Below are 57,671 nucleotides of genomic sequence, written 5' to 3'. Positions count from 1 at the left end.
TATATACATCAATCGGCAAATTAATATGAACCGGGCGTTTTTCATTCCAACATGCACGTAAAACACGGTCAATTTCCTCAGCAGCATGCTCAGGTTTTACATTTGTTTGTGCCACAGTGATTTCTCGATACATATTGGAAAAGTGATCGAACTTTCCATCTCCTAACGTATGATGGACGATTGCTCCATTTTCCATTACTTTTGTTGGTGGCGTACCAGTGATTTTTATAACTGGCACGTTTTCCGCATATGAGCCAGCAATACCGTTAATAGCGCTTAATTCTCCAACTCCGAAAGTAGTAATAAGAGCAGCGATTCCTTTTATGCGAGCGTACCCATCTGCTGCATATGCAGCATTTAATTCGTTACAATTGCCAATCCACTTTAAATTTTCATGTGCTACCACATCATCTAAAAAGGCAAGATTATAATCACCAGGAACCCCAAATATATGTTCAATTCCTAATTCATGTAGTCTATCCAATAAATATGTACTTACAGTATATTGTTTTTTCAAATGAATCATCTCCTAATTATGCAATGAATGTTTCAATAGACTAAATAAGTTCTAATGCGTTGATTAAAATATTCATTACTAGATTGTGGTATAATTTACATACAGGGGGAAAGTAGATGACACAACATAAAGAAGAACAGATGAATGAGGCATTAGCATTATTTTATTTTGCATATAAAACATTTACTGAAAAGCCAGATGAAATTATAAAAGAATATGGCATTCAACGAGTACATCATCGAATTTTATTTTTTATCGCACGTTTTCCAGGGATAAGTGTAAATGAGTTATTATCACTATTAGAAATAAGTAAACAAGCTCTCCACGGACCGCTACGTCAACTTGTGGAAAAGGGCTTAATTGAGAGTAATGAAGCTATGCATGATCGACGTGTGAAACAGTTGTCTTTAACAGAAAAAGGTACAGATTTAGAGAAAAAACTGAGTGATGTACAAAGACAACAAATGGGTGCTATTTTTTCAAAATTTGGTGAATCATGTGAGGACAATTGGCACCAAGTTATGAATGAAATGGCAAATAGCCGATCAGGTTTTGATGCTTGGATAACGAAACGTGAACTACCAGTCGATCAAAAATAATGAAAAAACTTCTGTTTTTATCGTTTGAAAAAGAACAAATTTTATCCATACATTTGGCAACTATGATTTGGTCATAGAGTGAATGGATAAAAAGATACATTACTAGATACTTTATACGTGTACGCAATGGAACAATAAAATTCACATTTCCGAAAGGGGAATTATAATGATAAAACTTGTACTTATTCGTCACGGACAAAGTTTATGGAATCTTGAAAATCGCTTTACTGGATGGACAGATGTTGATCTATCAGAGAATGGATTAAGTGAAGCGAGAGAAGCAGGAGCAATATTAAAGGAAAACGGATATACTTTTGATGTGGCTTATACATCAGTATTAAAACGCGCAATTCGGACGTTATGGATTGTACTTCATGAGATGGATCTTACTTGGGTTCCAATACATAAATCTTGGAAGCTAAATGAAAGACATTATGGTGCATTGCAAGGGCTGAATAAAGATGAAACTGCACAAAAATATGGTGAGGAGCAAGTTCATATTTGGAGAAGAAGTGTTGATGTAAGACCACCGGCTCTCACTGAAGACGATCCTCGATATGAAGCGACCGATCCAAGATATAAAACACTCAAAAAAGGTGAATTTCCATTAACTGAATGTTTAGAGGATACGGAGAAGAGAGTACTTGCTTATTGGCATTCAGAAATTGCGCCGACATTAAAAAGTGGTAATAAAGTAATTATTTCATCACACGGTAACACAATTCGCTCGCTAGTAAAATATTTAGACAACCTTTCAAGTGATGGTGTAGTTTCATTAAATATTCCCACTAGCATTCCGCTTGTTTATGAATTAGACGAAAACTTACGTCCGATTCGTCATTATTATTTAAGTATGGATGGAGAAGTACCTGAAGGGGAAATTCCGAAACATATTTCTTTTTAATACGAAAATTTGAAATGAATGCTTGTCTACATATACAATATAGACTCATGGTAAAGTGAAATTTTAATCAGTGGGGGTCTTATTTCCCACAAATAACAGGATAAAAGACGTGGTACTTTCTAATATATATGCGATGTAGCTAATTTTAGAAGCTTGTCCACGTCTTTTGTCATAAAGAGAGCAGCTTGCGCATGTAATGATATCGTGAGTAGTTTTTGAATGGAGGGTGATGTGATTAATGATCTCTAACATTCGAATTGGCTTATTTGTTTTAGCGATTGTCTTTGTAGTCCTTGTTTTCTTTTATTGGAAAAATGAGGAGTTGTACGAGGAGAAAAAGCAACGTATTAGAAAGACTTGGTATGGTTTGTTTATCATATCTGTCACCGTGTATTTCATGATAAAAGGAATTGATTTAACCCTCTGGAAAAATCTTTTAATGTTTACTGCAATGGTTATTTTTGTTGATATTGCGTTCATTTTAACGCCTAATATTTCAGAAATATGGGGTGCGAAATTTAGCGATATTGGCAAGACAGTTCAATCAATAAAACGATCATTAATTGCATCTAAAGCGAGAGGGGAAATATACACGACAATTATTCAAAATGTTAATCCAGCAGTATTCGGTACGATGGAATGGCATACGGAAGAGGAATATACAAAGAGCTTAAATGCATTTTTAGATTCATATGGGGAAAAGATTGGCGCGAAAATTGTTGTTTTTGAAGCCGCGAAGGAATTAAATACAAACTTTCGTGGTATTCGCTCGCAATTTAGTATTATCGTTCCGTTAGAACATATCGAGCAATTGAATGAGCAGAAAGCGGTGCAAGTAGAAAATGTCGGGATTATACCAGCAAAAATAGTAAGTGACGTTTTCATTGTTATTGATGGAAAGAAAAATAACCTGCAAGATCGGGATTTTGAAAATGTATATAATTTAACAATACATCATAGTTATTTTAGTAAATAAGGACAGAATCTTTTTCTGTCCTTTTCTTCTATACATAAATTAAAAACAAAATCCGACAAAGTTGAATAAAATTGGACAATCATTCCTACACTAGCATGTAGAGGTGATTGTAGTGGTAAAAGATTATGACAATGATTTTTTTAAAGAAGGTAACGAAGATACAACAGATTTCTCTTTAATAAAAGGGGATACGTTGCAGCAAGTAGAAGAATTAGAAGAAGAATTAAAAAGAAAATCATAAGTGTACACTCTTTCTACATTTGCTATATAATATAAATAAAAGGTTGTATCTTTTTGAAAAGGGGGAGAAGAGATGGCTGAAGTCAATGTGCAAAAGTCTTCGTTTTTTAAAGAAAAAAAAGAAGAATCAAATACAGATTTCTCTCTTGTGAAAGGTGCATTAACGGAGAATATAAATCGGTTAGAGAAACTGATGAATAATAGTAGTTCAAAATATATACAGGTGAAAAGAACAAAAGAAAATGCATAGAGCATTTTCTTTTTTTTTTATTTAATAGTAAACTTTTCTCTTATTTTTTCAGGCAAATCTGCTTTCTGAATCTCTTCATAGGACTTTACTTCAATTGATGATATTTCATTTTTATTATTATCATCTTGATCTACATAAAGGCGTAAAAACGCGTCTGCATTTAATTTATGATTGTTTTCTTTTTTTGTACTTCTAAATGTAATTTGTTTTTTGACGCCATCTTCATCATATGCGGGCAGCGTATAGTTTCGTAAGTTTCTACCATCTACCTTTTCGATAGTTCCTTCGCCTTTTATCTGCATGTAATATACATCTTTACCAATTCTATTTAGTGACGCTCTCTCACAGCCAATAGTAAAACTAGAAAATAATAAACATAGTGTAATAATTGCTAAAAACTTTTTCATTTTCTTTATCTCCTTTAATGTGTTTCTTTAAAAAGTATACGGCTATTATTAAATGAGAAAAATCGATATAGATTACAATGCCCTTACAATGTTGTAAGAGTGTTTTACATAAAATGAACAATAAAAGTTAAAAGAAAGGTAAAATAATGAATCATGGTATAATGATAAAAGACTTACATACTATTTTTTCATTTTGAAAGGAGCTTGAAAAATGTATTCTACTTTAGAACAATTAACAAAGCACCCTGTATTTTATCATTTTGCAGAAATTTCAAAGATTCCTAGAGGATCAGGTAATGAAAAGGAAATTAGTGATTATTTAGTGGGCTTTGCAAAAGAGCGTAACTTAGAATTCATTCAAGATGAAGCATTAAATGTCATTATTAAAAAAGAAGCAACAGCTGGTTATGAAAATGTACCAGCTATTATTATTCAAGGTCATATGGATATGGTTTGCGAAAAAAATCAAGCAACAGTACATGATTTTGAAAAAGATCCAATTGAATTAAGAATCATTGGGGATATGTTATATGCAAATCAAACAACTTTAGGTGCTGATAATGGTATTGCAGTTGCGTATGCATTAGCTTTATTAGATTCAAAAGAAATTACGCATCCAGCACTTGAAGTCGTTATCACTACTGAAGAAGAAACGACAATGGGCGGGGCTTTTGCTATTGATCCAAATCATTTTGAAGGAAAGATATTTATAAATATTGATTCTGAAGAAGATCATAAATTACTTGTAAGTAGTGCAGGTGGTGCGAAAGCTGTTGAAACAATTCCCGTAATTTGGGATGAAACGCCAGCGAATATGGATGCATACCGTCTATATGTTGGTGGTCTAAAAGGCGGACATTCTGGTATGGAAATTGATAAACAACGCGGTAATGCGAACAAAGTATTAGGACGAGTATTACGTGATTTATCGGCACATACGGAGTTTAACATAAGTGAAGTTCACGGCGGATTAAAAACGAATGCAATTCCGCGTGAAAGTGTAGCTACACTTTTAATTCGTACAGAAGATGTAGGACAAGTAGAAGAAAAACTAGAATCATGGACACGTGTATTACAAGAAGAAATGCGTGCTGTTGATCCAGATGTTCATGTTACACTGACAAAATTGGATGAAAAAGTTGAAAAAGTATTTGCTAAAGAGACACAAAAGCAGCTTATTTCATCATTATTCTTAATTCCAAATGGCATTCAAAGTATGAGCATGGATATTAAAGGTCTTGTAGAAAGCTCAACAAATTTAGGCGTTATTGAAACGTTGCAAGATGAAATTAAATTACGTAACGAAGTGCGAAGTTCTGTAAGTAGTTTAAAACAACATGTTGCAGAAGAAATCAAATATATTGCTGAATTAGTTGGTGCTACATTTGAAATAGAGTCAGAGTATCCAGAATGGCCATACAATCCAAACTCACAAATTCGTAATTTATTTGAAAAAGTGCATCAAGAAAAATACAATAAAGAAATTGAAATCTTCGCTGTGCATGCGGGGATTGAGTGTAGCGCATTCGTTCAAAAAATGCCTGAATTAGATGCAATTTCATTCGGACCAGACATTTTTAACGTCCACACTCCAGATGAACATATCAGTATCTCTTCTGTAGTGAATAACTGGGGATTCTTCATTGATGTAATGAAGGGTACAAAAGAATTAGCTAAGTAATAACGACGAAATAAAAAGGAGCCTATAAAAATTTATAGGCTCCTTTTTTGTATTGGAATTTATCCCGCTATTTGCAGAGCAGCCCGATTGGTTTAACTAACAATCAGTGGGGGATGAATAAAACCACTACTGATCAAAGTTTCACTTTATGAGAAGTCATTTTTCGTTAGTATGTAATATTAAGCTTGAACAATTAATAAGGATGAATTGTTGATGTTTTTTAGTACTGATGAAGGGGTGGAGAAATGAAGGGAAGAAAGCATTTTATTGTTTGTATGTTTTTATTGTTCTTCACATTTAGTTTTATTGGTGTTCAGAAAATAATAGCAGAGGAAGTTGAATTTACAGGAACAACAGCTCCATTGAATGTAAATGTTAGAGAGGCAAAAAGTTTGAATGCAAATATTGTAGATGTGATTCCCGGAAATACAACAGTATCTTTTAAAGGATGGGAGTATGGTGAAGCGGTTAAAGATTACTGGACAGGAAATTTAGATAATCGTTGGTTTTATTATTTTAAAGATGGAAAAAAAGTATATGTAACGTCAGCGTATATTAATGGAAATCCTCCAAATACATCAATAGATCGTAAATTATCTGTACCTAACATATTACAAGAAAGATCAAATTGGTGTTGGGCAGGCACTTCGGTTTCAGTTTTAAATTATTTTGGGAAAACTCCTTCACAAGATCAGTACGTTAGGTATGTTAAGGGTGGATCATATAATAATCCTGCAACTTCACGTGAAATACAATATGGATTATCAGGATATGGTGTTAGCTCAGCTATAAGTTCTGGAGCAAAATCATATGATTGGTTCAAAAGACAAATTAATAGTAATCAGCCGATGATTGCACTCATTATGTGGCAAAATGGAGCTAACATCGGACACTTTCTAGTACTTGATGGATTTTATAAAGGGACAAATGGAACAGATTATATAACGTACATGGACCCTTGGTATGGTGATCATTATAATCATAATTTCAGTACGTTCCATAACAATAATAATTTTTGGTGGAGTGAAACTGTTTATAATATCCATGCAAACTAATAATATTAAAAGCGGGGGTTCATAAATGGGAAAACTACTTAAGCTTGTGATACCGTGCATGTGCTTAATGACCGTTATTATTTTCGCTAGTAAAATTAGTTATGCATCAAAAAATAAAAGTGAATCAGTACAATCGATCGCATTAAAAGATTATCAATATAGTAAGGGAAGTTCTTCTGAAAATTTAAGTTTTGAAAAAATAACAACATCTCCATTTTCGTTACCAATCTATGCAACAATTCCAGCACAGCAAATTTTAAATAGCTCTGAATTTAAGAATTTACTATTACCAACAAATGAAAAGCTGTGGTTTATTATGAAGGGTGAGCAGCCAGAAGGACTAATTGTTGCGAATGATATTGAACCGATTCGAACGGGCGGAGAAAATAGAAGTAAAGATTTATATGGATTATATACAGCAATAAAGAATAATACAAATGAAACAAAAGATATTAGTTATTTCGAATTTGAAGGGCAAGGAATATTGGTAGTAAATCAAAATAATGATCAAGAAATATACCTTAGTAAAGGTGCCGCTGCCATATTAAAACTTCCTACTGGTCAAAAAGTATTGAGCAGTGAAGTATTACAGAAAATGAAAGAGAGAATTGTAACTGGTTTTGAATAGTGGTAATGTCTGATTCTTTTTTGTGTTTATACAGGGTTGAATAGGGAACAGGATCAATGGTAGCATTAGGGCATCTTTACTGTTTGAAACCTAATAGTGTATATAAAAAGGTTAGAGAAGTTAATTCTCTAACCTTTTTATATTAATGTATGAAATTTAAAAAGTGATGGAGTAAACCAAATAATAAAAATTTGTCTGCTCTTCTATTTTTATTTGCAATTTAAACTCGTTATATTCCGCTATCTATTGTACAACCTTTTTACATAGCTGAATTTTTTTATTTGAAAATAAGGGTGCATCTATAAAACCATAATGATAAACTAAAATACCTAATTCCACTCTAGAATTAATATGCCATTTTTCTTTAATATGATTAATTATCGTTGAAATTCTTCGAGGGGTAACATATATTTTTTTGGAAATTTCTGCATCTGTATATCCTTTTGCTACATAAATAGCTACTTCTAACTCTCTTTCGGTCAACATTCTTTTCATAAAATACGCTCCTTCGAAATTATTTATATAAAAATCAAAAGAAACTATTAAAAGAAATAAAGGTGAAAAATCATATTTATTTTAATCAGGCTATTTGCGGATAGTAAGACTCCCACCTCAAAATTTAGATGTGGCAAAGAAGTCGAACTCCCTGTAAAAGCCTGCCTGGAGTGGACTAATAATCAGTGGGGGGATAAAACTCCCATTAATTATTAGTGAACCATATTTTAATAATTTCTCGTATTGTAATACAAGTTTGTAAAAGAAACTATAAATCCATATAATTAGTAATTGTAACTATATTAATTTTACATTACATTAAAAGTTGGGAAATATTCTTATACTCATAAAGTGTTACATTTGAGGGAGGAAAGATGGAATTCTACAATCTTGGTATTATTATTAAAGAACTTAGAAAGAAAAAAAACATGTCACAATCTGAATTATGTCATGGAATATGTTCACAAAGTCAAATTAGTAAGATAGAAAAAGGTATTATTTATCCATCTAGCATATTGTTGTATCAATTATCTGAAAGACTTGGTATTGATCCAAATTATATATTCGCACTAACCAAAAATAAAAAAATAAAATATATTGAAAATGTAAAATGTGTAATGAGAGATTGTGTGAAACAAAAACAATATAATGAGCTTTACGAAATAGTAAAAAAAGAGAAAGATGAGAATAATTTTCAATCAAAAGAAGATAAACAATTTCTATTATGGCATGAAGCGATTGCTATATATTATGTAAATGGAGCAACAAGTAATGCCTTTGACATTTTAAATAGAGCACTAAAACAAACCTTAAGTAGTAGTAACTTTTTATCAGAAAAAGAAATAAGCATAATGAATTCAATTGCTATAATACATGCAGAAAATGAAGAGTATGAGAAAAGTATAAATATATTAAAACAAAGTTTAATTAATTTTAATAAGATAGAATTTCCTAGAGAAAAAGAAATCAAATTAAGACTCATTCATACGTTAACAAAATGTTTACACCTTGCAAATCAATTTGAAGAAGCAATAAAGTATAGTGAAATAGGTATAAAATTAGCGATAAATATGAATACTTTATACTTATTAGGTGAATTATTTTTTGAAAAAGGTGCAATTTTATTGAAAGTTCAGCACTCTAATGAAGTTGGTTTAACAGACATAAAAAAAGCATTATTTATATTTGAACTAACTGAAAGAAAACAATATATAAAAATGATCAAGGAAAAATATATTAAAAATCAAGAATAAACAAGAAAGAATTCTAACATAAACTATTCCTAATTGTTATTTTTTTCTAAAAAAAGTACTGTAATACGAACTATTCCTAATTGTTGTTTATTGCTAAAATAAATACCGTAATATTAGATAAATATAAAGGGTGGCATTTTATGAAATCAAGAGGAATTACTCGTAAAGCAGATAGCATGGGGCGTATTGTTATTCCAATGGAAATAAGACGGAGTTTAGGAATTGTAGAAAAAGATTCTCTTGAAATGTTTATAGAAGAGGACCAGATTATTTTACGAAAATATCAATCTCCAAGAGCTTGTGCACTTACAGGGGATATTTCAGACAGCAATATTTCGTTAGCGAATGGGAAGATTATTGTAAGTCCAAACGGGATGGAACTGTTAATAAAGAAGTTACAGCAATATCTTTTAAAATAAAGTGAAACTTTAATCAGGGGGAGTTTTGTTCATCCCCACTGATTATCAGCCCTCACCAATCTTGCTTTTATGGGCAGCCCGAACCCCCACCTAACTTCTTTGCTTCCGCTGTATTTTAAGGTAGGGGTCTTACTGCCCGGCAAATAGCGGGGTAAAAGGTAAGTAAGAACTTTAAAATAGAATATACTTGAAAAAAATTCCTCTATCAATTTAGGGGTTTTTTTATTGTTATCAATAAAATTGAGGGGCCGTAGTTTGTTCAATGGAATACGAATTACTTCATAAATAGTCTGACTATTTTTTATAAAAAAACTATTCATTTACATTTTTTGGTTTCGTGTTATATTTTTAATGTTAACATATTTGTATTGAAAATTCTGATTTTAAAATTAGGAAAACTTTAGAAAATGAAAGAGATTTTTAAATTAAATTTACCAATTCAATAGAGGTTCGTCGGGGAAATGTACCTAAGAAGAAATCTCTTATAATCCACGTTTTTTATTTGTAAATCGGTAGTTCTAATAGCTCTGACGAAAAGCGAAGGAGCAAAAAAGAAATGGATAGTTTGTTTAATAGAAGATAGGGTATAAAAAATAAAACAACGGAGGTTTTATAATGAATAAAGGAATACTGCAGATTACAGAAATTGAAGAAATTAGCATTCCTAATGTATTGAAGGATAAAATGAAGAATCTGATAGAAAATGAATTGAAAACTCATAATCCTTATACTTGTGATCAAGAAATAGCAGCATATTTTTCAAAAGAGTGGCTTAATTGTTTGATTGACTATTCAAAGAAAAATCCGAATTCAGATATGAAAAACCTACTACATATAATAAAAATAGCGAATTGTGGCGGAAACGTACCACCTACTCTTATTAAAAATACTCCATGTGATCCTATGGAAACACTATTACCTGGGGAAAATCGCAGAGGTTTTAATTATGGCGAAGACGAACACGATAGAATGAAAAAATATTTTTATGCAGAATGGGTCACATGGCTTTTTGCCACACTTTTTAATTATGATGCTTTAATTCACCCATCCGAACATGCAGGGAAAAATAGATTTCATCTTATTTCACCTTTAAACAACGATGAAGTTTTGCGGAATGTCGGTGCAAGCACCGGTGGCGGGAACTTTTATCAACATAACGATGCCACAGTGTATACAGATATGAAAGACCAATCAGATATTGAAGCAAGATTGAAAACATTCAATACGAATTTAGAAATTGTATCAAATAGACTTAATAAATCCGTGGAACGAATAGTGTCTGAAATTACTTGTGGAAAATTTACTAGAGTTGATGCTCTTTTATTAAAAGGAGTGTTAAATTTAAAAACTCAAACTCATATTGGAACGCCAAAATTACTGCAAAAGCATCTTGAAGAAAATAACTTCAGTAAAGATGACATATTGGCGGTAAGTAAAATGCCTATTGCTCATATCGCAGGAATGGCTGATGGTGAAATATCGGGATTTGTAGGAGAAATAAACCAAATTATATTTTTAGATGATAATGGTGATATTATTGCAACTTGTTTGAATGGAGCGGAAAATAGATTAATTTATGTGGGAGAAAGTGAAGAAGAAAAATTGAAATTTGACATGTTTTTAGAACTCTTACGAACAACGCCTACTTATAAGGTTCCACTTACATCTGAAGATTTATTACTTATACCAAATTCATACTATGGTAAACAAACAAATGTAACTCATGGTAGGGAAAGGTTATCTGAGGAAGAATATAAAATCCCGATTGGAAACAATAAATATGGAAGAAGAATTGTTTGCAGACAATACGTTTCCAGTCGATTACGTGATCAAAAAGAAAGTTACTTTACAGATTTAATTAACTAGTTTAAAGAGAGGAGGGACGATGGGGAGGTTTGGGTTATAATAGCTCAAGCCTCCCCATATTCTTTGTATGGATTTTACTATTGAATTACTTATACTACTATTTTTAGTAGCTGTATTAGCAGGATGGATAGATACGATTGCTGGGGGCGGTGGTATGATAACTATCCCGATAATGTTATTAGTAGGTATGTCTCCTTCTGTAGCGATAGCGACTAATAAACTACAAGGGAGTAGCGGAACTCTCATGGCAACAGTGTTTTTTATTAAGAAGAAAGAAATTAATCTTAAAGAAATGCGTTTGTCCATCTTAATGACCTTTTTGGGATCAGTTTTGGGTGGATGGCTTGTTTTACAGATACGAGCAGAATATTTAATCATGATATTACCTTTTTTACTTATTATTATTGGTCTTTATTTTCTATTATCTCCAAATATAGCAAACGAAGATCGACCGAGAAAAATAAGTATGTTGTTGTTTGCGTTAACAGTGGCTCCATTCCTTGGATTTTATGATGGTTTCTTCGGCCCAGGAACAGGTAGTTTAATTGCTTTAGCATTCATTCTTTTATGTGGATATAGTGCTACGAGAGCAACTGCAAATGCTAAAATCTTGAATTTTACAAGTAATTTCGCTGCTTTGTTATATTTTATTATTTTTGGCCAAATCGATTGGACAATTGGGTTGATTATGATGCTTGGTCAAATTATAGGATCGTATATTGGAGCGAAGATGGTGCTTACAAAAGGGACGTCATTAATACGACCAATAGTGGTTATTGTTTGCTTTGTCATGGCAATTAAAATTTTTTTACAAAATATAAACTGAATGTAATCAATATATTATTTGGATCAAAGTTAGAGTGTTTTCATGTTCTTATTGCAGTATTACGCTGTTTAAGATGTGTTCAAAATTACACAATTTGACTAGTGTAATGTATTGCGTTATGCTTTTTTTAGTATAAAAGAAAGGCTTGAAGATAATGATTCGTCGTTTGAGAAAGCTAAAAAATGTAGCTGTCGTAGTAAGCTTCTAAGTAAATAGCAAAATATATAATACTTAGAAGCGAGGAATAAAGTTATGAAGTATCCATTATTTAATCATTGGTCAGAAACAAAGTATATAAAAGATATAGTAACAAATCCACTCATTGAAGTGGGAGAGTACTCCTATTATTCAGGCTATTATAGTCATCAAAATTTTGAAGATGGCTGTGTAAGGTATTTGTGGGGGGATGCTAAGTCTCATGCACTTTTCAATCCAATTGAACAGATGGGATGGCATCTTGATAAACTCATTATTGGGAATTATGTTTGCATTGCAAGTGGAGTAGTCATTTTAATGGGTGGTAACCATAATCATCACTCAGAATGGATTACAGTATATCCATTCGCTGAGCAAATTGAACAATCATATGAACCTAAGGGTGATACAGTCATAAAAAGTGATGCTTGGATTGGAATGAATGCTATAATAATGCCTGGCGTTACTATTGGTGAAGGGGCAATTGTTGCTGCAGGATCTGTCGTAAGTAAAGATGTTCCGCCGTATACAATAGTTGGTGGAAATCCTGCTAAGGAAATAAAGAAACGATTCACTGATATAGAGATAAATATGTTAATGGAAATGCGTTGGTTTGATTGGGATAGGAAATTGATTGAGAAGGCAATTCCGCTGTTATCTAGTCCATCCATCGAACCATTATTTGCTTTTTATAAAAATGAAGTGAAAAATAAATAAATCAGTTAGAAAAACTACATCCAGTATAGGGTGTAGTTTTTTTATTACAAAAAACTAATAGTTTAGACTAAATAAAATTCATCTCTAATATAGGTCTAGCAAATAGCTGAATTGAATAATTAAAATCCTTGATAGCTAATAAAGCATTAACGGGCAGTAAGACTCCCACTGATTAAAGTTTCACTTTATTTTTTGTAAATATGGAACAAATGTAGCATCTAGATTGTCTATTAATTGTAATCCTAAAAAATATGAAAGTGCGAATCATTTTGAAAAATATAAGGGGATTAAAAATAGGGATATGTGTGGGAGTACAAAGTATCAGGGCACCTAAAAGTGTCGGATGAGATGGTCTATATGAAAGCGATCCTAACGTCTAATATGTATATATAATTTGAGAACACTGTCTATTTTTTTGAGATTATGTTAGAATAACGCTTTTTTTTGAGTACAAAGGTATTGGAGGTAACAGAAGTGAAAGGTATGTTTTGCAAGAGATTTATTGCAATAGTAACAGTGCTTACACTATTTTTTAGCATGTTCGTTACATTTGGAAGAGCAGCAGCGGAAACAGTTTCTGCTATAGACGTTGAAGCGGGATCAGCAATTTTAATAGAAGCAAATTCCGGAAAAATTTTATATGAAAAAAATGCAGATGAATCATTGGCAATTGCTAGTATGACAAAAATGATGAGCGAATACTTAGTTCATGAAGCGGTGGATAAAGGAAAACTTAAATGGGATCAAAAAGTTAAAATCTCTGAATATGCACATAAGATTTCGCAAGATCGTTCATTATCAAACGTTCCATTAGAAAATGGTGGCTCTTATACGGTAAAAGAGTTATATGAGGCAATGGCAATTTACTCTGCAAATGGTGCAACAATTGCTTTAGTTGAACAGATTGCTGGTAAAGAAGTCAATTTTGTAAAAATGATGAACGATAAGTCGAAAGAGTTTGGAATGAAAGATTATAAATTTGTAAACTCTACAGGCTTAACAAATCAAGATTTAAAAGGATATCACCCAGAAGGGACAACTCTAGACGAGAAAAATAAAATGTCTGCAAGGGATTGTGCAATTTTAGCGCAACGTCTTATTCAAGATTTCCCAAAAATATTAAATACAGCAAAAATTCCTAAAAAAACATTCCAAGAGGGTGGTAAATATCCAATTGATATGGCGAACTTTAACTGGATGTTAAAAGGTTTAATTAAGCAATATGAAGGTGTAGATGGTTTGAAAACAGGAACGACTCCAGAAGCAGGAGATTGTTTCACTGGTACAGTAGAAAGAAATGGTATGCGCCTAATTTCTGTAGTGATAAAAGCAAAATCTCATACGGCACGTTTTGATGAAACAAAGAAATTATACGATTATGGATTTGCGAATTTTGAAGTGAAGAATTTCTATGGAAAAGATTCAGTAATAAAAGGATATGAAACAGTTCGAGTGGCAAATGCAAAAGACAAAGATGTAGTAGTTCAAACGAAGCAAGCTGTTTCACTTCCAATGTCGAAGGGCAATAAAGACATTTATAAAAAAGAATTTAAAGTATTGAATAAAGAACAAGAAGCGCCTATTAAAAAAGGTGTAACAATTAGTAAAATGATTATCTCGCCTAAAGATAATACAGATCCTGGGTTCTTATCAGGTAAATCATTACAAATAGACCTTGTAACAAAATCTGATGTGGAACAAGCAAAGTGGTTTACACGTTTTATGCGTAAAACAGGATCTTTTTTTAGTGGTATGTGGGATAGTGCGATTGATATAATAAAAAGCTAATTTTATAGGATACAACTAAATGTTTCACTTTATAAAAATTTAATAAAATCTTTTCTTTGTATTAAATGTTTTGTTTTAAATTATGTATATAAAGAAATGGAGGTAAAATTAACTTTGTACTGCTTATATTAGAAATTTAAAGAAACAATATGTACAATTCTACACTACATTCTTATAGTGGCCTTTATGAACAGCAAGATTTATATTTTACAAGGAGAACATTTTATGAGTAAGAGAATAAAAGAATTAGATTCGATACGAGGGTTAGCGGCACTTACTGTGGTATTTGGACATTTTTGTTTAATGCTACCATCGTTGCCTAATTCTATTAAATTTTCCCCGCTTAGGTTTTTATGGGCGGGTGGGGAAGCTGTTATCGTTTTTTATGTACTAAGTGGTTTTGTGTTATCTATGGTACTTTATCATTCAAAAACAAATTATTGGGGATATTTAATTAAGAGATTTGTAAGAATCTATATTCCTTATTATTTTTGGATAATCGTTACCTTTGTTTTATTTATTTTATTTTCGTCGTATGAAGTGGTAGGATTACGGGATTGGTTCTATGATAGGTGGCAAGGGTCTATAACAAAATTAGATATTCTAAACCACTTTGTGCTTCTTAATAACTTTTTTACGGAAAATTATAATCCAGTTATTTGGTCATTGGCTCAAGAAATGCGTATATCTATTGTGTTTCCTTTGTTATTCCTTCTTTTTTATAAACTGAATTGGAAGAAAACGATACTATTTGCTTTGAGCTTTTCATTAATTAGTGTTGTTCTTAATATGTTGCATATTGGGAAAGCTGAAGGATTTTATAATGGTTATGCTGATATACTGCATTTTACATCTATGTTTATGGTTGGAATGTTACTTTTTAAGTATCAGGAAAAACTTATCTACTCATATAGGAATATGAAAAAATTTAAAAAAGGATTTCTTATTGCATTAGGGGTTATCCTATATTTATATTCCATTTTAATTTATGGTTTTTCCCGTAATGATACAACTTTCTTATTAAAAGATTGGGGTGTCGTAATGGGGGTTAGTATATTTATTATAATGGCTATAAGTAACCTAAAAGTAAAAGCATTTCTAAATAAGAGTGTATTTGTATATTTAGGAGAAATTTCATACAGTATCTATTTGTGTCATTTTCCAATCATGATGGTACTATTTAAACTATTGTATACAAAGATACCTATCTTTTTCCTTCTTACTTTGTGCATTGCAATGACACTACTTTTTTCTATAGTTTCATATCATTTAATCGAAAAGAAATGTATCAACTGGGCAAAACAAAGAACAATAAATTTTTTGAAAAAAGTATAATTCCTAGATAGATTTTATTTCTTTAGTAAATATATGAATATGACCGATTCCTAAGTATACTTAGGAATCGGTCAATTTTAGATTCTAAATGTAAATATAGTAAAGTGGAATATAATTGAAATCGAAAACCACTTAGAAATAACAATTACGGTGTGAGCTATTGTATAGTATAGATATGGTTAATAATAAAGGGGGAATACATATGTGGAAGCGATTTGTAGCAATTGGCGATAGTTTTACAGAGGGGATAGGGGATGAAGTTGAGGGAATTGCATTAAAAAGCTGGGTAGATTATTTTGTTCAACTGTGTGAAAATGATATAGAATATGCCAATTTTGCAAAGCATGGGTTAGTAACTAAAGAAATTCAATCGCAGCAATTGGAAAAGGCGCTAACTTTTAATCCAGATTTGGTTAGTCTCATTGCAGGGGCAAACGATGTTTTAAAAGGACGTTGGAATCATGATGCATATAAGAACGATATGGAATTTATGATAGATACATTAAGTAAAGCAGGGGCTGATATTATTATAGCAAACCTTCCAGATTTTACAGTTAGGCTTCCTTTTGCTTCTGAAAAAAAACAAGTAATAAAAGAACAATTATTAGAGGCAAATGAAGTTATACATTCACTGAGCAGAGAGTATAAGCTTCATCATGTTGATTTTTGGAATCATCATTTAGTTAATGACAATACGCTTTGGTCTAAGGATTTAATTCATCCAAACTCAAAAGGATATGTAAAAGTTGCTGAATTAATTTTTAGTAGTTTGCCTGTACAGAAGACAAAATAATAGTTTGCAATGTAACGAATATGATATTAAGTGTATGAAGCTATGTTTTTTAGTAAATGGAAAGAACTAAACATTTAGCAAACAAAGCGTTTCTACGATATATTTCTACAGTAGTGCACAAATACAGAATCACAAAGAAAGATCACTTATGGAAATAGGTGGTCTTTAAATGTTTTTATAACTAAATTAGTATATACTGTATTACTAACAGTTTCGTACTACATAAAAATTAAGTTCTCTTATAGAAAAACTGATTTTATATTATCTTAAAATATAATAAAACGTTCAAAACATATTTTGGGTATGTATCCTAATTGTGAATGATGTGTAATTTTTTTGAAGTATAAATATCCAATAAATAAAATAGGTAGTAGGTGCAGACGTATTAATACTATATTATTCAATTCTTGTTATGAGTACATTAGTGATTGGTAATATTATATTTTTATTATCAACTTTAGTTATTGGAATTAATTTGCATAGAAAATATGTAGGATAAGAAAAAAATATACTTTATTGTATATTTTTTTGTTTAGTAGGATTTACGGTCTCTTTAAACTATTATGTTAATAAAATTAAAAAACTTAATTCTTGATACCCTTATGGTTAAAGCTATCAATAAAATGAAAATATAAATAAATAATAGTTTGTTATGATTTGTGGATTTGGTTTTTTATCCGAATTTTCTGATTCAAATATTTCAACTTTATGAATATAGTAGGTGAAATATTTGTGTGATAGTATTTGAGATAGAAAAAAGCCAACTTTAAAAAGGATGTGAATTGAATGTGTAAACGACTGTAAAGGGTTATATTAAGGCAACGTTTAGCTGTTATTAGTGTAAGGTAAAGATATATTTTGTAACAGTTGATATAAAAATGAAGAAATAGGTACGCTTTCGTTTGTCTGACTATTTTAAATATATGAAAAATAAGACCAGTTTGAGTTTTGACGAAGTTAAATTCTAGGTGAGATGTCAATAGTGATTAATTAGGTTTAATAAAGAGGTACCTTATACGCAAAAGCGTTTATATTAGTAACCTAAGGAGCTTGCTTTTATGAAAACTACTGATTCAAAAGGCCTATTAGGAAATAGGGTTTATTTACAAGTTTTCTCTGCCTATTCATTGCTTATGCTTGGTGTTTTTATTGATATGTTAGCGATTATGACTATAGTTGGGTTTGAATGGGAAGTAGATCCTACTATGATTGGATTGATTCCTGTTGCATATGCACTTCCTGGAATTATTTTTGGCTCATGGGCAGGTGTTATTGCAGATCGTTTTAGAAAAATTCCAATTATGATGTTCTGTAATCTAATGGTTGGTCTAATAACAATTGCTCTTTTATTTGTACAAGATATCCACTGGCTCTTAGTGGCATTAATGATTCGTTCTATTTTTATTGTTTTCTATTATCCTGCACAGCAAACACTAACAAGACAGATTGTATCCCCGGACTTGCTTACTAAAGCAGTAAGTATCAACGGAATAGTAGAGCAGGGTACAAAGATAGTAGGCCCCCTTATAGGGGGCATGTTGCTGAGCTGGTTTCAACCAGAGTTCTGCCTCATTATAAGAGCTATAAGTTGTTTATTAGCTACCTTAGTTCTGATACCCACAATAAAATTTAAAGAAACTATATCGAAAGAATTTGTTGAAAAGCAAAAACAAAGTACTTGGACCGCTTGGGTACAAGGGTGGGGTTATGTGTTATCTAATCGGATAATATTATCAACCATGATTTTCGTTACAATAGCCATGGCAGTATTACAATTAGTAGACTCACAATTCCCAACTTTATTTAAGAGCTTATTCCCACATGATAAAAGTAAAATGGGATATATCATTTCTATTATTGGTCTTGGCGGAATACTTGGTGCATTACTAACTCAGAAATTAAAACAATTTCAATATGGATGGGTAGTATGTGGAGGTATGGTTTTAATGGGAATTGGTTTTGGGGGGATTGGTTTGATAACGCCCGGTACGGTCTTCGTTTTAGCTTATTTAATTAGTTTTATCGCTGGTATCGGAAGTGGGCTGATGCTTGTATCTAATCAAGTCATTTTACAAATAGAATCCGATCAAGATCAAGTAGGAAGAGTATTTGGTATACAAAGCAGTTTAACAAACGCAGTTCTAATTATTTCTCCTGCTATGAGTGGTCCATTAGTGCATTTGTTTGGAGTAACTCAACTCTATGTTTATGGAGGGATTGGGCTTGTTATTATTGGAGTAATTGGAGTTTCACTGCAGAAATATTTATGGGCTAAACATAAACACGAACCTATAAGAGCAAATAATTTTTGAAGGGAAGATTTTTATGACCAATGAGGAATGTTATCCATTAAGCCATCCGCAGCGAAGAATATGGTATACAGAAGTTATTCATTCTGATAAAGGAATATGTAATTTAAGATTTTTATTTAAACTTCATCGGAAAATGAATTATTCAAAATTAAACCAAGTTGTGAATCGCGTTATCAGTGAAAATGACGGTCTGTGCATTAGGTTAAAAGAAAATGGGCATCAGGAACCGAAACAATATTTTATTAAACATGAAGAACAAGAATTTGAGTTTTTTGATTTCAGTAATGTGGAGAATACAAATTTGCTTGAGGAATGGATTGAGCAGAAAACAAAAGAAACGTTTACATTATTTAATTCGAATTTATACTATTTTGCTTTAATAAAATTAAACGATAATGAATGTGCAGTCTTTGGAAATGTTCATCATATTATTATGGATGGTTTATCAATTCAAATATTTACTGAGCAGATTGCAAAATATTATTATGACATGCATAACGAGAATGAGGAAGGCGAAATTAAAAATTCATATGTTCAATTTCTGACCAATGAACAAACATACTTGAATAGTAGTCGCTTTCAAAAAGATCAAAAATTTTGGTTAGAGGAATTTAAAACACTGCCATCTGTGACTGGATTGAAGCCTTATAATACGTACCAAGTTAGTACAAAAGCATCACGTGAGACGTTTATATTAACGGAGCATTTGAAGAGAAAGATGGAAAATTTTTCTGAAGATTACAAAATTAGTTTGTATACTCTTTTTGTCGCTGCTTTCTCGTTGTCCATGTATCGGTGGACCTCATCGCTTGATATTGGTTTAGGAATGGCTTACGGCAACCGTATGACTAAAATGGAACGAAAATTGATTGGAATGATGGTGAGTACAGTTCCTTTAAGAATGGATATTGATTCAGAAGAAGAAGTACTTTCATTTATTAGTAGAGTGTCCAGAAAACAAAGTAAATCATTAAGACACCAGAAATATCCATTTGATTTGTTATTAAAGCAGATTAATAAAGAGAATAACAGTAATGTGAGACTTTTCGGAACTACGATTGATTATAGGGATCGTGATGAAAGTGGTGACTCACTATGGATTCCAAACCGTGAAGAAGTACAAGATTTTGCAGTTCATATTGAAAATCTAATTGATATAGACTCTTTACATGTACATATTGATTATCGTGAGGAGCTATTTTCTAAGGAAGAGATAGAACGATTCTTTAACGTTATGCTAGTGATACTGGAAAATATTTTTGAAAACCCAAAGCAGAAGGTGGCTGAAATAGAAATCATTTCTGAGGAAGATAAAAGAAAAAGTTTAGTTGAGTTCAACAATCCTAAACTGGATGTCCCACCTCAAGTAACTATTCATGAAATGTTCGAACGGCAAGCGATGATTTATCCAAATGCTATTGCAGTTACGTATGAAAAAGAAAAAATTACTTATAAGGAGCTTAATGGACGTGCAAACCAGTTAGCTCATTATCTGCAGAAAAAAGGAGTAGGACCTGATACTTTAGTTGGACTGTGCGTTGATCGTTCCCACGAGATGATTGTAGGTATTTTAGGGATTTTGAAGGCTGGTGGGGCTTATGTCCCACTTGATACAACATATCCAGAGCAGCGACTTCAATATATTTTAGAAGATGCTAGCATTCAGTTATTCGTAACGCAAGAAAGTTTAAAAGAATTGAACTGGTTACCAGAAAATGTTGAGTCGATTTGCCTGGATCGTGATCAAGATGAGATTGGGAAAGAAAGTAAGACTTTGCCGGTTTCTAGTGTCGGTCCCAAAAATCTGGCATATGTAATCTATACTTCGGGATCAACGGGAAATCCAAAGGGCGTTATGATAGAACATCACAATGTCATTCGGTTATTTAAATCGACGGATTGTTGGTATCAGTTTAATGAAAAAGATACTTGGACGCTTTTTCATTCGTATGCATTTGATTTCTCAGTATGGGAAATTTGGGGAGCGTTATTATATGGTGGAAAATTAGTTGTTGTTCCGTACTGGATTAGTCGATCACCTAAGGATTTTTATCAATTATTGGTGGAGGAAGAAGTCACAGTTCTAAATCAGACACCTTCCGCATTTCGACAATTAATACAAGTGTGTGAACAAGAAGATAAGAATAAAAATTTGCAGCTGCGTTATGTCATATTTGGCGGAGAAGCGTTAGAACCTACTAGCTTGTTACCGTGGTTTCAAAGGTATGGGGAGAAAAACCCACAGTTAATTAATATGTATGGAATTACAGAAACTACAGTTCATGTTACATATTATCCAATTACTTTAGATGATGTGCAGCAGGCTTCAAGAAGTAATATTGGAAAGCGGATTCCCGATTTAGAAGTGTATATACTAGACGCTTATCAACAACCTGTTCCTATAGGTGTTGATGGTGAACTTTATATTGGTGGGGCAGGGCTTGCACGTGGGTATTTAAATAGACCTGAATTAACAGCAGAGCGTTTTATATCTCATCCATTTAGTAGTGATCTGAAAGCAAGATTATACCGGACAGGAGACTTAGCGAGGTATTTGCCAGATGGGAATCTAGATTATCGTGGAAGAATTGATCATCAGGTTAAAATACGTGGTTTCCGAATTGAGATTGGGGAAATTGAGTCTACTTTAAATACATATGCATATGTAAAAGAGGCAGTTGTAATTGTAAGAGAAGATCAGCCGGGCGATAAACGATTAGTAGCATATGTTGTAGGAGATGGAAATGTAGATGCGTGGAGAGAGTATCTTAAAGCGAAACTACCAAGTTATATGGTTCCTTCGGGATTTGTGGCGATGGAAGCTATTCCACTTACAGCTAACGGTAAAGTTGATCGTGAGGCCTTACCTATGCCGGAGGAAAAGCAGATTAATAGTGAATGTGTTGGCCCTCGGAATAGTAACGAACAGATACTAACTACCATTTGGAAGAGAGTATTAGGTGTTAAAAAGGTGGGAATCTATGATAATTTCTTTGAAATTGGTGGCGACTCAATTCTCAGTATTCAAATTATATCTCAAGCAAGTCAAGTGGGGTTAAAACTTACTCCAAAGCAAATGTTTGAATGCCCAACTATCGCTGAGCTGGCACAAGTGGCTATAGAAACGCAGGGAGTACAAGCGGAGCAGGGAATTGTGATAGGTGATGTGCCTCTTACTCCAATTCAGTGCTGGTTCTTCGAGCAAGAACATCCACATACAGAGCATTGGAATCAATCAATGCTTTTAAGAGTAAAAGAAAGATTGGATGTGAAATTACTAGAGGGAGCGATATTAAATTTACTGAAACATCATGATGCTTTACGTTTCCGGTACGAACAGTTACCAAACGGAACGTGGAGGCAGAGAAATGAAGGGACTGATGAGCTGTCAGTACTCCATGTTGTAAAACGGAATCAAGTTAATGAAAAAGAGTGGAATAAAATAATACAAGAAGAGATGAATATTCATCAAGCTAGTTTCAATTTAATTACTGGTCCGTTAATGAAAGTAGTGTACTTTGAAGATAACTTGACTGAAAATGATCGAATATTCTGGGTGATACATCATTTAGTAGTAGATGGAGTGTCATGGAGGATTCTATTGGAAGATTTACAGGTGGTATATAACCAGATGAAACAAGGTCAAGAAATTCGCTTACCTGCGAAAAGTACATCTTTTAAAGAATGGTCTGAACGACTTCAGACATACAGTGATTCGGGTATTTCAAAAGAAGTAAAGGATTATTGGAATGAACAAGTAGAAAAAGAAACGATGAAAATTCCAATGGACTATCCAATACAAGAAACGACAGAAGAATCGATTGATCAAGTGACGAGGACTTTAGGAATAGAAGAAACACAAGCATTGTTATACGAAGTTCTAGTCACTCATAAGACAAGGATTGATGAGGTACTATTAACGGCATTAGGACAAGCTATCGTCGATTGTACAAATCAGCAAACCGTTTCTATTCATCTAGAAGGACACGGAAGAGAAGAGATGATTGAAGGTATTGATTTATCAAGGACAGTGGGCTGGTTCACGAGTATTTATCCCGTTCATCTCAATTTTCAAGGAACTCAGACACCTATTGAAGGGTTAAAGGCAGTCAAAGAACAATTGCGTCGAATCCCAAATCGCGGAGTAGACTATGGTATTTTACGTTACTTGAATAAAGGATTACTTCCGTTTTATCAGCAAAAGCCTTCAATAAGCTTTAACTATTTGGGCCAATTTGATCAGGTGTTTTCAAGGGACTCTTTGTTTATGCAAGAGACAGGATTTACATTTTTAGATCATGCTCCAGATTCCAAACCATCTCATCTAATTGATGTTATCGGAATGTTGAAGGATGAAAAGTTACATTTTATTTGGCTGTATAGTAGGGAACAGTTTTCTAAATTAAAAATTCAAGTGATAGCAGATGGTATGTTGAGGCATCTTCGTCAACTTATAAATAAACCAACAACAGAGTCTGCTTTTACGGTATCAGATTTTGCTGATGCAGAGGATCTTACGGAAGAAAGCTTGAGCAAAGTATTACTTAAATTAACAAAGAAGAGGGTGTAAAAATGGGAGACGTTATTGATATATATGGTTTATCACCTTTGCAAAAAGGAATACTGTTTCATACTTTATACGATCAAGATGATGAATATTCTTTTTCCTATATTGTACAAGTAGGTTTCTTGCTCGGGGGGCAATTGGATGTTGCTACTTTTGAAAAAGCTTGGGAATATGTTATTCAACGACATGAGGTTCTGCGCTCAGTATTTGTTTGGGAGGAAGTAGAAAAACCTCTACAAGCAGTTTACGAACGTCTTCCTTTTACTATTCATCAAGAGGATTGGAGTACCTATTCGCATGAGGAGAAGGAGAAGAAATTACACCAGTTTTTGACTGCAGATCGTAGCAAAGGATTTTTATTGGATGAAGCACCATTGATGAGAGTCACTGCGATTAAAGAAGCAGAAGGGGAAACGAGAATTATTTGGACACATCATCATATTTTACTAGATGGATGGAGTGTGTCATTGGTCTTTAGTGAAGTGATGGAAGTTTATCTCAAGATGATAAAGGGAGAATTGTTGAATCTTCCTAAATCTCTTCCTTATAAAAAATATATCCAATGGATAAATAAACAAGATCAAAGTCAAGCAGAGGAATTTTGGAAAGAAGAATTAAAAGGGTTCTATGCACCTACTCCATTAGCAATGGAAAGAAAGGATCAAGGACAAGAGAAGGGTTATGGGGAGTTTGCTTATCAAGTATCTGAGGAACTTACTGAGAATTTACAAGAGTGGGTACGAAATAGTCGATTAACGTTGAATACGTTAGTACAAGGTGCATGGGCTTATTTGATGAGTAGGTATAGCGGTGACAGTGACGTCGTATTTGGCGTAACTAGCGCTGGACGTCCTACTGATTTAATAGGAGCAGAGAATATGGTGGGGCTATTTATTAACACATTGCCTACCAGAATTCGATTAGCGGATAATACATCAGTAGTAGATTGGCTTCGTAAAATACAAATGAAAGAAATGGAACGAAGACAGTATGAGTATAATTCGTTGATAGATATTCAAGGCTGGAGTGAGGTTCCGCGAAATAGCTCCTTATTTCATACCTTGTATGTGTTTGAAAATTATCCAATTCAAGGTGAGAGAAATGATGATTTAAGATTACTAGATGTTACAAGCACGGAACAAACAAATTATCCTTTAACACTCATTGTAATGCCCGGTAAGAAAATTACTTTAAAGTTGATGTATGATCGAAGCTATTTTAATGAAGAAGCAATAAATCGGATTCAGAATCACTTATTGCAAATATTAATTCAGATGACGAAGAGCCTAGATTCAAAACTATTTGAAATTACTCATTTAACAGAAGAAGAACAGATACAGTTACTAGAGGAATGGAATCATACTCAAGTTAATTATTCGGCTGAAGGCATGATTCATACGATGTTTGAGGAGCAAGTTAAAAAAACACCGGAAGCAATCGCGGCTAGTTACGAAAATGAACAAATTACCTATAAAGAGTTGGAGAAGCGTGCAAATCAGCTAGCTCATTATTTACAAAAGCATGGTGTAGGCCCAGAGTCTCTAGTTGGGGTATATATGGAACGTTCATTACAAATGATGATAGCGTTATTAGGTATTCTAAAATCAGGAGCAGCGTATGTTCCACTTGACCCTACTTATCCAGAGAGTCGACTTCGATATATATTAGAGGATGCTGGAATCGAAGTACTAGTGACGGAAGAGAATTCTAAAAATTTGTTTGTATCTGAAAATATTGAAACGATTTGTATGAATAAAGATTATACTGCAATTGAAAAAGAAGAAACAACCCCATGTATAAGTGGTGTAACAGGAGAAAATTTAGCGTATGTTATGTATACTTCAGGATCTACAGGGAATCCAAAGGGAGTAATGATTGAGCATCATTCAGTAATTAATTATCTAGAATGGATGCAACATAAATATCCGCTCTCTGAAAAGGATGTGGTCTTGCAGAAAACGCCATTCTCATTTGATGTCTCTGTTTGGGAATTGTTTTGGGGCATTCACGTTGGTGCAAGTGTATCTTTCCTACCTCCAGGTGGAGAAAAAGATCCTTCTATTATAGCTGAAGTGATTAAACAACATCAGGTTACTATAGTTCAATTTGTACCTTCGATGTTATCTGTTTTCTTAGATCACTTCAATCATATTGAAATGAACATGAATTGTTCGTCCGTACGCCATGTATTTTCTGGTGGAGAAGAACTAAGTTCAGGGTTAGTTAGACGATTTCAACAGAAATGGAATTATAGTGGACAAGTGAAATTAACCAACTTTTATGGACCAACTGAAGCCACTATTTATGTGAATGCATTTGATATTCAGCCTAATCAAGAATTTGTTTCTATTGGGCAGCCAATACAGAATACGCAATTATATGTATTAGACCAAAATCAACGCTTGCAATCAATAGGAACTGAGGGTGAGTTATATATTGGTGGTGCTGGTTTAGCGCGTGGATACTTAAATCGTCAGAATCTTACTACTGAAAAATTCATTTCGCACCCATTTCGATTGGGGGAACGACTATATCGAACAGGAGATTCAGTAAGATATCTAACTGATGGAAATATAGAATTTATAGGTAGAATGGATCATCAAGTCAAAATGCGTGGTTTTAGGATTGAATTAGGAGAAATTGAAGCCACTTTAGAAAAATGTTCGTTTATTAAAGAGGCTGTCGTATTAGTTAGAGAAGATCGTCCAGGTGATCAACGATTGGTTGCATATGTAATAAGCGATGGAAATACCCAAGAGTGGAGAGAGTATTTACAAAACCAATTACCGAATCATATGATTCCAGCGCACTTTATAGAGTTAGAACACTTCCCGCTTACTCCGAATGGGAAAATTGACCGAAAGGCCTTGCCAGCACCTGATGAGCAAGCTATTGAAGATTTAAATGTGCTACCTCGGACGCCATCGGAAGAGCTTATTGCCTCGGTTTGGAGCCAAGTGTTAGGAACAGAAAATATTGGTATTCAAGATTCCTTCTTTGAACGTGGTGGGCACTCACTACTTGCTACTCAAATTGTCTCTCGATTGCAAGAACTGTTCCAAATTAAAATTCCATTACGTGAACTTTTCAAGCACGATACAGTGGAAGCATTGGCGAAACGGGTGGATCAGTTACGAAAAGAAGATAAAAAACGAGAGGTTGCTCCCCTTGTACCTATGAAACGAGAAGAAATTATCCCACTTTCCTATGCGCAGAAACGTCTATGGTTTATTGATCAATTAATGCCAAATAGTGCTATGTACAATATTCATGCAGCGTGTCGCTTAACAGGTGAATGGTCAATTGAAGCATTGGAGGCCGGATGGAATCAATTGTTGGAGCGTCATGAATCATTAAGGACGATAATTCTAGAACAAGAGGGTGAACCTTTTCAACAAGTTCAATCTCATGTATTCAGACATATTCCTCAAACGAATCTAACAGATCTCTCTTTGGAAGATAGGGAAAGAGAAATGAAACGGCTCATTCAAAACGAAGCTGAGGAACCATTTCATTTTGGACAAGATCCTCTGATTCGAACACGAATATTGAAAGTGGACAGGGAAGAATGGATTCTCATTTGTACGATGCATCATATTATTTCAGATGGATGGTCAATGGGAATCTTACTTGAAGAATGGATGGCTTTTTATGAAGGAGCATTAAGCGGCAAACCGGCGGAATTGAAGGAATTATCTATCCAATATGCAGATTTTGTCATGTGGCAGAAGGAATGGCAAAAAGAAGAAAATTTGAATCAGCACCTTCAATATTGGAAGGAAGAATTATCTGGGGAACTACCGGTTTTACAATTACCGATGGATCGTCCTCGACCTGCAGTTCAAACCTATCGTGGTGCAAGTCAGTCCTTAATAGTGGCGAATTCCCTACAGGAAAAGCTCAAAGATTTAAGTCTGCAAGAAGGATGCACTTTATTTATGACATTGATGGCAGCGTATCAAAGCTTCCTTTCTCGTTATACAGGACAGGATGACATCTTGGTTGGAAGCCCAATCGCTAATCGAAATGTGAAAGAGATTGAGGGATTAATAGGTTTCTTTGCAAATACGTTGGTTTATCGAGCTGATTTCAGTGAAAATCCGTCGTTCCAAGAACTTTTGTCGCAGGTAAGAAAAAAAGCACTAAAAGCATACGAGTATCAGGACATCCCATTTGAGAAAGTGGTAGAATCCGTAAAGCCGGAACGGAATACAAGTCATTCACCAATATTCCAAACTATGTTTACTTTACAGAATGCGAAGCAAGAATTTCCTCAGCTATCTGAAAGACAAATGGAACTCATGGAAAGCCATGCTTCTGTAGCGAAATTTGATTTGAGTTTATTTGTTACTGAGACGGAAGAAGGATTATCACTAACCTTTGAATACAATACTGATTTGTTTGATGATACAACCATTGAACGTATGGCAAGTCATTTTGAGCATTGGTTAAATCAAATTGTCTCTCATCCAAAAGGTGTATTATCAGAACTGAATATGTTATCGAAAGTAGAATATAAGCAACTACTAGAGGAATGGAATAAATCGCGTGTTATAGATATGGAAGAAAGTACGATTCATACAATGTTTGAAGAACAGGTGAAAAAAACACCAGAAGCAATTGCAGTAGTGTGCGAAGATGAAGAACTAACATATCGAGAGTTGGACGAACGCTCGAATCAGTTGGCACATTATTTACAGAAAAATGGTGTAGGTTGCGAATCATTGGTTGGGATTTGTGTTACACGTTCATCTGAGATGATTGTAGGCCTCTTAGGAATTATGAAGGCAGGAGGAGCATATGTCCCAATTGATCCAGTGTATCCGGAAAGTCGACTGCAATACATTTTAGAGGATACTCAAATAAAGGTACTGGTGACACAGGAAAAGTTACAACAAAAAATGGTTATACCTAAATTCGTTGACGTGATTTGTATTGATCGTAATCGAGCAGAAATAGAACAAGAAGTAACTACGGTATGTATGAGTGAAGTGACGGGCGATAACTTAGCCTATATTATCTATACTTCAGGTTCCACTGGAAATCCAAAGGGAGTAATGATTGAGCACAGGAATACAGTAACAATGATTCATTGGGCGCATCGCACGTATTCCCGAAAGGAATTAGCGGGAGTGTTAGCTTCAACTTCGCTATCTTTTGATTTATCCGTTTTTGAATTATTTGTTCCCTTAACGATGGGTGGTAAGGTGATTGTCACTGAAAATGCTCTACATCTAGAGAAGTTGTCTACCAAAGGTGTAACTTTGGTTAATACTGTGCCATCGGTAGCGAAGGAACTGGTTCGAGCAAAAACAATCCCTTCTTCGGTAAAGGTGATGAATTTGGCTGGAGAACCATTGCCATATTCGCTTGTTCAAGATTTATACGAGAGAAGTACAATCGAAAAGGTGTACAACCTATATGGACCGTCCGAAGATACTACGTATTCCACGTATATGGAATTAGAAAAGGGTGTCATGCATAGGGTACCACCAATTGGTAACCCAATATTCAATACAGAAGTATATGTACTAAGTGCCGAACAAAAAATGGTTCCAATTGGTGTAGTTGGTGAGCTATACATTGGTGGATCAGGGTTAGCACGTGGATATTTAAACCGCCCTGACTTAACGCAAAATCTTTTTATATCGCATCCGTTTAAAGAAGGAGAGCGAGTATACCGGACTGGAGATCTAGTAAGGTATTTACCAGATGGAAATTTGGAGTATGTTGGACGAATTGATCATCAAGTAAAAATTCGTGGGTTCCGGATTGAACTAGGAGAAATTGAAGCGGCATTACAAAGGCATATATTAGTTAACGAAGCTATTGTAATGGTGCGGGAAGATTATCCTGGCGATCCACGTTTGATCGCCTATGTTGTAGGAGACGGGGATGCTCAAAAGTGGCGTGATTATCTCAAGGATCAACTACCAAATTATATGATTCCATCCTATTTTGTTGGATTAAATGCATTTCCACTCACTCCTAATGGCAAAATTGATAGGAAGGCTTTACCAGCACCAGAGAAGCAGGAGATAGCGAGTTGTTATATTGCCCCTCGTACGTCTACGGAAAAAACAATTGTTTCGATATGGCATGAAGTTTTAGGTATGGAAAACATCGGAATTCAGGATTCGTTTTTTGAAATTGGTGGACATTCATTACTTGCTACGCAAGCTGTTTCCAATCTTAAAGAGGCTTTTGAAATCGAGATACCATTGCATGATTTATTTATGTTTCATACGGTGCAGCAATTGGCAGAACAGATTGATCAATTGCTCGATAACAAAAATCAAGAAATGCAGAATGATAGTAAGGAGAATGTAAGTCTTCAAGACTTTATTCAAAAAGAAGCAGCAGTCAGTAATGATGAAGAATTACTAGAACTGCTTAAGCAATTAGAAGATCTATCAGAGGAAGAAGCACATGGGATATTCGAGAGTAATTTGATTGAGGAAGGGGTAAAAAAATGAGAAGTGATTTACTTGCAAAGCTGAGTTCACTTTCTCCTGAGAAGAGAGCATGGCTTCAGAAGCAAATGCAAAAAAAGGAGAATAAAGAAGCACTCCCGTTGTCTTATGCGCAACAACGTTTGTGGTTTATGGACAGATTTAACCCAAACAGTTCTTTATATAATATTCCAACAGTATGGCATCTAAAAGGAAATTGGATACCTGAAGCATTAGAGAAGGGATTCAATCGACTCATTGAACGTCATGAATCATTACGAACTGTTTTTAAAGAAGTAGGAGAAGAGCCTGTGCAACAAATTCTCGAATTTCTTCCTAGAGCATTACCTGTAAGGGATTACTCTCAACTTCCTCTAAAAGTAAAAGAAAAAGAGGTAGATAGTTTAATTGCGAGAGAAGCGCAAGAACCATTTGATTTAATGAATGGTCCTTTAATTCGTAATCAGCTTGTTCAATTAGAGAAGGATGAATGGTTATTACTGTGTACGATGCATCATATTATTTCTGATGCTTGGTCCATTGGTATATTCATGAATGAATTACTTGCTTTCTATGAAGAAGAAATGGGTGGAAATCCTGCTAAATTAAGTTCATTATCCATTCAATATGCAGACTTTGCGAAGTGGCAAAAGGAGTGGTTGCAAGGTGATGTGCTAAATCGTCAGCTTACGTATTGGCAGGAAGAATTGTCTGGTGAGCTTCCTATCTTACAACTGCCAGTGGATCGACCTCGGCCGGTTAAGCAGACCTACTCTGGGGCTACGCATCATGTGATTTTTCCTTATAAATTGCTCAGTCAATTGAAGGATATAAGTCGACAAGAAGGATCTACTTTATTTATGACTTTAATGGCCGCATACCAGAGCTTTCTTGCTCGTTATACGGGACAAAAAGATATTCTAGTTGGTAGCCCGATTGCAAATCGGAACCATAAGGGAGTAGAAGGATTAATTGGTTTCTTTGTTAATACGTTGGTTTATCGATCAGATTTGAGTGGCACCCCTACTTTTCGGGAGATTTTGAACCAAACAAAGAAAAAGGCGTTAAAAGCATACGAATATCAAGATATCCCATTTGAAAAAGTGGTAGAAGCTGTGCAACCTGAACGAAGCATGAGTCATTCCCCTATATTTCAGACCATGTTTACGCTACAGAATATAAAACAAGAACGACTAGATTTGCCTGATAGAATTATTGAAATGGTAGAAAGTAATATGTCTATTGCTAAATTTGATTTGAGCTTAACTGCCTATGAAGTGGAAGAAGGTCTATTCGTCTCATTTGAATACAACACGGATTTATTTGATAGTAGTACCATTGCGCGTATGGCAGGACATTTTGAGAACTGGCTAAATGAAATCACGTATCATCCAGATGAATCATATACAAAGCTGTCAATGTTATCGGATACTGAGCAAAAACAACTCCTAGAAGAATGGAATGATACGGACGTAGTTTATGGTCATGATCGTATGATTCATGAGCTATTTGAGCAGCAAGTTGCACGGACACCTGATGCAGTGGCGGTAGTTTATGAGGGTGGAAAGCTAACGTATCAAGAACTGAATGAAAAATCGAATCAATTGGCACATTTTCTACAAAAACGAGGTATCGGACCTGAATCATTGGTTGGTATATGTATTGAACGTTCTCCTGATATGATTATTGGTCTCTTTGGGATTTTGAAGGCAGGTGGGGCTTATGTCCCACTGGACCCAAGTTATCCCGAAAACCGCCTAAGATATATTTTGGAGAATTCACAAATTCAAGTGCTGTTAACAAAAGAAACACTACAGGACTGGTTACCTAAAGATATTCAAGCAATTTGTTTAGACCGGGATCAAGTGATGATTTCTAAAGAGAGTAATTTAGCTCCGGTAAGTGGAGTAACAGCAAATAACTTAGCCTATATCATATACACTTCGGGTTCGACAGGAAATCCAAAGGGGGTAATGATTGAACATCATTCCGTTATCAATCGCCTACAGTGGATGCAGAAAAAATATCCATTGTCCGAGGAGGATACAATCCTACAAAAGACACCGTTTTCGTTCGATGTTTCTGTCTGGGAATTATTTTGGTGGTCATTTGTAGGAGCACGTGTTTGTTTACTTCCACCAGGAGGAGAGAAAGATCCTGCGGTGATTGAGGAGTATATTGAACGATACCGTGTATCCACCATGCACTTTGTTCCGTCGATGTTATCTATTTTCTTAGATTATATGGAACTATATAATTCGAAAAGGGATGTCTCGTCTTTAATTCAAGTTTTTACTAGTGGAGAAGCGTTAAACACTGAGCAGGTTCGCCGGTTTAAGGGGATCTTTTACAATGTTCAGCAAACAAAGTTAATTAACTTGTATGGTCCTACTGAAGCAACTGTGGATGTGACTTATTACGATTGTGATTTAGAAAAAGAACCAATGCTTATTCCGATTGGTCGTCCGATTGATAATACAGAGTTGTATGTGTTAGATCAATATCAACAAGTCGTCCCGATTGGTGTGGCAGGGGAACTTTACCTTGGAGGAGTAGGATTAGCACGTGGCTACTTCAATCGACCGGATTTAACTACTGAACGTTTTATTCCGCATCCCTTTAAGGATGGGGAACGATTATATCGAACGGGTGACTTGGTGAGATATATGAATGATCGTAACTTAGAATATATTGGAAGAATAGATAACCAAGTTAAAATTAGAGGATTCCGAATTGAATTGGGAGAAATTGAAGCAGCTTTACATGATCACTCATCTGTAAAAGAGGCAGTCGTGTTGGTGAAGGAAGATCGACCAGGAGATAAGCAGTTAATAGCTTATGTAGTGGGTGAAGGCGATACTGGGGAGTGGCGTGAATATCTCAAGAAGCAACTGCCACATTATATGGTTCCGGCATACTTTTTCAAAATTGAAGGTATGCCACTCACTCCAAATGGTAAGGTGAATCGGAAAGCCTTACTGGAATTAGAAGAACAGTTCATAAGTGAAGATATTACTTCATCACGAACACCAGTGGAGGAGCTTATCGTTTCCGTTTGGAGCCAAGTGTTAGGAATAAAAAATATTAATGTTCAGGATTCCTTTTTTGAAATCGGTGGTCATTCACTACTAGCTACTCAAGTAGTTTCACGTTTACAGGGAATTTTTCAAATTGAATTACCAGTACGTGAACTATTTGAATATACAACGGTGGAGTCACTGGCAAAGCGATTAGATCAGTTACGTAAAGGAGATAAAAAACGAGAGATTCCGCCGCTGATACCAATGAAACGAGGAGAAGCTATCCCACTATCTTATGCCCAACAACGCTTATGGTTCATTGATCAATTTACACCTAATAGTGCCCTTTACAATATACCAATGGTATGCCGCCTTACAGGGAATTGGCTACTTGAAGCATTGGAAACGGGATGGAATCAACTAATAGAACGTCATGAATCACTGCGGACGGTCTTTCACGAAGTGAACGGTCAACCCGTACAGCAAATTGAACCGTATGCTTTTCAATCAATTCCGAAACCGGATTTAACTATGCTTTCTTCTGAAGACCAAGAAGAAGAAGTTAAACGTTTAATTCAACAAGAAACAGAAGTGCCATTTGATTTAACAGAGGGTCCATTAATCAGGACAAGTATTTTGCACGTGGGAGAGGAAGAATGGATACTCCTTTGTACTCTACATCATATCATTTCAGATGGATGGTCAATGGGAATCCTACTTGAAGAATGGATGGCATTTTATGAGAAAGCAACGGATGGAAAGGTAGCGGAACTTGAACCATTACCGGTTCAATATGCCGACTTTGCTCAGTGGCAAAAAGGATGGCTAAAGGAGGAGGTGCTTGATCAACAACTCCAATATTGGAGGGAAGAATTGTCTGGGGAGCTTCCTGTACTCCAACTTCCTATGGATCGCCCGCGTCCCGCAATACAAACTCATCACGGGTCGACATACACTCTGGTTCTGCCAGGCACGCTACATGATAAATTGAATGAACTTAGTCGAAAAGAAGGGGCTACACTCTTCATGACGCTTTTAGCTGCATATCAAAGTTTTCTATCTCGTTATACGGGACAAGAAGATATCCTGGTCGGAAGCCCAATTGCGAATCGGAATTATAGAGAAATTGAAGGACTAATTGGTTTCTTCGTTAACACGCTGGTTTATCGAGCTAATTTAAGTGGTAGACCGACATTTCAAGATGTACTATATCAGGTTCGTCAAAAGGCATTGAAGGCGTATGAATATCAAGATATTCCATTTGAAAAAATTGTAGAAGTTGTGCAACCGGAACGAAGTACAAGTCATTCGCCAATCTTCCAGACTATGTTCATCTTGCAAAATATGAAACAAGAGTTTCCGATGTTATCTAGTAGAAGTATTGAAATGATAGAAAGCCATAGTCCAATTGCAAAGTTTGATTTAAGTGTAATGGCAACTGAGACGGAAGAGGGATTACTTTTTACTTTTGAGTACAATAAGGATTTATTCAATGCTACTACTATTGAACGGATGGCAGGACACTTTGAGAAATGGCTACATGAAGTTTCTCATCGCCCACAAAATCCGTTGCATGACCTGAGCATGCTATCGGAACCCGAACGTACTTTGTTATTAGAAACATGGAATGACACTGTAATGGAAATGTCTCATCAGGGTCTTATTTGCGACAGATTTGAGGAGCAAGTAGCAAGGCGTCCGGATGCGATTGCGGTAGTTGATCAAACAAAACAGTGGACTTATGGTGAACTGGATACACAAGCAAATCAGTTGGCAAATGTTTTACGGCGAAAGGGAGTAGCCCCAGAGTCAGTGGTAGGAGTTTATCTTCCGAGGTCAGCTGAGCTAATGGCAAGTTTACTGGGCATTTTAAAAGCTGGTGGAGCTTATGTTGTTTTAGATCCGTTATATCCAAAATCAAGGTTAGAATACATGATTGAAGATGCAGGAATTCAATTTGTAGTGACGGCGGAAGGACAAGAAGGACATTTCGCACACATCGAAATGGTGAGGTTAGAAGAACTAACAGTGGAAAGCGTAATCGCACCTACACGTCAAATAAATCCAGAGAACTTAGCCTATATTGTTTATACCTCTGGTTCTACAGGAAAACCGAAGGGGGTCATGGTTGAAAATCGCTCATTAATGAATATGGTTTCTTGGCATCAAGAAGTTTATCATATTTCAGCAGAGGATCGTGCGACTCAGATTGCAGGGGTTGCTTTTGATTCGGCTGTCCAGGAGATTTGGCCGTATCTAACTGCTGGCGCAGCACTCTACTTGTCAACAGAGGAACTGAGAATTAATCCAGAAGCACTAAGGGACTGGCTCATCGATTCACGAATAACAGCTAGCTTTGCACCTACGCCTATTCTGGAAAGGCTCTTGAAATTATCTTGGCCAGATAAAACGGATCTTCGTTTTATCATTACTGGTGGGGATCAATTAACGCAGTACCCATCTAACGATATTCCTTTTGCGGTAATTAATCAGTATGGTCCATCGGAAAATACCGTTGTTACCACAGATTGTTATGTACCTGTAGGAGTGACAACAGGTACGCCATCGATTGGTCGACCGATTGCGAATACAGAAGTTTATGTGTTAGATTCTCATCTTCAGCTAGTACCAATTGGTGTAATTGGAGATCTCTATATTGGAGGGAAGAGTCTTGCACGTGGATATGCTAATCGTCCGGATCTTACAAAGGAAAAATTTATTCCACATCCTTTCAAGTCAGGAGAACGTCTCTATTATACAGGAGACAAAGCAAGTTATCTTTCTGATGGTAATCTCCAGTTCCATGGACGTATAGATGACCAAGTGAAAATTCGTGGTTTCCGGATTGAATTGGGAGAAATAGAAGCTGTTTTGCAGGCGCATTCTTCTGTGAAAGAAGCTGTTGTATTGGCGCGAGAGGATAATCAAGGTGATAAGAGATTAGTAGCTTATGTAGTTGGTGAAGGAAGTGTCCATGAATGGCGAGAACATCTACAAACACATTTACCTAATTACATGGTTCCAACAAACTTTATTGAGATGGAATTTTTACCACTTACACCGAATGGAAAGCTTGATTTGAAGGCATTGCCTATACTTAGTGAACAATCCGCTGAAAATACTGTATACCCAAGAACTCCGCTGGAAGAACTTATTGCTTCAGTGTGGAGTCAAGTGCTAGGAATAAGAGACATTGATGTTCAGGATTCTTTCTTTGAGCTCGGTGGTCACTCTCTACTTGCTACACAAGTGGTCTCACGCTTACAGGAAGTCTTTCAAATCAAATTGCCAGTACGTGAACTGTTCGAATATTCAACGGTCGAGGCATTATCGAAACGAATAGATCAGTTACGTAAGGGGAGCGAAAAACGAGAAATTCCACCATTGATGCCGATGGAACGAGGGGGAAATATTCCACTGTCTTATGCCCAACAGCGCTTATGGTTTATTGATCAATTTGCACCTAATAGTGCACTTTATAATATGCCAATGGCATGCCGTCTTACAGGGAATTGGTTACCTGAGGCATTGGAGTTGGGATGGAATCAGTTGATAGAGCGTCATGAATCTTTGCGGACTGTATTTTATGAAGAGGATGGCCATCCTATGCAGCGGATTCAACCGTACGTTTTCCGTCCGCTTCTGCAAATGGACTTAACTAAGCTTTCATTAGAGGAGCGAGAAAGAAAGTTGGAGCAATGGATTCAAACTGAAGTCGAATCTCCATTTGATTTAGAAAAAGGGCCATTGTTCCGTGGGAAACTCATAAGAATTTCAGAAGAAGAATGGGTTCTTCTGTGTAATATGCATCATATTATCTCAGATGGATGGTCGATGGAAATCTTACTTCAAGAATGGATGGCATTTTATGAGAATGCGATTGGTGAAAAACAAGCAGAGCTGGAACCACTACCAGTTCAATATGCAGATTTTGCTCAGTGGCAAAGAGAATGGTTGAAAGATGAAGTACTAAATCAACAGCTTGCATATTGGAAGGAAGAATTATCTGGTGAGTTACCAGTCTTAATGTTGCCAATGGATCGTCCGCGTCCGCCAGTGCAAACCCACCATGGATTAACTCATAATGTGCTGTTGTCACGCTCATTACTGGATAAATTAAACGAACTAAGTCGTCAAGAAGGGGCAACGCTTTTCATGACCTTATTGGCATCGTATCAAAGTTTCCTTGCTCGTTATACGGGACAAACGGATATTATTGTTGGCAGCCCAATTGCAAATCGAAATTATCGAGAAATTGAAGGATTGATTGGTTTCTTTATCAATACATTGGTTTATCGAGCTGATTTAAGTAATGCACCGGCATTTCAAGAGTTGTTGTCTCAAGTGCGGATAAAAGCATTGAAGGCATATGAGTATCAAGATGTTCCGTTTGAGAAAATTGTAGAGGTTATCCAACCTGAACGAAATACAAGCCATTCTCCGATTTTCCAAACCATGTTTACTTTGCAAAATACGGGACAGAAGCTACCAGAACTACATGGAAGAAATATAGAAGTAATGGAAAGTAATGCTCCAATCGCTAAGTTTGATTTAAGTTTAACAGCTGCAGAAGTGGAAGAGGGTTTATTACTTACTTTTGTTTATAGAACTGATTTATTTGACAGCTTAACTATTGAATCCATGGCTGAACATTTTGGAAACTGGTTGAATGTAATCGTGGAGAATCCTGATAAATCATTAGCTAAGTTGCCTATATTATCAGGATTACAGCAAAAACAGTTGGAAGAGTGGAATAATAATGCTGTAGCATATCTACGGGAAAGTACGATTCATCAGTTGTTTGAAGAGCAAGTAAATCGTACACCTGATGCGGTAGCAGTGGTAGATGAAAAACAGAAGTTAACGTATCGAGAGCTGAATGAAAAAGCTAATCAATTGGCCCACTATCTTCAGCAATGCGGAATTGGGAATGAATCATTGGTTGGACTTTGCTTTGAGCGTTCAGTTGAGATGATTGTTAGTATTATGGGGATTTGGAAGGCTGGAGCAGCCTATGTTCCATTAGACCCATCATATCCAGAGAGTCGTCTACGATATATTTTGGAGGACACTGGAATTCAAGTATTAGTTACGAACGAGTCATTGGAAGACTGGATACCTAAAGAAATCAAGATAGTTTGTCTAGATAGGGATCAAGCAATGATTTCACAAGAAAGCATTCTTTCACCAAAATGTGAAGTAACAGGAGAAAACTTAGCGTATGTTATCTATACTTCAGGATCAACGGGGAATCCAAAGGGTGTCTTGATACAGCATCATTCTGTACTAAACTTGTCGCATGGTTTACAAAAAGAGGTTTTCGAACATGAGATACCATCTAACATGCATGTCGGTTTAAATGCGTCAATTGCCTTTGATGCATCTATCCAGCAATTACAAATGCTGCTTTATGGTTCAAGTTTGTATATTATTCCGAATGAAGTACGAAGTGATCCGGAGCAGTTTGTAGCTTATATTAGGGAGAACAAGTTAGAAATCTTTGATATAACACCTTCATTGCTTCAATTACTTATAGATGCCGGATTGTTAGAAACGTGCGATGGCGTTCATGTTCCAAGTAAGGTACTGGTTGGTGGTGAAGCAATTATGCCGTCATTATGGGAACAGCTAGTAGAGACTGATAAAATACAGTTTTATAATGTATATGGTCCTACAGAATGTACGGTTGATGCAACATGCTATCATATCAAAAAAGATAGTAAGAGAGTAACAATTGGGCGTCCATTGCCTAACGTCCAAACTTATGTATTAGATAGTAATAGGTTGCTAGTTCCAGTTGGTGTGATGGGGGAACTTTATATCGGAGGAGTAGGTCTAGCAAAGGGGTACTTGAATCGTCCAGAGTTAACATCCGAACGATTTATTTCTCATCCATTCAAAGAAGGCGAGAGGTTATATAGAACAGGCGATCTTGTGAGATATCTTCCTGATGGTAATATAGACTACTTAGGAAGAATGGATAATCAAGTGAAGATTAGAGGATTTCGAATCGAACTTGGGGAGATTGAGTCGACTTTACAAGAGCATGACTTGGTAAAAGAGGTAGTTGTAATAGTTAGGGAAAATCAGTCGGGAGATAAGAGGTTAGTAGCTTATGTAGTGGGCGAAGGTAGTGTAGAAGAATGGCGAGAGTATCTTAAAACAAAACTGCCAATCCATATGATACCTTCCTACTTTGTCGAAATGAAAGAATTACCGCTAACCATAAATGGAAAGGTTGATCGGAAATCGTTACCTATACCAGATTATCAAGGAATACAAGAAGGCTACGCAGCCCCAAGAAATGAACGTGAACATAAGCTTTCTATCATTTGGGAACGTGTGCTAGGTTCAAAACGTATTGGTATTTATGATAACTTTTTTGAAATTGGTGGAGATTCAATTCTTAGCATTCAGATTGTCTCTCGCGCAAAGCAAGCTGGTTTACAGTTGACACCAAAACAACTATTTGAACACCAAACGATTGCTGAGTTAGCGCAAGTAGTCAAAGAAGAACAAGGTGTACAAGCTGAACAAGGAATTATAACTGGAGAGATGATACTTACACCTATTCAGCAAAGGTTTTTTGCGCAAAATCATCCTAATCCACATCATTGGAATCAATCCATGTTCTTTAGAACGAAAGAAAAATTGGACATAGGATCACTGGAAAAGGCAGCGCGTAACCTTCTACTTCATCATGATGCCCTGCGTTTAAGATATGAACGTTTACCTAATGGGACTTGGGAACAGTGGAATGAAGGAATTGAAGAACAATTGATGCTGACTGTCATTTCATTAGACGAAGTGCCGGAAGCGGATTGGCATGAAGTTATTCAAAAAGAGATTAATGTTGCACAAGAAAGATTGAATTTACATGATGGTCCTTTAATGAGAATGGTGTATTTTGATGAAGGTGAGGAGACTGGTCGATTATTTTGGACAATTCATCACTTAGCCGTGGATGGTGTTTCTTGGCGGATTTTATTGGAAGATTTGCAAACAGCATATACGCAAGCGGTCCAAGGGCAAAAAATTCAATTACCTATGAAGAGTACATCTTTTAAAGAATGGTCGGAGAAATTACAACATTACGCTCAAACTGGAATATCAAAAGAAGTGCTACATTACTGGGAGCAGCAGGTTGAACAAGACGTAGTTATACTGCCAGTAGATGGTACTATAAGTAATCCAGTAAGCGCAGTAACTGAGGAAATTACTGTGGTGTTAAACGAGAATGAGACCCGTATGTTATTGCAAGAGACTTTAAGCACTCACCGTGTCCAAATCAATGAAGTATTATTAGCAGCATTGGTACAAGCTACAGCAGCATGTACGGGGCAGCCGATATTAAGCGTAGATTTAGAGGGACATGGTCGAGAAGAGATTATTGAAGATGTTGATTTATCGAGAACCGTGGGATGGTTTACAAGTATTTACCCAGTTCATTTAAATATTACTAATGCTAATACGCCAATTGCAGCATTAAAAGCAGTTAAAGAACAAGTTCGCAAAATTCCTAATAAGGGTGTTGATTATGGGGTGTTGCGTTACATGAACACAACAATGTGTGAGCCATTAAGCTCCCAATATACACCGTCTATTAGTTTTAACTATCTTGGACAATTTGACCAAATGTTTTCTAGCGATGCAATGTTTATTCCAGAGAACGAATTTAAGCGTTTAGATCATGCTGCCGGTTCCAAGCGATCGCATGTAATTGATGTAATTGGGGTTGTAACGGATGGAAAACTTCAGTTCACTTGGGTATACAATGTTGGACAATTTGCCAAATCAACGATTCAAAGTATTGCACAGAATATGCTATATCAACTGAGTAGATTGATTCAATTTTCAGATAGAGAATCTGCACTGACCATTTCGGATTTTGCAATGGCTAATCTTAGCCAAGAAGGTTTGACAAATGTACTAAATAAAATGCATCGTGGAAAGAAAAATCAGATTACTGATTTATATCCACTATCACCTTTGCAAGAAGGTATGATCTTCCACACATTGCATGATCAAGGGGATGAACATGTTGCACCGTATATAGTGCAATTGAGTTTTATGATTCAAGGGGAAATGGATATTCCTACTTTTGAGCAGGCGTGGAAATCTGTAATTCAGCGGCATGAAATTTTTCGTACAGCATTTGTATGGGACGAAATTGAAGAACCTGTACAAGTGGTGTATGAAAATATCCCATTTAAAGTGAACAAAGAAGACTGGCGTACAATGACAAGTGAAGAGATAGAGGAAAAAAGAAAAGTCTTTTTGGCATTAGATCGAAAACAAGCCTTCCAATTTGATAAAGCACCATTGATGCGGGTAACAGTCATTCAAGAAGGTGAGGAAGAATATCGGATTGTTTGGACCCATCACCATATTTTACTGGATGGATGGAGTTTACCATTAGTATTTAATGAATTACTTACAGTCTATCAGAAGAGAATGAATGGAGAAGCTGTGAAGTTACCTAAGTCCTCACCATATAAGAAATATATCCAATGGTTAAGAGAGCAAGATAAGGAGCAGGCGGAACAATTTTGGAGAGGGAAGCTAAAAGGTTTTACTGCGCCAACTTTGCTGGGCTTAGAAAGTAAAGAGGAAGAAAAAGGTTACACAGAGAAGGTTACGTATTTATCAGAAGAGCAGACTCAAGCGTTACAAGGATGGGCGAAACGCAATAAACTTACTTTGAGTACAGTAATTCAAGGTGCATGGGCATATCTCATGAGCCGATATAGTGGAGAAAATGACATTGTTTTTGGTGTAACAAGCTCAGGGCGTTCTACGGAGATTATTGATGTTGAAAACATCGTAGGTCCTTTCATTACAACGTCACCGACGCGAATTCAATTGATGGATGATATAAAATTAATAGATTGGTTGCAGAAGATACAAGAGGAAGAGATAGAAAGAAGACAATATGAGTATGCTTCTTTGACAGAGATTCAGGGGTGGAGTGAAGTTCCTAGAGGAATACCGCTGTTCAATAGTTTATATGTGTTTGAAAATTATCCAGTGAAAGAGGAGTCTTCAGAAAATCTGGAAATTGGTGAATTGGAAGGGGTAGAACAAACCCACTATCCATTAGGGTTAGCTGTAGTTCCAGGAATCCAGTTATCGTTAAAGTTAATGTATGACCGTAGTAAGTTTAATAGAGTAACCATTGAACGAATGCTGGGTCATTTACACCAAGTGTTAATGCAAATGCTCAAAAACATTGATCAAAATCTATCGGAGCTAGTATATATTACGGAAGCTGAACAAAGAAAGCTATTGGAAGAATGGAATAATAATACTATATCCTATCCACGTGAGAATGCAATCCATCAACTATTCGAAGAGCAAGTAAATCGTACGCCTGACGCGTTGGCAGTGGTAGATGAAAAACAGCAACTAACATATCGAGAGCTGAATGAAAGAGCTAATCAATTAGCCCATCATTTACAGAAATGTGGAATTGGGACAGAGTCATTAGTTGGCCTTTGCTTTGAGCGTTCAGTTGAGATGGTTGTTGGTCTCATGGGAATTTGGAAGGCTGGAGCAGCCTATGTTCCATTAGATCCATCGAATCCGGAAAGCCGCCTGCAATATATTTTAGAAGACACGGGAATTAGAGTGTTAGTTACAAATGAGGTATTACTAGGATGGATACCTAAAGACATCAAGACAGTTTGCCTAGATAGGGACCAAGCAATGCTTTCTCAAGAAAGCAAACTTTCACCAATATGTGAGGTAACAGGGGAAAACTTAGCGTATGTTATCTATACTTCTGGTTCGACAGGGAATCCAAAGGGGGCTTTAGTACAGCACCATTCTGTAATAAACCTATCCTATGGTTTACAAAAAGAAGTTTTCTCACATGACATACCTAGTAATATGCGCGTCGGTTTGAATGCGTCAATTGCCTTTGATGTATCTATTCAGCAATTACAAATGCTGCTGTATGGTTCAAGTTTATATATTATCCCAAGTGAAGTTCGCACTAATCCGGAACGATTTGTGTCTTATATTAGGGAGAATAAATTGGAAATGTTTGATATGACACCTTCATTACTTCAATTACTTATAGATGGAGGATTACTAGAAACAAGTGCTGATGTTCATGTACCAAGTAAGATATTAGTCGGTGGTGAAGCAATCATGCCGTCATTATGGAAACAGCTAGTAGAGACTGAAAAAATTGATTTTTATAACGTATACGGTCCTACAGAATGTACGGTTGATGCAACGTGTTATCATATCGAAACAGATAGTAAGAGAGTTACAATTGGACGTCCGTTGCCGAACGTTCAAACTTATGTATTAGATAAAAATTTGTTACCTGTTCCAGTTGGTGTAACAGGTGAGCTATATATTGGTGGTGCAGGTATAGCGCGAGGATACTTGAATCGTCCAGAATTAACAACAGAGCGATTCATCCGTCATCCATTTAATGAAGAAGAGCGTTTATATCGTACGGGAGATTTGGTTCGTTATTTACCTGATGGTAATTTAGATTACTTGAGAAGAATTGATAATCAAGTGAAAATTAGGGGCTTTCGTATTGAACTTGAAGAGATTGAAGCGAGTATAGAGAGGCATCCATTGGTAAAAGAAGCAGTAGTTTTGGTAAAAGAAGCAGTAGTTTTGGTAACAGAGGATAAATTAGGAGAGCAGAGATTGGTTGCTTATGTAGTTGGAGATGGAAGTATGCATGACTGGCGTGAATATCTCAAGACACAAGTACCGAATTATATGGTTCCCGCACACTTTATAAAGGTAGACAAGATTCCTCTTACACCGAATGGAAAAGTTGATCGAAAGGCATTGAACAGTTTAACAATTCAAAGAGAAAATAATTTGTCTACACCAATCATTCCAAGGGATGAAATTGAATATCAGTTGATTAAAATCTGGCAGGATGTGTTACAGATAGAAGATGTCTATGTAAATGATGATTTCTTTAATAGAGGGGGACATTCTCTCCTTGTAATTAAATTGATTTCAAAAATTAAGGAGAAGTTTGGAAAAGAGATTAAGGTGTCTACATTGATTAAGAATCCAACAGTGGAAGGAATCGCATGCCTTATTCGTGATAAGCATGATATGACGAAATCAGTAGTAGCGCTAGTTCCACTACAAGAATCAGAGAAAAGACCTTTCTTCTGCGTTCATCCGTTTATGGGGAATGTATTCTGTTACATTCAACTAGCAAGATTGCTTAAGAACCATTGTTCATTTTATGGTTTACAGAATCCTCTTATAGAAAAGAAAGAAATTGACGAGTTAACTTTGCCGGAAGTAATTCAACTTTACATCGAAGAAATCAAACGTGTTCAGCCAGAAGGTCCATATCGTCTTGGAGGATGGTCTTTAGGCGGTGCAATTGCTTATAAAATCGCAACTGTACTAAAGAATCAAGGTGAGGAAGTTGAGTTGTTGATACTAATGGATACTAAAGTACCTTCAGAGCAGGACTATAAAACAAGAGAAGAAATGCTCTCATATATATATGAGCATTTTATTCCTAGAGATTTTACTGAGCAGGAAGAAGGCCTCATCCATAAACAAGATATGCTTGTGGAGCGATTAATTATGGAGGGAGTACTCCCGCCTGATGCAGATCTTATGAATTTGAAGCAAGTTATCAATGCTCATAGGAAATGCCTGAACTTAATGGCAGAGCATGATTTAATACCATACTCTGGAGAAGTTCTCTACTTTAGTGCTGAGGAAGGAAAAGAGTTGTTTACAGATTGGGGACCTTTATTAAAAGGTAGAGTAAATAGGTATTCAGTCCCTGGATCACATGAGGAAATAGTAGATTCACCTGCAGTTGAAAAAATAGCTATGTATCTACTAAATGAATTTGAAGGAATAAAAGAGAAGTCCATTTTATTAACGGAAAAGTAGAGAGTATAAAAGATGCAAAGCAATGAACGAAAAGGGGAGACCAATACCTGCATATCAAGTGTAGGGAATAATGAATATATTAAGAGCATTACTTTTTAAGGGGATAATGTAAAAAGTAATTGGTAGAGACATAGAAATCTTTGTAATAGAAGCGAATGCCTGATGATATTACTGAGGGAAGGTGCATATTTTCATTGATATGTAAATATGCACCTTTTCTATTGTATATGCAATTTAATAAAGTTAATTTGAGTTTCTGTAACGTTCATATATGAAGCCATTCTTTAAAAAAGGACGTGATTTATCATACAAATTCACGCTGTGAAAATACCAAAGAATATTGAAAGTCATTTGTTTAAGAAACTTAGTAACTTGGTTTCAAATGGGAAGAAAGAGCGAATGAAGCGATTATTAAATTCATGCGACATTAATAGGACCCTGATAGGGGATTTACTAATCCGATCTCTAATCTGCCAAAAGTATAAAATTAATAATGAAGAAATTAGATTTATATATAATGAGTATGGAAAACCTTTTGTTGAAAACTTTTCTGACTTTCATTTTAATGTGTCTCATTCAGGAGAATGGGTGGTTTGTACTACTGCTAATTTTAATGTGGGTATTGATATAGAAAAAGTTTCAGAAATAGAGGCTTTTAAATTAGCAAAAGAATTTTTTTCAGCGGAAGAATTTTATGATATATCTAATATGAATTCTGATGAACAAATTAATTATTTTTATGATTTATGGACATTAAAAGAAAGCTATATAAAAACGATTGGAAAAGGGCTTTATACCCCATTAAATTCATTCTCTATAAAAAAAGAATCACGAACTTCAATTTCATACAAGCATATACCTAAAAACTTTTACTTTAAACAATATAACATTGATCCAAATTATAAGTTATCTGCTTGTGCAACAAGAGATGAATTTCCTCAAGAGATAATAATTAAAGACATTTATACAATTTGCCAAACTATATACAAATTTGAAAGTAAGGAGAAAATCAATGCAGAAGACTAAACTTTTTTGCTTTCCACATGCTGGGGGATCTGCGTTTAGTTACGCAAAATGGAAAAATCACTTTAATCCATATATTGAGGTAGTCCCGGTAGAGTTAGCTGGTAGAGGATATAGAATTGAAGAAAACTTGTACCAAAGTATGGAAGAGGCAGTAAATGATGTCTACAATAAAATAGTTATGCAGATAGATGATTCGCCCTACATTCTATTCGGGCATAGCATGGGAAGTTTGATCGCCTATGAAGTAGCCAGAAAAATAAAAGATTCTAAAAACGTATCGCCTGAATTTCTTGTTTTGTCCGGTAGAAATCATCCAAATAGTAAAATAAGAAATATCCGACATAATCTTTCTAATGAGCAATTTAAAAGAGAAGTTATTGCAATGGGAGGTACACCATCTGGGGTACTGCAATCAGAAGAATTAATGGAGATCTTTCTCCCTATTCTAAGAGCAGATTTTAAAATCGTTGAGACGTATATTCATGACAAAAATACACAACCATGTGATATTGATTTTCTTATATTTAATGGGGAAAATGATGAATTTACTACATATGATCAAGTAATAAAATGGGAACGATACACAAGTAAAACGTGTACTTTTCATTCTTTTGAAGGTAATCATTTCTTTCTAAATGAAAATATTGAAGAAATAGCAAATAGTATTAAAAGAAAGTTAGATTCTAAAAGATTATCAAATAGTTTTTAGAGTTTTATAAGTATGCTCATAGCTAAAAATATTAAAGGGTTTGAAGTATACACTTCTTGTGCAGATATGCATGGCAAAAAGACAATCGAGTACATTCGGTGGTCTTTTTCTATTTTTATGGAGTTTGTGGCGAAATGCTAGACTTGCTAGATTGTGGATCTAGTAGCCGTTGAATGTGCGGGTTCAAGTCCTGTCATTCCGACCACGAGGGGGTATAATTTAAGGGTAAAACAGGGGCCTCCAGAACCTCTGATGTGGGTTCAATTCCCGCCATCCACTTATACTTGTTCATTAAAAGGTTTCACAAACAATATGTAATATGTTATGGGTACTTACATAAATTTATTGATTTTCAGTTAAAAAGTATTGTGCGATTATACACGTTATGTTACAGTAATATTACTAAGTTGTTACAATATATCATAAATGTTTCGGTATTATTTCTTGTTATTTCCGTAATGTTACAAAAACTATAAATATTGTTATGTGTATAGGAGTGTGTGTAGTAAAAAGTCTGAGTTGAAAGTACGTGCACACTTTAAATTTCCTTTTTGTCTGAATGAAGAAGACTACCAACTAATTAAGGGCTTTAAAGTAACCACTTTAAATAAAATGTGCTTCCTTTCCCACACACAATTGAGTACATATTTAAAGTACAGTCTAATTGCTACACAGACTCTTGTACATATAAACATTAAGGCGAAATAGAGATAAGAATTCATTACATAAAAAGCATTACCAAGCTAAACGTACAAAATATCATCTGTGCATTTTGATGAAATGTTAAAATGCCTAGATGATATTTTTTTGAAGAATTCTTGGATATGTTTATGAATAACAATTCCTAATACTTAATGATTCTCTACTACTAAAACATCCGATAATTTATGTAATTAGATTTATAGGGTGTATGTACATTCACTTATATAGGGAAAATGAGGTTTTTCATATGAAGTATAGTTATAAAGTGTTTATATTTATTTGGACAATTATTTTATTGTTTTTTCTACTTTATTTTGGTTACAGTGAAATTTCCGAAAACGAGCAAATGCCAGTCATAACAATCAAACAATAAAAATAAGAAATACTACAAAAGCAAAACATAATAAAAATAGATACCCGAAAATGTTTAAGAACAGGAACAATTACATGCATAAACAACCTTACGATTTCCATGCATACCCCACGTCATTTGGGCAATAGGGGAAAAGTATTATTATTTGGCGTGCGCAATCTTCCATCACTAGTAGAAACGGAAAGTTCCGTATACCTGCTGAAGGAGGAAGATGTCTACCTGCCAGGGGGCGGATCTATTCAGCATCTAGAAATATTGGAATTAAAAGTGTAGAAAACAAATAGTGAAAAGGGAACATATCTTGTGATTCCTTTTTTATTCTTGTAGATAAGTCTGGGGAGAAAACGGGGATTTCTGCACGCAACATAGATCTCATCGGTATACTAATTGTGTTTTACGTATAGCTGGGAGTTGGTGTGATGGTATTTGCAATGGATGTGAGATTCCGTCATTCTTTTCATGAAATTGAATCATTAGACATTCCAAATATATTGTTTCCGAGTCAGTGCAGGAAATTGTATCAAGTGATTGGAATCGGCATTCAAGAAGAATTCCGCAATCCCTATGTCATTATAAAAGAGCAACATGGTTCCGTTACATTCCGATTACCAGAAGAATTATCAACATGGGTGCAGAACAAATTATTACTTGTTAAAGGGGGCCAGTTTGTTTCCATACTGCATTTCAGTTAGCCATGCGAAGTTTTGTGCCATTTTTTGATCTCGGATATAAAAAGAATAGTCTGTCAGGTTAGGTGAGGAGATGCCACCTCTGACTTTCACATCATACGTAGGATGTGGTGTAACTTGAATCAATTCAGATTTATGATTCTGAATAAACATTCTAACCTTTTCAAACTTGTTAATTACGGGCTGTATCTCCATTTTAAACCGATCATAGGGATATGTTTTATTTTTATTGTAATACCTATCCAGTTCAATCAACTCTGACACTGCTGTATCAAATTCACTCTTTACTTCAGGATTTACTTTTTGCAACCATTCTTTTGCATAAGAGCGGAATGAAGATCTATAAAACAAATTCATATCAAAACCAGCTAATGTGAGTGGCTTTCCTTTTTCTTTTTGTTCTTTCATATAGGTAAATAATTGTTCAAGTTCCTCAGTTTTCCATACAGAGTATAAGGATTGTTTCATCGCTTCTGTAGCGGTTGAGTTATCAAAATTTTGCTGAACAGCTGCTGCTTCCCAAAGCCCTGTTTCAAATGCAATCACATTATATTCCAGGTGTAACAGCTTGAGAGGAAGTGCTGGAAGACGGGATCCCTAAGAAAGCAAAAAAACTAGGTGTGAAATAATCAGTTATTTGTGATGGTGGATTCTCCTAGGTGGAGGGTTCGCCGTTTTTTATTATATGTTATGTTGTGGTTTTTATATAAAGCATATTGAAAAGATGGATTAAATCTTCTGGAATGATGTCTCCATAATTAATAACTTGTACAATAACCTTTCAATTATCACTAAATCCATTCATATCAACAAGTTGTCGCATATATCCCTTTGTAGCAATATCTTTTAAAGTACGCTAAAAAATACCCTTTATTTTATCTTTATCTTATCTTTACCTTATCTTTAAATTTTTATATTAAACTTAAAACCTTAAAGTATTGATGTTTGAGTCTAAAAAGGGCGGGAGATAGATGTTCATTACATAGTTTGTAAATAACCAATTACCTTTGAAAAATTAAATTTTTTATACGAGAAGGAATATATGAAGGATACAAGTAAAAAACAAATTATAAAAGTGTTCCTTATTAGTATTTTAGGCTTAGTAATAATACTTGGAATGCTATATTTTAATCATAAAACCAATATTCAACAAAATAAAGCGCAAGCCACCGAAAAACGTGTATTGCAATATGAGTCTACCTTAAAAAAAGAATTAGAAAAATATAATTTAGGAGAGAAAACACCAATTTTATTAGGAATTATGTATCAAGAGAGTAGAGGTGAGGGAAACGATCCTATGCAGTCATCTGAATCACTTGGATTAAAGCCAAATGAAATTCAAGAGACAAGCTTGAGCATTGAACAAGGGGTAAAACACTTTGCTAAAATGTACAAATATGGAACGGACAAGGATGTTAGCATGGATACAATTATTCAAAGCTATAATATGGGGCCAGGTTATATTGATTTTGTTGCTAGTCAAGAAGTTAAACAACACTCGGAGGATTCAGCCAAAAAGTTTTCTAAGATGAAAGTTGATCAAAATCCAGCGATGTATACTTGTGGTGGAAATAAAAATAATTTTAGGTATCCATATTGTTATGGTGATTTCACATATGCCACAAAGGTAAATGAAAAAACAAAACTTATTGAAGAACTTCTTCGAAATGTACATAGCTCTTCTAAATAAGTTGCAGAATAAAATATAATGATACCGTCAGTTAATAATAATAATAGCTAAGAAAAAACTACTTCCTTTCTTAATTCACATAATTTTCAAAAATAAATCCTGTGGATGTTAATATTTGTTATATAATATATTTGTCAAAGCATTACCCCTAAAGTTTCTACAGTCAATCTGTAAGATAGTTTGTTTGGCTCGTATATTCACCTTAAAACAAAAAGAACTTGTAGAGAGTCCTACAAGTTCTTTTTGTTTTAAGGGTTAAATGTGGATTTAAAATATAGTTGCAATTTTTTGAGGGGGAAAAGTAAATGTTTATAAAAACAGAAAGATTATTAATACGGAAATTTGAGTTCAAAGATTGGCAAGCTGTTCATGAGTATACATCAGATATCAATGTTATGAAATACATACCTGAAGGGGTTTTTACTGAAGAAAATACAAGAAACTTTGTGAATGAAAACATTGGTGAAAACGCTAAGAACTTTCCTGTAGTATTAATTCATAAAGATATTCTGATTGGTCATATAGTTTTTCATAAATATTTTGGTGAGCATACATATGAGATTGGTTGGGTGTTCAATCCTAAATATTTCAATAAAGGATATGCTTCTGAAGCAGCACAAGCTACATTGGAATATGGCTTTAAGGAAATGAAATTACATAGGATTATAGCTACATGTCAGCCACAAAATACCCCATCATATCGAGTAATGGAGAAGATTGGAATGAGAAGAGAAGGCTATTTCAGGAAGTGTATACCACATGGGAATGAATGGTGGGATGAATATTATTACGCTATTTTAGAAGAAGAGTAGTGTTTCAGAATGCATTATTTAAATTGACACTCTTATTCCTAAATAGGCAAGTTGACTATCTTTATTGGGGATTCTTGCTACTAAAGGCGAAGTTTATTTCCGGTATCGCTGACGTGCAAAACTTTGTATAATCTGATCTTATCTCTAAATCACAACTGTTACCCCATCACCATCAAGTTAAAGTTTCGTTTTATTTTGCTAACTTGATGGTGATGTGACGTAACCTTAATTATTTAAAAATTTTAAAAAGGCCCATTAGTCATGTTAAAGGGACCTTGATCACGCAAATGATCTGTAAACCAATTCATTTTTGATATACAGATCATTTGTATAATAATTTTTATAAATAATTGCTAAATAGTGAATTTACATAAATGCTTTTAGTAGTTCTTGAATTAATGGGATTGCTCCACCTATAAATTTTAAAACTGCCATTGCGATTTCCATATTATTCTCTCCTCTTTTTCGTATTAAGATGTAATAAATCTTTATAACCTTATTGTAGTAAGCGCTTACAATTATAACAATACATTTTCGTATGCAATATTGCATATTTATACATTAGATCTCTATTATTCATTTTTTAATGGTACTATAGCGAGGTGAGAGTCTTTAAGGGTTCTGCTTAATAGGAGGAAATATGGAAAGAGTGCAAGCGATTTACAGTAATCAAAAATTTAAGAGTTGGGTTAAACAGGTATTAGCTGTAGGAGGAGTAATAGGGTGCTGTTATTTGGTGTTATATGTTTTCTGTTTCTTAGTTATCATGTAAATAGTATACAACTAAACTAGTAGAGTCTTGCCTAGAAAGGTAAGGCTCTTTTATTGTAGTACCTGGAGATGAGCAAACTACATACAATATCTCTCAGGTTTTTCAGATCACTTTGTACGGTTTCTTGTTTAGAACACTAATTCCTATCATTGAAAACAGAATTCTATGGATAAAAAATATGTTTTTACTAGATACATATTAAAAAGACAAGCATAAATTATATTAGATTTTGACAAAGTCTTTTTGATTTCGAAAAGGATTTAAATCCTACTTATAGATTTGATTCCTTTTTATATAATATAATCCTTATATTGATACGTAAATATAATACAGTAATAATGATTTAAAAGCAAGAATTTTAGTAGCGGTACGTTCACACATCCATCAACTTAAGATTTTAAAGTAGCTCTTAAACAAAAAAAATTCTTTTTTTAATTGATTAATAGTAAACAAGAAAGATTGGCAAATTAACAAATAAAGAGATTTATTCAGGTAAAATCTATCAAAAGGTCCTTTACAAAATTTATACATAATTCAATTACAAAATAATGTAAAAATTATGCATTTTTGTAAAAGAAATTCATTGACACTTGTGTATATAAGTAACTATACTCGTTACATTAAATTGAATGCGTGATAATACGATTTTATTATTATTACAAACATGTAAATATAAAAATAGAAAATTTCAATTTGATAAATACAATGGTAGAGGTGTTTATTTTAATGAAGCATAAATTAATTGCAACAGGTATCCTTGCAGGAGTTATATTATCCTATTCTTCTAATATTTTAGCAGATACTCATAAATTCCCTGATGTTCCTACATGGGCTGATAAATCCGTTAACTATTTAGTTGATAAACAGGTATTAAATGGTTATCCAGATGGAACTTTTGGTTCAAATGATTCCTTAGACAGAGCTTCGGCTACAAAGATTATGACAAAAGTTTTAGGGATACAAATTGACCCTAATGCAAAACCATCTTTTACAGATTCACAAAATCACTGGGCTACTCCTTATATTGCTGCTGCTGAAAAAGCTGGGATTGTTAAAGGTGAAGGTAATGGAATCTTCAATCCATCCGGAAAAGTAACTCGCGCTGCTATGGCTACGATGCTAGTAAATGCATATAAACTACAAAGCACACCAAATCATAATGATCAGGTTAGATTTGAAGATTTAAAAGGTCATTGGGGAGAAAAATATGCCAATATTTTAATAGATTTAAAAATCTCTAATGGTACCGAGAACGGTTGGCAACCAAATAGATTTATAACACGTGCTGAAGCTGCTCAACTTACTGCAAAAACAGATATGTTACAACAAAATTTAAACGATGAAAAAGAGATTACTACTGCTACCTCATATGAAGATTTAAATTTAACAGTGGCTTCGAAAATTACAGCTCAAGAGATTGATAGTTTTATTGCAAAATATCATTCAGATAGTCCCTTAGTTGGACATGGACAAGATTTTATCAATGCGCAAAATCAATATGGCGTGAGTGCTCATTATTTAGCGGCGCATGCGATTTTAGAATCTGGATACGGAAAATCAGAAATTGCATATCAAAAACATAATTTATTCGGTCTACGTGCATATGATGGAGACCCGTTTAAATATGCGAAATATTTACCAAGCTACGGCGATAGCATTGCTTATAACGCTAATTATGTACGAGAAAGATATTTAGAAGAAAGTGGTATGTATTATAACGGGTCAACATTAACTGGCATGAACGTGAAATATGCATCAGATAAAGGCTGGGCTAAGAAAATTGCGGGTATTATGGAACGTATTAAACCGTTTCGTGTAGAAGACTATACATATGCAAAAAAATTACCAAAGAATCCTGAAACATTAGATGTCGACGCGTTATCTAATGAAATTCCATATAAAATGTATGCAGGCGGTTCAAGCTCAAATGTTGTATCATCAGCTACTTACTATCAGGTACCTTATCCATTTAAATTAAAAATTAAAAGTAGACCAGATGTAGCTGTCGAGGAGAATAAAGTTGGTACAGTAACTCCTGGAACAACCATCTTTATTTATTGTGAAGATCCGAATGGATGGGTAGAATTCTCTTTTGAAGCTAATGGAGAAAAATATTGGACATTAAAAAATAAATTAAGTATGTAATTAAAAAGATCTATTTCACTAGTTTTAAAAGTATGGGATTGGACAATTGATTCTCTAGATTGGAAATACAATAAATTACCCGTTGATGTAGCAGCTGCAAAGATTATTCAAAATGTCTTAGCAGGTGCGACATCCGCATACTTTTTCGGGAAAATGTTGCGCAAAGTAGGTTCATTTTCAACACTATCTCCTGGTTCACCGTAATCTTCAATGATGTAATATTCCTTATCTTTAATGTATATATTGAATATACAAATATATTGTGTTATGATGTGAATTAGAAACTCGCGTGTTTCAAATACAACATTTTTATCTTTTTGATGACCTCTTATCTTTCCGTAAGAGGTCCTTTTTTATCCCTCCGTATTGCATAGCCGCTAAAATACTATGAAAAGATACTAGAGACTACTACAATGTGATATTCTCTAGTATTTTTTCTTTATCCATATTATCTATTGTTGGGTAATTGATGAATTATTAATTTTTGTATAATTTTCACAAAATAACTTTGAACCATTATTTATTTCAATATAAAATAATAAAGGTATATATATGAATAGGTATGTCCTTTTTATGTGATGATAATGCGAATTGAAGCGTAATACTGAAACGGTAAACGAGAAGAATCAGGGCCGAAACAGATAGTAAGGAGCAGACAATACTTATAATGAAAACGTTCATAATGGACTGTCTATGGATGGATAAAAAATACGAAAAGATAAAAGGGGCAAATGAATATGAACAGAGCCTTTAAAGGTACCGTATTAGCAGGGATAAGTGTGGGTTTCTTGCTAGCTGGTTGTACAATAGAAACATATGTCCTAACGCAGTCCAGAATATAAGCAAGTAGATTAAGTATTCTAAGCAGATAAATGAAGACTATAGCGATGAAGAAATTGAAAGACAACTAAGAGGTATAGCATCCTGACTTTCTAAATAACATGAGTGTTTCTATAGAATGAATCCTTAGGAGGGCTATTGTGGAACCTTTAATCAATGCTATTTTATACTTTGTATTTTTATTTGGAGCACTGTTTCTTATACTGGGTACTGCATTGGTTTTATTAATCGTGGCTGCATTACCAGTAATCTGGAAGAAAAATCTATCATTCCTAATGATTAGCTTAGGTATAAATATACTTGTCATTCCATTGTCTTTTTTTATTGGCGGGATGGCAACAGATTCCCCTGGTAGTACGATGCACGATTTTTGGGAAGTATTTTTGTTTATTCAGATATTTCCGTTTCCCCTAGTACTGCTATCTTTAGTTTGGTGGCTTGTGCGTCGAAAAAAAGAAAAAGTTCATGTGTAGCGTTTTTAATGCAAATAAGCTGTCCGTTTGGGCAGCTTATTATATTTATTACTAAGCGTGATTATTTCCAAAATGAATGCAATACCACTATACAGTTAAATTGAAGGTGAACCATATTGAAATCTTATCAAACTTTAGCCCACTTGTATGCATTAGGACTAGGCTGCGGACTTTGGAATAGAGAGGAGGTTATTTCATGGTGCGATAGGTTGATTGAAGCAAATGATCACCCGCCATATGAAATTATGGAGATATCTTTAATGTCTAAAGCAAAGCTGATATATATAGAATCGGCTTTACTGTCATATAGCCGCATAGTTGATGAAAACCTCTCGGTAAACATCCTTCTTTCAGTCTTAAATGAAAAGTTAGTAGCTCAGAAATGGAATATTAAACAAGCTATTACTTGCTCTACTCGATTACTAGTAAATAGAGGCCTGTATTGGGAAGAAGAATATTTTGATTTATACAGCCTTAATGATAGCTATGACTTAGCACAGGAAGGTATCCATTTTAATGAAAAAGATGTGATTTCTGCTTATATCGATACATTAGGTGTTTTTCGCGTCCATTTTAACGAGTTTGAAGATCTCTATTTACAAGTCATGAAACAGAAGTGGCAAGGGTAGAAGGCAGGAAAAAGAATCATTGAATCGTAAGAGTTACTTCCTGTATTTATCACCAAATTTATCTAGCCAAGACAAATCTGTCTTCGTGTTAATGAATTTTTGTCTCTTAATAACTTAATGCTATCGTTTTTATTTTTTCCGACAGCAAGCTAAGTTAGCATGTTTAATGCATAATGAGACGCCTGTAAATGAGCATTACTATTTAAATTTTTACCAGAGAGTAATTTAGTTAATTAGTAGAAAAAGGAAGGGGCCTATTTGGCTCCTTCCTTTTTCTCATACATACATAACGCTTGTTGACAACTTATGAAATAATAGCATTCATCGCTATTAAAATATAACATTAAAAGCAATTAATTAGATATGTAATTTTGCATATATTGTACTATTTCATGAATAGGAACAAAACTATTTATCTCTTTCTGTATGGAGACAAATAGATTTAGGTTTACTTAAGTTAAGAAGATCTGATCATTGATTACTGGTTAAACCATATTTCTACGTATTTGAAAAAAATTATATTTGATGACGGATCTATTGTCTTTAAGACGGGAGATAAAGTAACAGAAGAAAAAATTAAGAGATTATATTGGGCAGCCAAGGAAGTAAAAGCACAATATCACCGTGTAATTGGAAATGATAAAGCACTAGAACCGGGTAATGCTGATGATGTACTAACAATAGTAATTTATAATAATCCAGATGAATATCAATTAAATAGACAATTATATGGATATGAAACAAACAACGGTGGAATTTATATTGAAGAGAAGGGGACTTTCTTTACATATGAGCGTACGCCAAAGCAGAGTATTTATAGTTTAGAAGAGTTGTTCCGTCATGAATTCACTCATTATTTACAAGGAAGATATGAGGTTCCTGGTTTATTTGGAAGCGGAGAAATGTATCAAAATGAACGGTTAACTTGGTTCCAAGAAGGGAATGCAGAATTTTTTGTAGGATCTACACGTACAAACAATGTTGTTCCACGTAAAAGTATAATAAGTGGCTTATCATCTGATCCAGCAAGACGTTATACAGCAAAGCAAACTTTGTTCGCCAAATATGGATCTTGGGACTTTTATAAGTATTCCTTTGCACTACAGTCTTATTTGTATAATCATCAATTTGATACATTTGATAAGCTTCAAGATTTAATCCGTGCAAACGATGTGAAAAATTATGATGCGTATCGTGAATTATTAAGCAAAAATACACAATTGAATGCAGAATATCAAGCATATATGCAGCAGTTGACTGATAATCAAGATAAATATAATGTACCTCAAGTAACAAATGATTATTTAATTCAACACGCACCAAAGCCGTTAGCTGAAGTGAAAAACGAAATTGTAGATGTAGCAAATATAAAAGATGCAAAAATTACAAAACATGAGTCGCAATTCTTTAACACATTTAGCGTGGAAGGCACGTACGTTGGTGGGATATCAAAAGGTGAGTCTGAAGATTGGAAAACGATGAGTAAACAAGTAAATCAAATTTTAGAGCAGTTATCCCAAAAAGGGTGGAGCGGTTATAAAACAGTTACAGCCTATTTTGTAAACTATCGTGTGAATGCAGCTAATCAATTTGAATATGATATTGTTTTCCA

At 34.6% G+C, this 57,671-nt stretch carries 33 protein-coding genes and 3 pseudogenes (1 of these 36 running past the window's edge); 30 read left to right on the top strand and 6 right to left on the bottom strand.

Features of this window, described 5'->3' with window-relative positions; all coding sequences use genetic code 11:
- Nucleotides 1-526, bottom strand: partial view of an alpha-keto acid decarboxylase family protein gene (locus MR107_RS08780; protein WP_242292253.1) — the 5' end (the start) only. Its footprint begins 1,160 nt before the window's first position; 526 of the gene's 1,686 nt are visible here — the first part of the coding sequence; the start codon lies at nucleotides 524-526; its stop codon lies off the left edge, out of view.
- 107 nt (nucleotides 527-633) lie between these two features.
- Between MR107_RS08780 and MR107_RS08775 the strand changes: the two genes are divergently transcribed.
- The 5 genes from MR107_RS08775 to spoIISB all read left to right on the top strand — a co-directional run bounded on the left by MR107_RS08775 (nucleotide 634) and on the right by spoIISB (nucleotide 3,486).
- Complete coding sequence (locus MR107_RS08775) at nucleotides 634-1,116, top strand: MarR family winged helix-turn-helix transcriptional regulator (RefSeq protein ID WP_000191889.1); 483 nt, start codon at nucleotides 634-636, stop codon at nucleotides 1,114-1,116.
- Between the two features lie 166 nt (nucleotides 1,117-1,282).
- Nucleotides 1,283-2,020: a 2,3-diphosphoglycerate-dependent phosphoglycerate mutase gene (gene gpmA, locus MR107_RS08770; RefSeq protein WP_242292252.1), complete on the top strand. Its 738-nt coding sequence runs from the start codon at nucleotides 1,283-1,285 to the stop codon at nucleotides 2,018-2,020.
- A 238-nt stretch (nucleotides 2,021-2,258) separates the two neighbouring features.
- Nucleotides 2,259-2,996 carry a type II toxin-antitoxin system SpoIISA family toxin gene (locus MR107_RS08765; RefSeq protein ID WP_000624977.1) on the top strand — a complete coding sequence of 246 codons (738 nt, stop codon included), beginning with the start codon at nucleotides 2,259-2,261 and terminating at the stop codon, nucleotides 2,994-2,996.
- A gap of 112 nt (nucleotides 2,997-3,108) precedes the next feature.
- A complete protein-coding gene (locus MR107_RS08760) occupies nucleotides 3,109-3,237 on the top strand; it encodes a hypothetical protein (protein ID WP_000237819.1) in 129 nt (42 codons plus the stop codon).
- Nucleotides 3,238-3,309: 72 nt separating this feature from the next.
- On the top strand, nucleotides 3,310-3,486 hold the full coding sequence (spoIISB, locus tag MR107_RS08755) for a stage II sporulation protein SB (protein WP_000852629.1): 177 nt from the start codon (nucleotides 3,310-3,312) through the stop codon (nucleotides 3,484-3,486).
- A 17-nt stretch (nucleotides 3,487-3,503) separates the two neighbouring features.
- Here spoIISB and MR107_RS08750 read toward each other — a convergent pair whose 3' ends face one another.
- On the bottom strand, nucleotides 3,504-3,893 hold the full coding sequence (locus MR107_RS08750; protein ID WP_000713869.1) for a YxeA family protein: 390 nt from the start codon (nucleotides 3,891-3,893) through the stop codon (nucleotides 3,504-3,506).
- 211 nt (nucleotides 3,894-4,104) lie between these two features.
- On the opposite strand from MR107_RS08750, the gene pepD reads away from it, so the two are divergent.
- From pepD to MR107_RS08735, 3 genes are all read left to right on the top strand, one after another.
- On the top strand, nucleotides 4,105-5,574 hold the full coding sequence (gene pepD / locus MR107_RS08745; protein WP_242292251.1) for a beta-Ala-His dipeptidase: 1,470 nt from the start codon (nucleotides 4,105-4,107) through the stop codon (nucleotides 5,572-5,574).
- Nucleotides 5,575-5,819: 245 nt separating this feature from the next.
- Nucleotides 5,820-6,629 carry a papain-like cysteine protease family protein gene (locus MR107_RS08740; RefSeq protein WP_000678369.1) on the top strand — a complete coding sequence of 270 codons (810 nt, stop codon included), beginning with the start codon at nucleotides 5,820-5,822 and terminating at the stop codon, nucleotides 6,627-6,629.
- Nucleotides 6,630-6,654: 25 nt separating this feature from the next.
- On the top strand, nucleotides 6,655-7,257 hold the full coding sequence (locus MR107_RS08735) for a hypothetical protein (protein WP_000517271.1): 603 nt from the start codon (nucleotides 6,655-6,657) through the stop codon (nucleotides 7,255-7,257).
- Between the two features lie 243 nt (nucleotides 7,258-7,500).
- On the opposite strand, the gene MR107_RS08730 is transcribed toward MR107_RS08735, so the two are convergent.
- Nucleotides 7,501-7,752 (bottom strand): response regulator transcription factor, encoded by a 252-nt coding sequence (locus tag MR107_RS08730; protein ID WP_000827560.1) that lies wholly within the window; start codon nucleotides 7,750-7,752, stop codon nucleotides 7,501-7,503.
- A gap of 374 nt (nucleotides 7,753-8,126) precedes the next feature.
- On the opposite strand from MR107_RS08730, the gene MR107_RS08725 reads away from it, so the two are divergent.
- The 15 genes from MR107_RS08725 (at nucleotide 8,127) to MR107_RS08655 (ending at nucleotide 48,701) form a co-directional block, all read left to right on the top strand.
- A complete protein-coding gene (locus MR107_RS08725) occupies nucleotides 8,127-9,005 on the top strand; it encodes a helix-turn-helix domain-containing protein (RefSeq protein ID WP_242292250.1) in 879 nt (292 codons plus the stop codon).
- A 140-nt stretch (nucleotides 9,006-9,145) separates the two neighbouring features.
- Nucleotides 9,146-9,424 carry an AbrB/MazE/SpoVT family DNA-binding domain-containing protein gene (locus tag MR107_RS08720; protein ID WP_000842216.1) on the top strand — a complete coding sequence of 93 codons (279 nt, stop codon included), beginning with the start codon at nucleotides 9,146-9,148 and terminating at the stop codon, nucleotides 9,422-9,424.
- 615 nt (nucleotides 9,425-10,039) lie between these two features.
- The gene (locus tag MR107_RS08715) at nucleotides 10,040-11,290 is read left to right on the top strand and encodes a hypothetical protein (RefSeq protein WP_242292249.1); all 1,251 of its coding nucleotides are present in this window, start codon (nucleotides 10,040-10,042) and stop codon (nucleotides 11,288-11,290) included.
- 67 nt (nucleotides 11,291-11,357) lie between these two features.
- The gene (locus tag MR107_RS08710) at nucleotides 11,358-12,116 is read left to right on the top strand and encodes a TSUP family transporter (RefSeq protein WP_000347994.1); all 759 of its coding nucleotides are present in this window, start codon (nucleotides 11,358-11,360) and stop codon (nucleotides 12,114-12,116) included.
- Nucleotides 12,117-12,368: 252 nt separating this feature from the next.
- On the top strand, nucleotides 12,369-13,028 hold the full coding sequence (locus MR107_RS08705) for a CatB-related O-acetyltransferase (RefSeq protein WP_242292248.1): 660 nt from the start codon (nucleotides 12,369-12,371) through the stop codon (nucleotides 13,026-13,028).
- Between the two features lie 474 nt (nucleotides 13,029-13,502).
- A complete protein-coding gene (locus MR107_RS08700) occupies nucleotides 13,503-14,816 on the top strand; it encodes a D-alanyl-D-alanine carboxypeptidase family protein (protein WP_000677649.1) in 1,314 nt (437 codons plus the stop codon).
- A gap of 186 nt (nucleotides 14,817-15,002) precedes the next feature.
- On the top strand, nucleotides 15,003-16,151 hold the full coding sequence (locus MR107_RS08695) for an acyltransferase family protein (protein ID WP_242292247.1): 1,149 nt from the start codon (nucleotides 15,003-15,005) through the stop codon (nucleotides 16,149-16,151).
- Between the two features lie 202 nt (nucleotides 16,152-16,353).
- Nucleotides 16,354-16,944 carry an SGNH/GDSL hydrolase family protein gene (locus tag MR107_RS08690; protein ID WP_242292246.1) on the top strand — a complete coding sequence of 197 codons (591 nt, stop codon included), beginning with the start codon at nucleotides 16,354-16,356 and terminating at the stop codon, nucleotides 16,942-16,944.
- Between the two features lie 1,058 nt (nucleotides 16,945-18,002).
- Nucleotides 18,003-19,256: an MFS transporter gene (locus MR107_RS08685; protein WP_000858613.1), complete on the top strand. Its 1,254-nt coding sequence runs from the start codon at nucleotides 18,003-18,005 to the stop codon at nucleotides 19,254-19,256.
- 13 nt (nucleotides 19,257-19,269) lie between these two features.
- Nucleotides 19,270-23,826, top strand: a complete 4,557-nt coding sequence (locus MR107_RS08680; protein WP_242292245.1) for a non-ribosomal peptide synthetase — start codon at nucleotides 19,270-19,272, stop codon at nucleotides 23,824-23,826.
- A 2-nt stretch (nucleotides 23,827-23,828) separates the two neighbouring features.
- Nucleotides 23,829-30,299, top strand: a complete 6,471-nt coding sequence (locus MR107_RS08675) for a non-ribosomal peptide synthetase (RefSeq protein WP_242292244.1) — start codon at nucleotides 23,829-23,831, stop codon at nucleotides 30,297-30,299.
- Nucleotides 30,296-45,199, top strand: coding sequence for a non-ribosomal peptide synthetase (locus MR107_RS08670; protein ID WP_242292243.1), 14,904 nt, complete (start codon nucleotides 30,296-30,298; stop codon nucleotides 45,197-45,199). Before MR107_RS08675 ends, MR107_RS08670 begins: the two co-directional genes overlap by 4 nt.
- Nucleotides 45,200-45,520: 321 nt before the next feature.
- Complete coding sequence (locus MR107_RS08665) at nucleotides 45,521-46,225, top strand: 4'-phosphopantetheinyl transferase family protein (protein WP_002042141.1); 705 nt, start codon at nucleotides 45,521-45,523, stop codon at nucleotides 46,223-46,225.
- On the top strand, nucleotides 46,212-46,934 hold the full coding sequence (locus MR107_RS08660; RefSeq protein WP_001172947.1) for a thioesterase II family protein: 723 nt from the start codon (nucleotides 46,212-46,214) through the stop codon (nucleotides 46,932-46,934). Before MR107_RS08665 ends, MR107_RS08660 begins: the two co-directional genes overlap by 14 nt.
- A gap of 1,494 nt (nucleotides 46,935-48,428) precedes the next feature.
- Complete coding sequence (locus MR107_RS08655; protein ID WP_002164541.1) at nucleotides 48,429-48,701, top strand: hypothetical protein; 273 nt, start codon at nucleotides 48,429-48,431, stop codon at nucleotides 48,699-48,701.
- Here the strand turns inward: MR107_RS08655 and MR107_RS08650 are convergent.
- Nucleotides 48,654-49,244 carry an erythromycin esterase family protein gene (locus MR107_RS08650; RefSeq protein ID WP_002042143.1) on the bottom strand — a complete coding sequence of 197 codons (591 nt, stop codon included), beginning with the start codon at nucleotides 49,242-49,244 and terminating at the stop codon, nucleotides 48,654-48,656. The genes MR107_RS08655 and MR107_RS08650 overlap by 48 nt on opposite strands.
- A 496-nt stretch (nucleotides 49,245-49,740) precedes the next feature.
- Between MR107_RS08650 and MR107_RS08640 the strand changes: the two genes are divergently transcribed.
- Together MR107_RS08640 and MR107_RS08635 are read left to right on the top strand one after the other, a co-directional pair.
- A complete protein-coding gene (locus tag MR107_RS08640) occupies nucleotides 49,741-50,388 on the top strand; it encodes a lysozyme family protein (RefSeq protein ID WP_000655735.1) in 648 nt (215 codons plus the stop codon).
- A 305-nt stretch (nucleotides 50,389-50,693) separates the two neighbouring features.
- Nucleotides 50,694-51,200, top strand: coding sequence for a GNAT family N-acetyltransferase (locus MR107_RS08635; RefSeq protein WP_000470150.1), 507 nt, complete (start codon nucleotides 50,694-50,696; stop codon nucleotides 51,198-51,200).
- 366 nt (nucleotides 51,201-51,566) lie between these two features.
- On the opposite strand, the gene MR107_RS08630 is transcribed toward MR107_RS08635, so the two are convergent.
- Nucleotides 51,567-51,752: a hypothetical protein gene (locus MR107_RS08630; protein ID WP_001987408.1), complete on the bottom strand. Its 186-nt coding sequence runs from the start codon at nucleotides 51,750-51,752 to the stop codon at nucleotides 51,567-51,569.
- A 946-nt stretch (nucleotides 51,753-52,698) separates the two neighbouring features.
- Here MR107_RS08630 and MR107_RS08625 point away from each other — a divergent pair.
- Nucleotides 52,699-54,117: an S-layer homology domain-containing protein gene (locus MR107_RS08625; RefSeq protein ID WP_242292242.1), complete on the top strand. Its 1,419-nt coding sequence runs from the start codon at nucleotides 52,699-52,701 to the stop codon at nucleotides 54,115-54,117.
- 24 nt (nucleotides 54,118-54,141) lie between these two features.
- Nucleotides 54,142-54,255 (top strand): annotated as a pseudogene (locus tag MR107_RS08620) (polysaccharide deacetylase); the annotation flags it as partial.
- Here the strand turns inward: MR107_RS08620 and MR107_RS08615 are convergent.
- A pseudogene (locus tag MR107_RS08615) lies at nucleotides 54,243-54,350 on the bottom strand (peptidase M56); the annotation flags it as partial. The pseudogenes MR107_RS08620 and MR107_RS08615 overlap by 13 nt on opposite strands.
- A gap of 747 nt (nucleotides 54,351-55,097) precedes the next feature.
- On the opposite strand from MR107_RS08615, the gene MR107_RS08610 reads away from it, so the two are divergent.
- From MR107_RS08610 to MR107_RS08600, 3 genes and pseudogenes are all read left to right on the top strand, one after another.
- Entirely contained in the window at nucleotides 55,098-55,430 is a 333-nt protein-coding gene (locus MR107_RS08610) for a hypothetical protein (RefSeq protein ID WP_000433525.1), read from the top strand.
- Between the two features lie 116 nt (nucleotides 55,431-55,546).
- Nucleotides 55,547-56,059, top strand: a complete 513-nt coding sequence (locus tag MR107_RS08605; RefSeq protein ID WP_242292241.1) for a protein kinase — start codon at nucleotides 55,547-55,549, stop codon at nucleotides 56,057-56,059.
- Between the two features lie 509 nt (nucleotides 56,060-56,568).
- Nucleotides 56,569-57,671, top strand: a pseudogene (locus MR107_RS08600) (collagenase); the annotation flags it as partial.

The sequence above is a fragment of the Bacillus cereus group sp. BfR-BA-01441 genome, from assembly GCF_022663075.1.
Taxonomy (GTDB): Bacteria; Bacillota; Bacilli; order Bacillales; family Bacillaceae_G; genus Bacillus_A; species Bacillus_A cereus.
This window is presented reverse-complemented; position numbering and strand designations above follow the sequence as displayed.

What these genes read in the sequence shown, in the direction of transcription:
- MR107_RS08705 (WP_242292248.1), top strand. Translation starts at nt 12,369, where the DNA reads ATGAAGTATCCATTATTTAATCATTGGTCAGAAACAAAGTATATAAAA.
- pepD (WP_242292251.1), top strand. Translation starts at nt 4,105, where the DNA reads ATGTATTCTACTTTAGAACAATTAACAAAGCACCCTGTATTTTATCAT.
- MR107_RS08720 (WP_000842216.1), top strand. Translation starts at nt 9,146, where the DNA reads ATGAAATCAAGAGGAATTACTCGTAAAGCAGATAGCATGGGGCGTATT.
- MR107_RS08715 (WP_242292249.1), top strand. Translation starts at nt 10,040, where the DNA reads ATGAATAAAGGAATACTGCAGATTACAGAAATTGAAGAAATTAGCATT.
- spoIISB (WP_000852629.1), top strand. Translation starts at nt 3,310, where the DNA reads ATGGCTGAAGTCAATGTGCAAAAGTCTTCGTTTTTTAAAGAAAAAAAA.
- MR107_RS08765 (WP_000624977.1), top strand. Translation starts at nt 2,259, where the DNA reads ATGATCTCTAACATTCGAATTGGCTTATTTGTTTTAGCGATTGTCTTT.
- MR107_RS08675 (WP_242292244.1), top strand. Translation starts at nt 23,829, where the DNA reads ATGGGAGACGTTATTGATATATATGGTTTATCACCTTTGCAAAAAGGA.
- MR107_RS08655 (WP_002164541.1), top strand. Translation starts at nt 48,429, where the DNA reads ATGGTATTTGCAATGGATGTGAGATTCCGTCATTCTTTTCATGAAATT.
- MR107_RS08695 (WP_242292247.1), top strand. Translation starts at nt 15,003, where the DNA reads ATGAACAGCAAGATTTATATTTTACAAGGAGAACATTTTATGAGTAAG.
- MR107_RS08625 (WP_242292242.1), top strand. Translation starts at nt 52,699, where the DNA reads ATGAAGCATAAATTAATTGCAACAGGTATCCTTGCAGGAGTTATATTA.
- MR107_RS08690 (WP_242292246.1), top strand. Translation starts at nt 16,354, where the DNA reads ATGTGGAAGCGATTTGTAGCAATTGGCGATAGTTTTACAGAGGGGATA.
- MR107_RS08735 (WP_000517271.1), top strand. Translation starts at nt 6,655, where the DNA reads ATGGGAAAACTACTTAAGCTTGTGATACCGTGCATGTGCTTAATGACC.
- MR107_RS08640 (WP_000655735.1), top strand. Translation starts at nt 49,741, where the DNA reads ATGAAGGATACAAGTAAAAAACAAATTATAAAAGTGTTCCTTATTAGT.
- MR107_RS08635 (WP_000470150.1), top strand. Translation starts at nt 50,694, where the DNA reads ATGTTTATAAAAACAGAAAGATTATTAATACGGAAATTTGAGTTCAAA.
- MR107_RS08725 (WP_242292250.1), top strand. Translation starts at nt 8,127, where the DNA reads ATGGAATTCTACAATCTTGGTATTATTATTAAAGAACTTAGAAAGAAA.
- MR107_RS08680 (WP_242292245.1), top strand. Translation starts at nt 19,270, where the DNA reads ATGACCAATGAGGAATGTTATCCATTAAGCCATCCGCAGCGAAGAATA.
- MR107_RS08670 (WP_242292243.1), top strand. Translation starts at nt 30,296, where the DNA reads ATGAGAAGTGATTTACTTGCAAAGCTGAGTTCACTTTCTCCTGAGAAG.
- MR107_RS08710 (WP_000347994.1), top strand. Translation starts at nt 11,358, where the DNA reads ATGGATTTTACTATTGAATTACTTATACTACTATTTTTAGTAGCTGTA.
- MR107_RS08750 (WP_000713869.1), bottom strand. Translation starts at nt 3,893, where the DNA reads ATGAAAAAGTTTTTAGCAATTATTACACTATGTTTATTATTTTCTAGT.
- MR107_RS08730 (WP_000827560.1), bottom strand. Translation starts at nt 7,752, where the DNA reads ATGAAAAGAATGTTGACCGAAAGAGAGTTAGAAGTAGCTATTTATGTA.
- gpmA (WP_242292252.1), top strand. Translation starts at nt 1,283, where the DNA reads ATGATAAAACTTGTACTTATTCGTCACGGACAAAGTTTATGGAATCTT.
- MR107_RS08685 (WP_000858613.1), top strand. Translation starts at nt 18,003, where the DNA reads ATGAAAACTACTGATTCAAAAGGCCTATTAGGAAATAGGGTTTATTTA.
- MR107_RS08630 (WP_001987408.1), bottom strand. Translation starts at nt 51,752, where the DNA reads ATGCAATATTGCATACGAAAATGTATTGTTATAATTGTAAGCGCTTAC.
- MR107_RS08740 (WP_000678369.1), top strand. Translation starts at nt 5,820, where the DNA reads ATGAAGGGAAGAAAGCATTTTATTGTTTGTATGTTTTTATTGTTCTTC.
- MR107_RS08660 (WP_001172947.1), top strand. Translation starts at nt 46,212, where the DNA reads ATGCAGAAGACTAAACTTTTTTGCTTTCCACATGCTGGGGGATCTGCG.
- MR107_RS08775 (WP_000191889.1), top strand. Translation starts at nt 634, where the DNA reads ATGACACAACATAAAGAAGAACAGATGAATGAGGCATTAGCATTATTT.